58 protein-coding genes, 2 tRNA genes and 1 riboswitch (2 of these 61 only partly in view) are annotated in these 55206 nt (G+C 61.4%); of the genes, 30 read left to right on the top strand and 30 right to left on the bottom strand.

Annotated features, from left to right (window positions below):
- Together R1W00_RS09565 and R1W00_RS09570 are read left to right on the top strand one after the other, a co-directional pair.
- Window positions 1-199 carry the end of an alpha/beta hydrolase gene (locus R1W00_RS09565; RefSeq protein ID WP_317262514.1) on the top strand. Its footprint begins 749 nt before the window's first position, so 199 of the gene's 948 nt are visible here — the last part of the coding sequence; the start codon falls outside the window, past its left edge; its stop codon occupies window positions 197-199.
- A gap of 81 nt (window positions 200-280) precedes the next feature.
- Window positions 281-2104 (top strand): M3 family oligoendopeptidase, encoded by a 1824-nt coding sequence (locus R1W00_RS09570; RefSeq protein WP_317262515.1) that lies wholly within the window; start codon window positions 281-283, stop codon window positions 2102-2104.
- Between the two features lie 71 nt (window positions 2105-2175).
- On the opposite strand, the gene R1W00_RS09575 is transcribed toward R1W00_RS09570, so the two are convergent.
- From R1W00_RS09575 to R1W00_RS09585, 3 genes are all read right to left on the bottom strand, one after another.
- Window positions 2176-3159, bottom strand: coding sequence for a Gfo/Idh/MocA family oxidoreductase (locus R1W00_RS09575; protein ID WP_317262516.1), 984 nt, complete (start codon window positions 3157-3159; stop codon window positions 2176-2178).
- A gap of 97 nt (window positions 3160-3256) precedes the next feature.
- Complete coding sequence (rpoH, locus tag R1W00_RS09580) at window positions 3257-4153, bottom strand: RNA polymerase sigma factor RpoH (protein ID WP_317262517.1); 897 nt, start codon at window positions 4151-4153, stop codon at window positions 3257-3259.
- A 242-nt stretch (window positions 4154-4395) separates the two neighbouring features.
- Entirely contained in the window at window positions 4396-5430 is a 1035-nt protein-coding gene (locus R1W00_RS09585) for an RluA family pseudouridine synthase (RefSeq protein WP_317262518.1), read from the bottom strand.
- A 4-nt stretch (window positions 5431-5434) separates the two neighbouring features.
- Between R1W00_RS09585 and R1W00_RS09590 the strand changes: the two genes are divergently transcribed.
- On the top strand, window positions 5435-5749 hold the full coding sequence (locus R1W00_RS09590) for a DUF6476 family protein (RefSeq protein ID WP_317262519.1): 315 nt from the start codon (window positions 5435-5437) through the stop codon (window positions 5747-5749).
- On the opposite strand, the gene R1W00_RS09595 is transcribed toward R1W00_RS09590, so the two are convergent.
- Window positions 5746-6354 carry a CDP-alcohol phosphatidyltransferase family protein gene (locus R1W00_RS09595; RefSeq protein WP_317262520.1) on the bottom strand — a complete coding sequence of 203 codons (609 nt, stop codon included), beginning with the start codon at window positions 6352-6354 and terminating at the stop codon, window positions 5746-5748. The genes R1W00_RS09590 and R1W00_RS09595 overlap by 4 nt on opposite strands.
- 103 nt (window positions 6355-6457) lie before the next feature.
- Window positions 6458-6556, top strand: a riboswitch (TPP riboswitch).
- Between the two features lie 82 nt (window positions 6557-6638).
- Between R1W00_RS09595 and thiD the strand changes: the two genes are divergently transcribed.
- The 11 genes from thiD to R1W00_RS09650 are packed head-to-tail and all read left to right on the top strand — an operon-like array spanning window position 6639 to window position 14687.
- On the top strand, window positions 6639-7436 hold the full coding sequence (thiD, locus tag R1W00_RS09600; RefSeq protein ID WP_317262521.1) for a bifunctional hydroxymethylpyrimidine kinase/phosphomethylpyrimidine kinase: 798 nt from the start codon (window positions 6639-6641) through the stop codon (window positions 7434-7436).
- Window positions 7433-8428 (top strand): FAD-dependent oxidoreductase, encoded by a 996-nt coding sequence (locus tag R1W00_RS09605; protein WP_317262522.1) that lies wholly within the window; start codon window positions 7433-7435, stop codon window positions 8426-8428. The genes thiD and R1W00_RS09605 overlap by 4 nt, the downstream gene beginning before the upstream one ends.
- Entirely contained in the window at window positions 8412-8609 is a 198-nt protein-coding gene (thiS, locus tag R1W00_RS09610) for a sulfur carrier protein ThiS (RefSeq protein ID WP_317262523.1), read from the top strand. The genes R1W00_RS09605 and thiS overlap by 17 nt, the downstream gene beginning before the upstream one ends.
- A gap of 1 nt (window position 8610) precedes the next feature.
- Window positions 8611-9381, top strand: coding sequence for a thiazole synthase (locus tag R1W00_RS09615; RefSeq protein ID WP_317262524.1), 771 nt, complete (start codon window positions 8611-8613; stop codon window positions 9379-9381).
- Entirely contained in the window at window positions 9381-9977 is a 597-nt protein-coding gene (locus R1W00_RS09620) for a thiamine phosphate synthase (RefSeq protein WP_317262916.1), read from the top strand. Before R1W00_RS09615 ends, R1W00_RS09620 begins: the two co-directional genes overlap by 1 nt.
- Entirely contained in the window at window positions 9974-10966 is a 993-nt protein-coding gene (locus R1W00_RS09625; RefSeq protein ID WP_317262525.1) for a HesA/MoeB/ThiF family protein, read from the top strand. Before R1W00_RS09620 ends, R1W00_RS09625 begins: the two co-directional genes overlap by 4 nt.
- The gene (locus tag R1W00_RS09630; RefSeq protein ID WP_317262526.1) at window positions 10963-11898 is read left to right on the top strand and encodes an ABC transporter substrate-binding protein; all 936 of its coding nucleotides are present in this window, start codon (window positions 10963-10965) and stop codon (window positions 11896-11898) included. Before R1W00_RS09625 ends, R1W00_RS09630 begins: the two co-directional genes overlap by 4 nt.
- Window positions 11895-12566 carry a thiaminase II gene (gene tenA, locus R1W00_RS09635; RefSeq protein WP_317262527.1) on the top strand — a complete coding sequence of 224 codons (672 nt, stop codon included), beginning with the start codon at window positions 11895-11897 and terminating at the stop codon, window positions 12564-12566. The genes R1W00_RS09630 and tenA overlap by 4 nt, the downstream gene beginning before the upstream one ends.
- The gene (locus R1W00_RS09640) at window positions 12563-13288 is read left to right on the top strand and encodes an ABC transporter ATP-binding protein (protein ID WP_317262528.1); all 726 of its coding nucleotides are present in this window, start codon (window positions 12563-12565) and stop codon (window positions 13286-13288) included. Before tenA ends, R1W00_RS09640 begins: the two co-directional genes overlap by 4 nt.
- Complete coding sequence (locus tag R1W00_RS09645) at window positions 13285-13956, top strand: TenA family protein (RefSeq protein WP_317262529.1); 672 nt, start codon at window positions 13285-13287, stop codon at window positions 13954-13956. Before R1W00_RS09640 ends, R1W00_RS09645 begins: the two co-directional genes overlap by 4 nt.
- Complete coding sequence (locus tag R1W00_RS09650) at window positions 13953-14687, top strand: ABC transporter permease (protein ID WP_317262530.1); 735 nt, start codon at window positions 13953-13955, stop codon at window positions 14685-14687. Before R1W00_RS09645 ends, R1W00_RS09650 begins: the two co-directional genes overlap by 4 nt.
- On the opposite strand, the gene kdsA is transcribed toward R1W00_RS09650, so the two are convergent.
- The 3 genes from kdsA to R1W00_RS09665 all read right to left on the bottom strand — a co-directional run bounded on the left by kdsA (window position 14684) and on the right by R1W00_RS09665 (window position 16755).
- Entirely contained in the window at window positions 14684-15505 is an 822-nt protein-coding gene (gene kdsA / locus R1W00_RS09655; protein ID WP_317262531.1) for a 3-deoxy-8-phosphooctulonate synthase, read from the bottom strand. The genes R1W00_RS09650 and kdsA overlap by 4 nt on opposite strands.
- 36 nt (window positions 15506-15541) lie before the next feature.
- Window positions 15542-16519, bottom strand: a complete 978-nt coding sequence (locus tag R1W00_RS09660) for a KpsF/GutQ family sugar-phosphate isomerase (RefSeq protein ID WP_317262532.1) — start codon at window positions 16517-16519, stop codon at window positions 15542-15544.
- Window positions 16520-16678: 159 nt separating this feature from the next.
- A tRNA-His gene (locus R1W00_RS09665) sits at window positions 16679-16755 on the bottom strand.
- A gap of 150 nt (window positions 16756-16905) precedes the next feature.
- On the opposite strand from R1W00_RS09665, the gene R1W00_RS09670 reads away from it, so the two are divergent.
- Window positions 16906-17097, top strand: a complete 192-nt coding sequence (locus R1W00_RS09670; protein ID WP_317262533.1) for a DUF6324 family protein — start codon at window positions 16906-16908, stop codon at window positions 17095-17097.
- On the opposite strand, the gene R1W00_RS09675 is transcribed toward R1W00_RS09670, so the two are convergent.
- The 3 genes from R1W00_RS09675 to R1W00_RS09685 form a co-directional block, all read right to left on the bottom strand.
- The gene (locus tag R1W00_RS09675; RefSeq protein WP_410901549.1) at window positions 17084-17551 is read right to left on the bottom strand and encodes an MmcB family DNA repair protein; all 468 of its coding nucleotides are present in this window, start codon (window positions 17549-17551) and stop codon (window positions 17084-17086) included. The two genes, R1W00_RS09670 and R1W00_RS09675, sit on opposite strands and share 14 nt — an antisense overlap.
- A 329-nt stretch (window positions 17552-17880) precedes the next feature.
- Window positions 17881-18210, bottom strand: coding sequence for a hypothetical protein (locus R1W00_RS09680; protein ID WP_317262535.1), 330 nt, complete (start codon window positions 18208-18210; stop codon window positions 17881-17883).
- A gap of 76 nt (window positions 18211-18286) precedes the next feature.
- Window positions 18287-18922, bottom strand: coding sequence for a hypothetical protein (locus R1W00_RS09685; protein WP_317262536.1), 636 nt, complete (start codon window positions 18920-18922; stop codon window positions 18287-18289).
- 72 nt (window positions 18923-18994) lie between these two features.
- On the opposite strand from R1W00_RS09685, the gene R1W00_RS09690 reads away from it, so the two are divergent.
- Window positions 18995-19705, top strand: coding sequence for an endonuclease/exonuclease/phosphatase family protein (locus R1W00_RS09690; protein ID WP_317262537.1), 711 nt, complete (start codon window positions 18995-18997; stop codon window positions 19703-19705).
- Window positions 19706-19714: 9 nt separating this feature from the next.
- Here the strand turns inward: R1W00_RS09690 and nusB are convergent, their stop codons facing one another.
- From nusB to R1W00_RS09710, 4 genes are all read right to left on the bottom strand, one after another.
- Window positions 19715-20179, bottom strand: a complete 465-nt coding sequence (gene nusB, locus R1W00_RS09695; RefSeq protein ID WP_317262538.1) for a transcription antitermination factor NusB — start codon at window positions 20177-20179, stop codon at window positions 19715-19717.
- Entirely contained in the window at window positions 20176-20724 is a 549-nt protein-coding gene (locus tag R1W00_RS09700) for a 6,7-dimethyl-8-ribityllumazine synthase (RefSeq protein ID WP_317262539.1), read from the bottom strand. Before R1W00_RS09700 ends, nusB begins: the two co-directional genes overlap by 4 nt.
- 11 nt (window positions 20725-20735) lie before the next feature.
- Window positions 20736-21821, bottom strand: coding sequence for a 3,4-dihydroxy-2-butanone-4-phosphate synthase (gene ribB, locus R1W00_RS09705; protein WP_317262540.1), 1086 nt, complete (start codon window positions 21819-21821; stop codon window positions 20736-20738).
- A 124-nt stretch (window positions 21822-21945) separates the two neighbouring features.
- Window positions 21946-22557 carry a riboflavin synthase gene (locus R1W00_RS09710; RefSeq protein ID WP_317262541.1) on the bottom strand — a complete coding sequence of 204 codons (612 nt, stop codon included), beginning with the start codon at window positions 22555-22557 and terminating at the stop codon, window positions 21946-21948.
- A gap of 182 nt (window positions 22558-22739) precedes the next feature.
- Here R1W00_RS09710 and R1W00_RS09715 point away from each other — a divergent pair, with 182 nt between their 5' ends.
- From R1W00_RS09715 to R1W00_RS09725, 3 genes are all read left to right on the top strand, one after another.
- Window positions 22740-24050, top strand: coding sequence for a capsular biosynthesis protein (locus R1W00_RS09715; RefSeq protein WP_317262542.1), 1311 nt, complete (start codon window positions 22740-22742; stop codon window positions 24048-24050).
- A 125-nt stretch (window positions 24051-24175) separates the two neighbouring features.
- Window positions 24176-25279, top strand: a complete 1104-nt coding sequence (locus tag R1W00_RS09720; RefSeq protein ID WP_317262543.1) for a polysaccharide biosynthesis/export family protein — start codon at window positions 24176-24178, stop codon at window positions 25277-25279.
- 105 nt (window positions 25280-25384) lie between these two features.
- Complete coding sequence (locus R1W00_RS09725) at window positions 25385-27316, top strand: capsular polysaccharide biosynthesis protein (protein WP_317262544.1); 1932 nt, start codon at window positions 25385-25387, stop codon at window positions 27314-27316.
- Here the strand turns inward: R1W00_RS09725 and ribD are convergent.
- The 7 genes from ribD to R1W00_RS09760 all read right to left on the bottom strand — a co-directional run bounded on the left by ribD (window position 27313) and on the right by R1W00_RS09760 (window position 35513).
- Window positions 27313-28419: a bifunctional diaminohydroxyphosphoribosylaminopyrimidine deaminase/5-amino-6-(5-phosphoribosylamino)uracil reductase RibD gene (ribD, locus tag R1W00_RS09730; RefSeq protein ID WP_317262545.1), complete on the bottom strand. Its 1107-nt coding sequence runs from the start codon at window positions 28417-28419 to the stop codon at window positions 27313-27315. The two genes, R1W00_RS09725 and ribD, sit on opposite strands and share 4 nt — an antisense overlap.
- An 11-nt stretch (window positions 28420-28430) precedes the next feature.
- Window positions 28431-28898, bottom strand: coding sequence for a transcriptional regulator NrdR (gene nrdR, locus R1W00_RS09735; RefSeq protein WP_317262546.1), 468 nt, complete (start codon window positions 28896-28898; stop codon window positions 28431-28433).
- A 109-nt stretch (window positions 28899-29007) separates the two neighbouring features.
- Window positions 29008-29424 (bottom strand): secondary thiamine-phosphate synthase enzyme YjbQ, encoded by a 417-nt coding sequence (locus R1W00_RS09740; RefSeq protein ID WP_317262547.1) that lies wholly within the window; start codon window positions 29422-29424, stop codon window positions 29008-29010.
- A gap of 25 nt (window positions 29425-29449) precedes the next feature.
- Window positions 29450-29827 carry a hypothetical protein gene (locus tag R1W00_RS09745; RefSeq protein ID WP_317262548.1) on the bottom strand — a complete coding sequence of 126 codons (378 nt, stop codon included), beginning with the start codon at window positions 29825-29827 and terminating at the stop codon, window positions 29450-29452.
- A 70-nt stretch (window positions 29828-29897) separates the two neighbouring features.
- A complete protein-coding gene (gene rpoD / locus R1W00_RS09750; RefSeq protein ID WP_317262549.1) occupies window positions 29898-31883 on the bottom strand; it encodes an RNA polymerase sigma factor RpoD in 1986 nt (661 codons plus the stop codon).
- A gap of 119 nt (window positions 31884-32002) precedes the next feature.
- On the bottom strand, window positions 32003-34012 hold the full coding sequence (gene dnaG, locus R1W00_RS09755; RefSeq protein ID WP_317262550.1) for a DNA primase: 2010 nt from the start codon (window positions 34010-34012) through the stop codon (window positions 32003-32005).
- A gap of 70 nt (window positions 34013-34082) precedes the next feature.
- Window positions 34083-35513, bottom strand: coding sequence for a Glu/Leu/Phe/Val dehydrogenase (locus R1W00_RS09760; RefSeq protein ID WP_317262551.1), 1431 nt, complete (start codon window positions 35511-35513; stop codon window positions 34083-34085).
- A 317-nt stretch (window positions 35514-35830) separates the two neighbouring features.
- On the opposite strand from R1W00_RS09760, the gene R1W00_RS09765 reads away from it, so the two are divergent.
- The 3 genes from R1W00_RS09765 to R1W00_RS09775 are packed head-to-tail and all read left to right on the top strand — an operon-like array spanning window position 35831 to window position 38781.
- The gene (locus tag R1W00_RS09765) at window positions 35831-37621 is read left to right on the top strand and encodes a TadE/TadG family type IV pilus assembly protein (RefSeq protein WP_317262552.1); all 1791 of its coding nucleotides are present in this window, start codon (window positions 35831-35833) and stop codon (window positions 37619-37621) included.
- A 10-nt stretch (window positions 37622-37631) separates the two neighbouring features.
- Window positions 37632-38180, top strand: a complete 549-nt coding sequence (locus R1W00_RS09770) for a TadE/TadG family type IV pilus assembly protein (protein ID WP_317262553.1) — start codon at window positions 37632-37634, stop codon at window positions 38178-38180.
- A 4-nt stretch (window positions 38181-38184) separates the two neighbouring features.
- Entirely contained in the window at window positions 38185-38781 is a 597-nt protein-coding gene (locus tag R1W00_RS09775; protein WP_317262554.1) for a hypothetical protein, read from the top strand.
- Window positions 38782-38788: 7 nt separating this feature from the next.
- Here the strand turns inward: R1W00_RS09775 and R1W00_RS09780 are convergent, their stop codons facing one another.
- From R1W00_RS09780 to efp, 3 genes are all read right to left on the bottom strand, one after another.
- Window positions 38789-39271, bottom strand: a complete 483-nt coding sequence (locus R1W00_RS09780; RefSeq protein WP_317262555.1) for a hypothetical protein — start codon at window positions 39269-39271, stop codon at window positions 38789-38791.
- A gap of 60 nt (window positions 39272-39331) precedes the next feature.
- Window positions 39332-39919, bottom strand: a complete 588-nt coding sequence (locus R1W00_RS09785) for a TetR/AcrR family transcriptional regulator (protein ID WP_317262556.1) — start codon at window positions 39917-39919, stop codon at window positions 39332-39334.
- Between the two features lie 90 nt (window positions 39920-40009).
- The gene (efp, locus tag R1W00_RS09790; protein WP_317262557.1) at window positions 40010-40573 is read right to left on the bottom strand and encodes an elongation factor P; all 564 of its coding nucleotides are present in this window, start codon (window positions 40571-40573) and stop codon (window positions 40010-40012) included.
- 209 nt (window positions 40574-40782) lie between these two features.
- Here efp and R1W00_RS09795 point away from each other — a divergent pair, with 209 nt between their 5' ends.
- On the top strand, window positions 40783-41103 hold the full coding sequence (locus tag R1W00_RS09795) for a DUF6280 family protein (RefSeq protein WP_317262558.1): 321 nt from the start codon (window positions 40783-40785) through the stop codon (window positions 41101-41103).
- Between the two features lie 75 nt (window positions 41104-41178).
- Here R1W00_RS09795 and R1W00_RS09800 read toward each other — a convergent pair whose 3' ends face one another.
- From R1W00_RS09800 to R1W00_RS09810, 3 genes are all read right to left on the bottom strand, one after another.
- Window positions 41179-41853: a hypothetical protein gene (locus R1W00_RS09800; protein WP_317262559.1), complete on the bottom strand. Its 675-nt coding sequence runs from the start codon at window positions 41851-41853 to the stop codon at window positions 41179-41181.
- A gap of 74 nt (window positions 41854-41927) precedes the next feature.
- Window positions 41928-43259: a TolC family outer membrane protein gene (locus tag R1W00_RS09805; protein WP_317262560.1), complete on the bottom strand. Its 1332-nt coding sequence runs from the start codon at window positions 43257-43259 to the stop codon at window positions 41928-41930.
- Window positions 43260-43368: 109 nt separating this feature from the next.
- Entirely contained in the window at window positions 43369-44022 is a 654-nt protein-coding gene (locus R1W00_RS09810) for a protein-L-isoaspartate O-methyltransferase (protein ID WP_317262561.1), read from the bottom strand.
- Window positions 44023-44276: 254 nt separating this feature from the next.
- On the opposite strand from R1W00_RS09810, the gene R1W00_RS09815 reads away from it, so the two are divergent.
- From R1W00_RS09815 to R1W00_RS09845, 7 genes are all read left to right on the top strand, one after another.
- Window positions 44277-44350: transfer RNA gene (locus R1W00_RS09815), tRNA-Cys, on the top strand.
- Window positions 44351-44975: 625 nt separating this feature from the next.
- Window positions 44976-46073 carry a tRNA-dihydrouridine synthase gene (locus tag R1W00_RS09820; RefSeq protein WP_317262562.1) on the top strand — a complete coding sequence of 366 codons (1098 nt, stop codon included), beginning with the start codon at window positions 44976-44978 and terminating at the stop codon, window positions 46071-46073.
- A gap of 190 nt (window positions 46074-46263) precedes the next feature.
- A complete protein-coding gene (locus R1W00_RS09825) occupies window positions 46264-46836 on the top strand; it encodes a TetR/AcrR family transcriptional regulator (protein ID WP_317262563.1) in 573 nt (190 codons plus the stop codon).
- A gap of 8 nt (window positions 46837-46844) precedes the next feature.
- A complete protein-coding gene (locus R1W00_RS09830; RefSeq protein WP_317262564.1) occupies window positions 46845-47141 on the top strand; it encodes a hypothetical protein in 297 nt (98 codons plus the stop codon).
- The gene (locus tag R1W00_RS09835; protein ID WP_317262565.1) at window positions 47138-47743 is read left to right on the top strand and encodes a DNA-3-methyladenine glycosylase I; all 606 of its coding nucleotides are present in this window, start codon (window positions 47138-47140) and stop codon (window positions 47741-47743) included. Before R1W00_RS09830 ends, R1W00_RS09835 begins: the two co-directional genes overlap by 4 nt.
- Window positions 47744-47923: 180 nt before the next feature.
- On the top strand, window positions 47924-50158 hold the full coding sequence (locus R1W00_RS09840; protein ID WP_317262566.1) for a DEAD/DEAH box helicase: 2235 nt from the start codon (window positions 47924-47926) through the stop codon (window positions 50156-50158).
- Window positions 50159-50302: 144 nt separating this feature from the next.
- Window positions 50303-50989, top strand: coding sequence for a D-lyxose/D-mannose family sugar isomerase (locus tag R1W00_RS09845; protein ID WP_317262567.1), 687 nt, complete (start codon window positions 50303-50305; stop codon window positions 50987-50989).
- A gap of 21 nt (window positions 50990-51010) precedes the next feature.
- Here the strand turns inward: R1W00_RS09845 and R1W00_RS09850 are convergent, their stop codons facing one another.
- The 3 genes from R1W00_RS09850 to R1W00_RS09860 all read right to left on the bottom strand — a co-directional run.
- On the bottom strand, window positions 51011-51853 hold the full coding sequence (locus R1W00_RS09850) for a polyhydroxybutyrate depolymerase (protein ID WP_317262568.1): 843 nt from the start codon (window positions 51851-51853) through the stop codon (window positions 51011-51013).
- Window positions 51854-52051: 198 nt separating this feature from the next.
- Complete coding sequence (locus R1W00_RS09855; protein WP_317262569.1) at window positions 52052-53026, bottom strand: hypothetical protein; 975 nt, start codon at window positions 53024-53026, stop codon at window positions 52052-52054.
- 167 nt (window positions 53027-53193) lie between these two features.
- Window positions 53194-55206, bottom strand: partial view of an adenosylcobalamin-dependent ribonucleoside-diphosphate reductase gene (locus tag R1W00_RS09860; protein WP_317262570.1) — the 3' portion only. The gene runs 288 nt beyond the window's last position; 2013 of the gene's 2301 nt are visible here — the last part of the coding sequence; its start codon lies off the right edge, out of view — the gene reads right to left on this strand; its stop codon occupies window positions 53194-53196.

Below are 55206 nucleotides of genomic sequence, written 5' to 3' on the forward strand. Positions count from 1 at the left end.
CGATCTGCCCTGCATCACCTTTCTTGGAACGGACGAAAAAATCGTGTCCCAAGACGCCATTCGTGACCGCATGGCGCGCTGGCCTAATGGTGATCTGATCGAACTGCCCAATGGCCGCCATGAGGTAATGATGGAGGCCCCCGCGATCCGCGACCGCGTGCACGCCTGTATTCTGGCACATTTCAAGTCGCATTTATGATCCTGTCGCGGGGTTTGGCTTGAACCTAGGGGGGATGGCTGCATATGTCTTGGGCAACCGCGTTTAATCAAAGGATGCCCGATGCATATCGCCACCCCTCGTCCCGTTTTTGATGCCAACTCTGGCGGCGCTGCGCCGTTCGGGGACCTGCCGGAATGGGATCTCAGCGATCTGTACACCGCCGAAGACGCGCCGGAACTGACCCGCGATATGGGATGGCTGGACACCGAATGCGCCGCCTTTGCCGCCGATTATGAGGGCAAGCTGGCCGATCTTAGCGCCGATGAGATGCTGACCTGTGTACAGCGCTATGAACAGATCGACGTGATCGGCGGGCGCATCATGTCCTTTGCGGGGCTGCGCTATTACCAGAACACAATGGACGCGGGTCGCGCGAAATTCCTGTCCGATTGTCAGGACAAGATCACGACCTTTACAACGCCACTGGTGTTCTATTCGCTGGAAATCAACCGCATCCCCGACGATGTGCTGGCCGCGAAATTCGACGCCAATGCCGATCTTGCGCGCTATAAGCCCGTGTTCGACCGCCTGCGCACCATGCGCCCCTATCAGCTGTCCGATGAGCTGGAAAAGTTCCTGCACGATCAATCGGTTGTCGGCTCCGCCGCATGGAACAAGCTGTTTGACGAGACCATCGCCGGCCTGACCTTCGTGATCGACGGCGAGGAATACAACATCGAGGGCACGCTGAACTTTCTGACCGACAGCGACCGCACCAAGCGTGAGGCCGCTGCGCATGAACTGGCCCGCGTCTTTGGCGAGAACATCAAGATTTTCTCGCGCGTGCACAACACATTGGCCAAGGAAAAAGAGGTCGAGGATCGCTGGCGCAAGATGCCCACGCCCCAGACCGGTCGCCACCTGTCCAACCACGTCGAACCCGAGGTGGTTGAGGCCCTGCGCAACGCGGTGGTGAACGCCTATCCCAAACTCTCGCACCGCTATTATGCGCTCAAGGCGAAATGGCTGGGCCTTGAAACGCTAGAGGTTTGGGATCGCAATGCGCCCCTGCCGACCGAGGAACAGAAAACCGTCGCGTGGGATGATGCCAAGGCGCTGGTCCTTGACGCCTATGGGGATTTCGCGCCCGAAATGGCCGAGATCGCGAAACCCTTCTTCACCGATGGCTGGATCGACGCGGGCGTCAAACCGGGCAAGGCGCCTGGTGCATTTGCCCACCCCACCGTCACGCCGGTGCATCCCTATGTCATGCTGAACTACCTCGGCAAACCGCGCGACGTGATGACCCTTGCCCACGAACTGGGCCACGGCGTGCATCAGGTTCTCGCCGCTGATCAGGGGGAACTCCTGTCCTCAACCCCGCTGACGCTGGCCGAAACCGCATCCGTGTTTGGCGAGATGCTGACCTTCCGCAAACTGCTGGACAACGCCAAAACCAAAGAGGAACGCAAGACCCTCTTGGCGGGCAAGGTCGAGGACATGATCAACACGGTCGTGCGCCAGATCGCGTTTTATGATTTCGAATGCAAACTGCACGCGGCGCGGCGCGACGGCGAACTGACGCCCGATGACATCAACGCCCTATGGATGTCGGTACAAGCCGAGAGCCTCGGTCCCGTCTTCAACTTTATGGAGGGGTATGAAACCTTCTGGGCCTATATCCCGCATTTCGTCCACTCGCCCTTCTACGTCTACGCCTATGCGTTTGGCGATGGTTTGGTGAACGCGCTCTATGCCGCCTACGAAGAGGCCCCCGAGGGTTTCCAAGAGAAATACTTCGACATGCTGCGCGCTGGCGGGTCGAAACACCACAAGGACCTGCTGGCCCCCTTTGGCCTCGATGCGTCCGACCCGACCTTCTGGGACAAAGGCCTCAGCATGATCTCGGGCTTTATTGATGAGCTTGAGGCGATGGAGGACTGATCGCCCCCCACCCAAAATCGTGTAAAACGCCCGCGCATCTGCGTGGGCGTTTTTCCGTTTGGGGGGGCGGCTCAGTCCGCGGGGGCGGGTCCGGCGGCGGCAAAGACGCGGTCGATCACGGCCTGCGTGCCCTTGGCGTCCTCCAAGGTCCACGGATAGGCTGCGCCCGTGCGCACAGAGGTGCAAAAGGCCTCAACCTGATGGACATAGTGATCATTAGACGGCCAGCGCTCGACCTGAACCGGCCCGTTGCCGATGCAATATTCCACCTGCGCCTCACCAAAGACGCGGGCATTGAACGGGGTCTTAACCTTGATATAGCCCGCACTGCCGTGAAACAGCATCTCCTGATAGGGCTGCATCCGCATGGAAATCATCGCGAAATAGCTGAACCCCTCGAACTGCCCCCAGATCTCGGTTTTCACGTCAACGCCGTTTTCCCATTCGATCCGCGCATCAATCGACACTGGCTCCTGCCCCGTCGCGAACCGCGCTGACCCGATGGTATAGACGCCGATATCGGGCAAGCCGCCCCCGCCCATCGCCGCGCTGTTGCGGATATTTCCGGGCTGATCGCCGTTGTGATAGGAAAACAGGCCGTTCACATGCATCAACTGCCCGATGGCGCCCACGGACAAGAGATCGCGCACGCGCTGCCATTGGGGGTGATGGACGATCATAAAGGCCTCTGCCGCCAACATCCCCGTTTCATCGCGCAGCGCGATCAGCGGGTCGATCTCATCCGCCTGCATCGCAATCGGCTTTTCGACCAGAACATGTTTGCCCGCCCGCATCGCCTTGGCCGCCCAGTCCACGTGCAACGTGTTGGGCAGCGGGACGTAAACCGCATCAATCTCCGGATCGGCCAGCAACGCGTCGTAACTGTCATGCACCCGCAGGTCGGGACAAAATGCGATAAACGGTTCTGCACGGGACGGATCGCGCGTCGCAATCGCGGCCAGACGCGCGCCCTTGGCCGCATGGATGGCCGGGGCCATGTGCTCTTGTGCGAACTTGGCCGCCCCCAGAATCCCCCAGTTGACTGCTGTGTTCATGTCGCCCCTCCCTTGGCAATTTCCCGAATGTTAGCGCATAAAAAAGCCCGCCGGAATGGCGGGCCTTTTCAGAGAGGAAGTTTTTTCGCGAACCGGCTTAGGCGCTGGCCAGCATGCCTTTTTCCTTGGCGAGGTTCTGCATCCGTTTTTGCAGCTTTTCGAACGCGCGCACCTCAATCTGGCGAATGCGTTCGCGGCTTACGTCATATTGGGTGCTGAGTTCCTCAAGCGTCACAGGGCTATCCTGCAGACGACGTTGAACCAGAATATCCTTTTCCCGATCGTTCAGCACATCCATCGCCTCCATCAAGAGGGCGCGGCGGCTTTCCATTTCATCGCGTTCTTCATAGGCCTCGGCCTGATTGGCGTCTTCGTCTTCCAACCAGTCCTGCCATTGCGCGGTGCCGCCGTCCTCGGACCCGATGGTCGCGTTCAACGACGCATCCCCGCCCGACATGCGGCGGTTCATGGCGATGACTTCGTCTTCGGACACGTTCAGGTCGTTGGCGATCTGTTTGACGTTCTCGGGGCGCAGATCGCCCTCTTCCAACGCACCGATGCGCGCCTTGGCCTTGCGCAGGTTGAAGAACAGCTTTTTCTGCGCGCTGGTCGTGCCCAGTTTCACAAGGCTCCACGACCGCAGGATATATTCCTGGATAGACGCACGGATCCACCACATCGCATAGGTCGCAAGGCGGAAGCCCTTTTCGGGGTCAAAGCGTTTCACGGCCTGCATCAGACCGACGTTGGCCTCGGAAATCACCTCGGCCTGCGGCAGACCGTAGCCGCGATAGCCCATCGCGATTTTCGCCGCCAGACGCAGGTGCGAGGTCACCATTTTATGGGCCGCCTCGGTGTCCTGATGATCCACCCAGCGTTTGGCCAGCATGTACTCTTCCTCAGGTTCCAACAGGGGGAACTTGCGGATTTCTTGCATGTAACGGTTCAGACCCTGTTCGGGACTGGGGGCCGGAAGATTGGTATAGGTGCTCATGGTCGTCTGCTCCCTCGTGGTCGGGAACTGATATGGTGGGTCGCGCCACACAGTTCAAGATTGCACATTCACGGACAATTAAACAGCTTCTGTGCGCAAAATCGTTAGAAATCCCTGAATGTGTCAGGTTTTCACGCCGATTTTCCTAAACAGGGTGGTTCAGCCCCGTTTTTGAAACATTTCGTCCCGTTGTTTCCACATCAACGCACAATCGCCCTGCAAGGTTCCACAAATCGCGCGATTTATGCGCCCCGCGAGGTGCCCACCGCGTCGATCAGAGCCTGCATATCGGGCGGCAAATCGGCCGAGAAGGACATCGATTCCCCGCTCTCGGGGTGGATGAATTCCAGTGTCGCCGCATGCAGGGCCTGACGCGGGAAATCGGCAATCGCGTTCAGGGCGGCGGGGGTATAGGCCTTGTCCGAGAGCTTGCGCCGCCCGCCATAGGTCTGATCCCCGATCAGGCCAAACCCCGCATAGGCCATATGCACGCGGATCTGGTGGGTTCGCCCCGTCTCCAGCCAGCAATCGACCAAGGACACCCCCGCCGGAGTGCCATAGGTTTCCACGACTCGCGCACGCGTCACCGCATGCCGCCCGTTGGACCAGCACACCGCCTGACGCTGGCGGTCGGTTTTGTGCCGCGCCAGTTGCGAGGTGACTTTCATGATATTGGCTTGCTCGAAACTGATCCCGCTCATCCCGCGCAGACGGGGATCACCGGCGTGGGGCACCCCATAGACCAGCGCCATGTAATGCCGCCCGACCGTATGCTTTTCAAACTGGGCGGCAAGGGCGGTGTGCGCCTTGTCCGTTTTGGCCGCGACCAGCAAGCCGCTGGTATCCTTGTCGATGCGGTGCACGATACCGGGACGTTTTTCGCCGCCGATCCCCGACAGGCTATCGCCGCAATGGAACAACAACGCATTGACCAGCGTGCCATTGGGACTGCCCGGTGCGGGGTGGACGACCATGCCGACGGGCTTGTTGATGACGATCAGATGCTCGTCCTCATAAATCACGTCCAGCGGGATGTCCTGCGCCACCGTTTCGACCTCTTCGGCCTCGGCAAAGCGCAACTCGATCTCGTCCCCTTCGGCGACACGGGCGCGCGGGTCCTCGATCACCAGACCACCGCGCGATACGCCCCCCGCCGCGATCAGTTTCGCCAAACGCGACCGCGATAGGCCCTCTGCCTCTGGCACGTCACGCGAAAGCGCCTTATCAAGACGTGCAGGCGGGTTCGGCCCGATGACGATCGTAATATGTCGAGGCATGAGGATGACTGATCCTATTGAAACGGGTCCGGACGACCAAGATCCGCTGAACCTGCGGTTTCTGCGGCTGCTGGTGACGATCCTGACCGGCGTGATGATTGCGGGCGTTGTAATTCTAGTTGCGCTGATTGTCATCCGTGTTCCGGCCCAGCCCACGATCCAATTGCCCGATCCGTTCGAACTGCCCGCCGGTGTGGTGGCGCGCGCGGTGACGTTCGGGGATGATTGGACCGCCGTGGTGACGGGCGATGACCGCATCTTGATCCTGAACGACGACGGATCAATCCGTCAGGACATCGCCATCAAACCCGCGCCCTAATCCGGAAACACCCGCGCCGCCAGAACCATGCGCGACGCCGCCGTGGCAAAGCACAGCGCGCCGAACACCCACGCCATGGGCGAAAACCACGCGGGCAAAAGGCAGAGCAGCACAAAGAACGCGATGGTTTCTGTGCCCTCCAGAATGCCGCCGGTGTAATAGAGAGATTTGACACCGCGTGCGTCGGTCTTCATCTCGCGCTTTTCGGCAAGGATGGCGAACCCAAGGAACGACGCCCCGTTGCTATAAAAGCTGGCCAACAGGAACGCCCCTGCCGCGCCGTTGCCCGCCGGATCGGCCCAGACAAACCCCATCGGCACCGCGCCGTAAAAGATGAAATCGCACACGATATCGAGGTATCCGCCGAAATCGGTCTTTCGGCTGGCCCGTGCGATCGCGCCGTCCAGACCATCGGCGATCCGGCTAAACGCCAGCGGGATCAGGGCCAGCGCGAACAGGCCCATCGCGATCATCACCGCCGCCAGAACCCCGAACCCCAGCCCGATCAGGGTCACCGCATTCGCGCCGATCCCCGCATCGGCCAAGCCCTGCCCGATCCGGTTCAGAACCGGATCAATCACCTTGCGCATTCTGGCGTCTAACATCGCGTCCCCCGTGGTTGGGCCCTTGATGGCGCATGGGCGGGGACGGGCGCAAGGGGCCTCACGCATCTGTTTGACAGGCCTCTGGGTTAGGACTAACGTCGCGGCGACTCTGTTGGGGTGCCCATGCGGGCTGAGATGCGCAAGCGAACCCATTGAACCTGAACCGGTTAGGACCGGCGGAGGGAACAGACCTCGGACCACGGCATGGGGAAAACCGCCCGCCACAGGTCCGGCGCCTTTCCCGCCCGAAAACCGTCCTGACCCCGAAACATGGGACAAGAATTGTGGTGGCAATCGCACTGACCATAGCGGGCAGCGACAGCGGCGGCGGCGCGGGCATTCAGGCGGACCTCAAGGCGTTCAGCGCGCTTGGTGTCTATGGGGCCAGCGTGATCACCGCCGTCACCGCCCAAAACACCCGCGACGTGACCGCCGTCCACCCGATCCCCAACGATGTGATTGCCGCCCAGATCGACGCAGTTCTGTCCGATCTAGACGTGCGTGCTATCAAGATCGGAATGCTGGGCAGTGGCGATCTGATCCGCTGTGTGGCCAAGGCGATTTCGGGGTTCGACGGGCCGGTGGTTCTGGATCCCGTGATGATCGCGAAATCGGGCGTCGCCCTGTTGCCGGATGACGCGGTCAGCACCCTGCGCGAGGTTCTGTTACCCCGCGCCACGGTTCTGACCCCCAACATCCCTGAGGCCGCGTGCCTCTTGAACACCACCGACGCCGAAACCGACGCGGATTTGCAGGCACAGGGGCAGGCCCTGATCGACATGGGCGCACAGGCGGTTCTGATGAAGGGCGGCCACGGCGCGGGGGAAATGTGCATCGATTGGCTGATGACGGGGGACGATGCGATCCCCCTCTCCGCCCCGCGCATCCACACCCGCAACACCCACGGAACGGGCTGTTCCATGTCCTCGGCCATCGCCGCCGGTCTGGCCGACGGGATGAGCCTGAGCGACGCCGTATCCCGCGCGCATGTCTGGCTGCACCACGCCATTGTCCGCGCGGATGACTTGAACGTCGGGCATGGCCACGGGCCGGTCCACCATTTCCACGGGCTCTGGGGATGAGCGGTCAGATCACCATCCTTGGCGCGGGCGTCGCGGGTCTGTGCATGGCGACCGAACTGGTCGCGCGCGGCTATGATGTGCGCCTGATCGACCCCAAGGGCGGACCGGGCGAGCACGGCTGTTCATGGTGGGCAGGCGGTATGCTGGCCCCCGATTGCGAAGGCGCGGTGGCCGAGGAACCCGTCGTGCGCCATGGGCGCAAGGCCGCCGAATGGTGGGCCGCAAACGGGGCCGAGATCACCTATGGCGGGTCTCTGGTTCTGGCCCTTGGGCGGGACCGGCAGGAACTGGACCGTTTTGCGCGGCGCACAGAGCGGTTCGACTGGATCACGCGGGACCGTTTGGCCGACCTTGAACCCGATCTGGCCGACCGGTTCGACCGCGCCCTGTTCATGACAGACGAGAGCCATCTGAACCCGCGCCCTGTCCTTCTGACCCTGCGCGAGCGTCTAGAAACGAACGGTGTTCAGGTTGAGACGACCGGCGCCCCCACCGGTCAGGTGATTGATTGCCGTGGCCTGAGCGCCACCGACCGTCTGTCCGACCTGCGCGGGGTCAAGGGCGAGATGGTGATCCTGCGCGCGCCCGATATCACCCTGTCGCGGCCTGTGCGTCTGCTGCACCCGCGCTTTCCCCTCTATATTGTGCCGCGCGGGGACGGGGTGTTCATGCTGGGCGCGACCCAGATCGAAAGCGGCCAGCGCACCCGCGCCACGGTCCGCTCGGTGATGGAACTGCTGAACGCGGCCTATGCCCTGCACCCCGCCTTTGGTGAGGCCGAGATCATGGAAATCGGCGTCGATGCGCGCCCCGCCTTTCCCGACAACCTGCCCCGTATCGGGCGCTATGCCGACGGGACGCTCTATGCGAACGGGTTGTTCCGGCACGGATATCTTTTGGCCCCCGCCCTTGCGCGGATGATGGGCGATCATCTGGATGCGGGCGGCGATCCACGCGAGAAACCGGAGTTCTGGCATGAAAATCACGATTAACGGCACTGTGACCGAGGTCGCGGCAACAACCCTGAACGACGTTCTGGAGGAAACCGGCTACGGCGGGGCCAAGGTCGCCACGGCGGTGAATGAGGCCTTTGTGCCCGCCACCCTGCGCGCCACCCACCCCATCACCGAGGGCGACCGCGTCGAAATCGTCGCCCCCCGCCAAGGAGGTTAACATGCCCACATTCTATGGCACCGAGATCGCATCGGCCCTGATGCTGGGCACGGCGCAATACCCGTCCCCCGCCATTCTGGCCGACGCGTTTCGCCAATCCAACGCGGGCATCGCCACGGTGTCCGTCCGGCGTGAGGCAGGCGGCGAACAGGCGGGGCAGGATTTCTGGCGTCTGGTGTCGGACCTGAACGTCGCGCTGCTGCCCAATACCGCCGGATGCCATTCCGTGCGCGAGGCCGTCACGACCGCCCACATGGCGCGCGAACTGTTCGACACGCCGTGGATTAAGCTTGAGGTGATCGGACATGCCGACACGCTGCAACCCGATCCGTTTGGGTTGGTTGAAGCCGCGCGCATCCTGACCGAAGACGGGTTTCAGGTGTTCCCCTATTGCACCGAGGATCTGGTCCTGTGCGACCGTTTGGTTCAGGCGGGGTGTGAGGTCTTGATGCCGTGGGGCGCGCCGATTGGCACCGGTCTGGGCCTTAACAACATCTATGGCCTGCGCAGCCTGCGCGCCCATTTCGCGGATATCCCCTTGGTGGTGGACGCGGGCCTTGGCCTACCCAGTCAGGCCGCCCATGCGATGGAACTGGGCTATGACGCGGTTCTGCTGAACACCGCCGTCGCGCAGGCGGGCGATCCGGCGGCGATGGCGCGCGCATTCGCCTTGGCAATTGAGGCGGGGCGCGCCGCGTTCACATCCGACCCGATGTCGCCCCGCGATATGGCGGCCCCCTCGACCCCCGTTCTTGGAAAGGCGTTCCTATGATGGCCCTGCCCCGTTTCTATCCGATCTTTGACGATGTGGACTGGCTGACCCGTCTGGTGCCGCTGGGGATCAAACTGGTCCAACTGCGGATCAAGGACCGCCCCGAGGATGTCATCCGCAGCCAAATCGCCGCCGCCCGCGATCTGTGCCGCGAACATGGCACGATCTTGGTGGTCAATGATTATTGGCAAATCGCGCTGGATCTGGGCTGTGACTGGGTGCATCTGGGCCAAGAGGATCTGGACGACGCCGATGTCGCCGCGATCCGTGCAGGGGGCCTGAAACTGGGCCTGTCGACGCATGATGACGCCGAACTGGACCGCGCGATGTCCTATGCGCCGGATTACGTCGCGCTGGGGCCTGTCTATCCGACGATCCTGAAGAAAATGAAATGGCACCAACAGGGTGTGGACAAACTGACCACGTGGAAATCGCGCATTGGCGATACGCCCCTAATCGCGATTGGTGGCATGTCGGTTGAGCGCGCAGCAGGCGCGTTTGACGCGGGCGCGGATGTGGTGTCGGCGGTGACGGACATCACCCTGAATCCCGACCCCGAGGGCCGCGTTCGCGACTGGCTGCGGGTCTGCGGATGACCCGCTACGCCCGCCAGATCGCCGTGCCCACCTTTGGGTTGGATGGACAGGAGCGCCTGTCCGCCGCGCGCCTGTTGGTGATTGGTGCGGGGGGGCTGGCCGCGCCGGTGCTGCAATATCTGGTCGGTGCGGGCGTGGGGCAGATCACCCTGATCGACCCCGACCGCGTGGACCAGAGCAACCTGCACCGCCAGACGATTTTCCGCGAGGCCGACATCGGCGTGCCCAAGGCCACCGCCGCCGCGCGCCATATGGCGGCCCTGAACCCCGAGGTGCGCGTGACGCCCGTGATCGGCGCGTTTGACCCGGACACCGCGCCCGCGCTGATCAGCGGGGCCGATCTGGTCCTTGATTGCGCCGACAGTTTCGCGGCCAGCTATATCGCCAGCGACATTTGCCGCGACACGGCCACCCCGTTGATCAGCGCGTCGGTCGTCGGCACGGAGGGCTATTGCGGCGGGTTCTGCGCCGGTGCGCCCAGTTTGCGCGCGCTGTTCCCCGACCTGCCCGACCGGTTGGGCAGTTGCGATGCCGATGGCGTGCTTGGCCCGTCGGTCGGGGTGATCGGCGCGCTGCAGGCACAGATGGCCGTGGCGGTTTTGACCGGCGCCACGCCCGCGCCATTGGGCCAGTTGATCACCTATGACGCGGCCGCGCTGCGGTTCGGGGGGTTCCGGTTTGACGGCGCGCCCGAACCCGAGGGCGGCATGACCTTTGTCACGCCTGCCGCGATCACCGCCACCGATCTGGTGATCGACCTGCGCGCGGCGGACGAAACAGGCCCTGCCCTGAACACGCCGCACCGGCGCGTGGTCACGGATTTTGACAATTTCACCCCGCCCGTCCCCGACGCGGCGCGCATCGTTCTGGCCTGTCGCTCGGGCCTGCGCGCGTGGCAGGCGGGCGAACGATTGATGCGAACATGGCAAGGCGACATCGCCCTGATGGCCCTTGGCGACACAGAGACATATGAGGAGACACCGCAATGAAACACCTAACCCTTGCCGCCGCCCTGTTGGCCGCATCCCCCGCCGTGGCCGCCGATGAAATGACGGTCCTCTTGGACTGGTTCGTGAACCCCGACCACGGTCCGATCATCGTCGCGCAGGAAAAGGGCTATTTCGCCGACCAAGGTCTGGACGTGGAAATCATCGCCCCCGCCGATCCGTCCGATCCGCCGAAACTGGTCGCCGCCGGTCAGGCCGAACTGGCGATTTCGTACCAGCCGCAACTGCATCTGCAGGTGGCCGAGGGTCTGCCCCTGAAACGGGTGGGCACGCTGGTCGCGACGCCGCTGAACTGTCTCTTGGTACTGGAAGACGGCCCGATCAAGGAAATCGGTGACCTGAAAGGTGCCAAGATCGGCTATTCCGTCGCCGGTGTCGAAGAGGCCCTGTTGTCCGCGATCCTTGGCAAGCACGACCTGTCGGTCGATGACGTGGAACTGGTCAATGTGAACTGGTCCCTGTCGCCGTCCCTGATGTCGGGTCAGGTCGACGCGGTTCTGGGCGCCTACCGGAACTTTGAGTTGAACCAGATGGAAATCGAGGGCGTCGAGGGCAAGTGCTTTTACATCGAAGAAGAAGGCGTGCCGACCTATGACGAACTGATCTACGTCGCCAATAAGGACAGCATGGACACGGACAAAATCCGCCGTTTCCTGCGCGCGACCGAACTGGCCACGCAATACATCGTCAACCACCCCGAAGAGAGCTGGACCGTGTTCAGTGGCACCTCGCCCGAACTGCAGGATGAGCTGAACGAGATGGCATGGGCCGACACCCTGCCCCGTTTTGCCCTGCGTCCCGAGGCGCTGGACGAAGGGCGCTATGTGCGGTTTGAACAGTTCCTATCGGACGCGGGCCTGATCACCGGCACCCGCGCGGTGGACGATCTGGCCGTGGATCTGGGTGAGCAATGAGCTACGGCACCACATTCCCCCTATGGCGGGCGGCGGCGGGTCACCATTGGCCCGCCTATACCGAGCACGCCTTTGTCGCGGGTTTGGGCGACGGCACCCTGCCGCAGGACGCGTTCCTGCATTACCTGCGTCAGGATTACGTGTTCCTGATCCATTTCTCGCGCGCATGGGCCTTGGCCGTGGCCAAGGGCGAAACGGTCGCCGAAATGCGTCACTGCGCGGCGACGGTGCATGCGTTGATTGACCATGAGCTGTCGCTGCACATCGACATCTGCGCCCGTGCGGGCATCTCCGAGGACGAGCTGTTCGCAACCGAAGAACGCATCGAAAACCTTGCCTATACGCGGTTCGTTCTGGACGCGGGGCATTCGGGCGATTTCCTTGACCTGATGGCCGCGCTTGCGCCTTGTGTGATGGGGTATGGTGAAATCGGCGCGCGTCTGTTGGCGGCGGGTGGCGATGGTCCCTATCGACAATGGATCGAAACCTATGGCGGGGACGACTACCAAGAGGTCTGTCAGGCCGCCGGCGCCCTGATCGACGGGGCCGTTGCGCGCCGTTTGGGCGATGATCCGACGGCCAGCCCGCGTTGGGCGTCTCTGTGCAACCGGTTCACCACCGCCACGCGCCTAGAGGTCGGGTTCTGGGACATGGGGTTGCGCCCGTGAGTGCGCCCGCCCTGCACCTCGACGGGTCCGCACGCTATGACGGGACACCGGTCTTTAGCGACCTGTCCCTGCGCGTGCCTGCGGGGGAATGGACCTGTCTGCTGGGGCCCAGCGGGGTGGGCAAATCGACCATCCTGCGCCTGTTTGCGGGCGCGGATACCGGTGCCGATTTCGACGGAAGTTTTGGCGCCGATGATGGCGCGCCGATGGAGGGGCGCATGGCGTTGATGGCACAGGATGACCTGTTGCTGCCATGGCTGGATCTGCGCGCAAACGTGGCGATTGGCGCGCGTCTGCGCGGTGAGGCCCCCGATCTGGCGCGGGCCGAGGCGACATTGGCCCGCGTGGGTCTGGCCGGTATGGAAACGCGCCGCCCCGCCGAATTATCGGGTGGTCAGCGTCAGCGTGTCGCGCTGGCCCGCACCTTGATGGAGGATCGCCCGATTGTCCTGCTCGATGAACCGTTTTCGGCCCTTGATGCGCGCACGCGCTCGCAGATGCAGGACCTGACCGCCGAAACATTGGCCGGACGCACGGTTCTGTTGGTGACACATGACCCGTCCGAGGCCGCGCGCCTTGGCCATCACATCCTGATCATGGGCCCCAATTCGGTGACGCCCGTCGCGCCGCCCTCCGGTCCCATCCCCCGCTCCGTTGACGCGGCGGATGTCTTGGGCGCGCAGGCCGATCTGCTGCGCCAGCTACGAGGACTGCCCGAATGAACACCGTTCTTACCCGCACCCCGACCGAAGATTTGCGCGCCGCAGTGATGGACGATTGGACCGCCGCGACGACGCATCCGTTTGTGCACGCGCTGGCCGATGGAACCCTGCCGCGCGAGATCATGGCGGGTTATCTGCAACAGGATTATCAGTTCGTGGACGGTTTTGTCCGTCTGTTGGCCAGTGCGGTCGCCCACGCGCCGACATTGGCCGACGCGGTTCCGGCGGCGCAATTTCTGGGCGTGATCGCGGGGCCGGAGAACACCTATTTCCTGCGCAGTTTCGAGGCGCTAAATGTCCCCGCCGCCGCCCCGACCGCGCCTGAAACCCGCGTGTTTCAGGACCTGATGAACGAGGCGCGCCAAACGGGGCGGTATGAGTGCATGCTGGCCGTTCTGGTGGTGGCCGAATGGTCCTATCTGGACTGGGCGACGCCGTTCGCGGACCGCGTGCCGGACCTGCCGTTCTGGTTGGGCGAATGGATCACGCTGCACACCGGCACGGGGTTTGAGGGCGTTGTGGCCTATCTGCGCGGGCAACTGGACGCGGTTTGGGCCGGACTGGATGACGCCGCGCGCGCCGATGTGAGGGACCTGTTCACCCGCGCCGTCGCGGCCGAGCGCGCCTTTTTCGACGCCGCATGGGCCGGGTTCGAGGTCGGTCGATGAGCGGCTGGCGCGCGGGCATCCTGTCGGCGCTGCTGGGCGTCGCGATATGGCAGGCGGTGGTCTGGGCCACGGGCTTGCCGCGCTTTATCCTGCCCGGTCCCGGTCTGGTCGCGACGACCATCTGGAAGAGCCGCGCCCTGATCGCCGAACACGCGCTGATCACCATGACCGAGGTGATTGCGGGCCTGATCCTTGGGACCGTCCTTGGGGCGCTGTCCGCCGTGGGTCTGGCCGCGTCGAAATGGGCGCGGACCCTCGTGCGCCCGATGCTGGTCTTCAGTCAGGCGATCCCCGTCTTTGCCCTCGCGCCCATTCTGACGCTGTGGTTCGGATACGGGTTGGGGTCCAAGGTCGTGATGGCCCTGATCATCATCTATTTTCCGGTGACATCGTCGTTCTTTGACGCGCTGATGCGCCCCAACCGCGACTGGATCGGACTGGCCCGTGTGATGGGGGCCAGCCCCGCGCGCATCATGTGGCACATCCGCATTCCCGCCGCCCTGCCGGGTCTGGCCAGCGGCGTGCGTCTGGCCGCCGTTTATGCACCGATCGGGGCGATCATCGGGGAATGGGTCGGGGCCAGCAAGGGCCTTGGATATCTGATGCTGCTGGCCAACGGGCGGGCGAAAACCGATCTGATGTTCGCCGCCCTGATCGTTCTGGCCGTGTTCACCATCGTGATCCACGCCGTGGTCAGCCGGATCGCAACCCGCCTGCTAGAGCGCTATTAAACGCCCTTGGTCAGCGCGTCATGCGCGCGCAGGGTTGCCAGCAGGTCCTTGAGCGCATCCAGGCGCACCATGTTCGGCCCGTCCGAGGGCGAGCGCGCGGGTTCTTCATGCGTTTCGATGAACACCGCCGCCGTCCCCACAGCCACCGCCGCACGGGCCAGCGGGCCAACGAATTCACCCTGACCGCCGGTCGATGTGCCCTGCCCACCGGGCAATTGCACCGAATGGGTCGCGTCGAACACGGTCGGATAGCCGGTTTCGGCCATGATCGGCAGGCACCGGAAATCGGACACCAGCATGTTATAGCCAAAGCTGGTCCCGCGATCGCACAGCATGATGTTTTCGTTGCCGGTGGATTCGATCTTGGTCACCACGTTTTTCATGTCCCACGGCGCAAGGAACTGACCCTTTTTGACGTTGATCGCCTTGCCCGTATCACCGGCGGCCAGCAACAGGTCGGTCTGGCGGCACAGGAACGCGGGGATTTGCAGGACGTCGACGTAGTCTGCGGCGCGTGCGGCCTGATACGGCTCGTGGATGTCGGTGATGACGGGACAGCCGAACTCGTCACGGATCGCCGCCAGAATATCCAGACCCTTTTCGATCCCGACACCGCGCCCGCCGGACACCGAGGACCGGTTCGCCTTGTCGTAGCTGGCTTTAAAGATAAAGGGGATGTTCAGATCGGCGGTCATCTCGGCGATGGCACCGGCCAACATGCGGGCGTGATCGAGGCTCTCAAGCTGACAGGGACCGGCGATCAGGGTGAACGGGCGGTCATTGGCAATCGTGAGCGAGCCGACGGATACGTTTTTCATCTTGGCCTACCTTGGTTGGTTTCGGGGCGGACGGGGTTAAACGATACCCGCGCGCACACAGTCATGAATGTGGAGCAAACCCTGCACATGGCCCGCCTCGTCCAGCACGAAGAGCGCGCTGATCTTGCTGGCGTTCATCACCTGCAGGGCCTCGGACGCCAGAATGCCGGACGTCACCGATTTGGGGTTCTTGGTGGCGACGTCAATGGCGCGGCGATCCAGCAACCCATCAAGGTTCCGGCGCAAGTCGCCATCGGTGATGATTCCGACCAGACGGTTGTCCGCATCGACCACACCGGCGATGCCAAACCCCTTTTCCGTGATCAGCAACAGACCATCGCGCATGCTGGTTTCCGGCGCGATCAGGGGCAGCGCGTCGCCCTTATGCATCAACGCATTCACCCGCACCAACTGTGCGCCCAGCTTGCCGCCCGGATGGAACAGGTGGAAATCTTCTTTCTGGAACCCGCGCGTCTGCATCAACGCCACAGCAAGCGCATCACACAGCGCCAGCGTCGCCGTCGTGGACGTGGTTGGCGCGATGCCGATATGGCAGGCCTCGGGTGCTTGGGGCAACAACAAGGTCACATCGGCCTGACTGCCCAGACTGCTGTCGGCATTGCGGGTGATCGCGATCAGGGGGATCTGGAACCGGCGGGTATAGGTGATCAGATCGGCCAGTTCGGTCGTCTCACCGGAATTGGAAATCGCGATGCACAGGTCGCTGCGGCTGATCATGCCCAGATCGCCGTGGCTGGCCTCGGTCGCGTGGACGAATTGCGCGGGCGTGCCGGTCGAGGCAAACGTCGCCGCCGCCTTGCGCGCGATATGGCCCGATTTGCCAACGCCCGTCAGGATCACACGTCCCTGCACATTGAACAGCATCTCCAGCGCCTTCAGGTGCGGCGCGCCAAGGCCCTCGGACATTTCGCGCAGCGCATCGGCCTCGGTCGCAAGGACCTGTTGCATCGCGGTAATCTGGTCGGCGTCGGACAAAACGGTATCAGGGGACATGGGTCTCGGGCATCTGCAAAGGGTCGGCCCGCAGGCCATCGTGATGGCAGGCATGTATAGCGAAAAGCGCCTCAAGAAAAGGCGCTTATGGCGCGATGGGCCACATGTCGCCCGTCGATTAGGGGCCGATTGAACCGGTGCGGTCGTGTTTTTGGGAAATGGTACCGCCTCCCCGGCTCGAACGGGGGACCTCTGGATCCACAATCCAGCGCTCTAACCAACTGAGCTAAGGCGGCACTGAGGGGCGATTTACCGGCCCCCGATTGGGATTGCAAGAGGGATTTGTCTGAAATTTGCGATCCTTTGACGCCGCCGCCCGAACGCGGTCGCCCCTTGCCAATTCTGCTGCGAAAAGCTAGCGAAGAGCGACCAAAGGAGAGCACCCCATGGGTATCAACACCGAACGCGACATTGAGGCCAATCTGCAAATCGGCCCCACCACCGAAGGCATGGTCCGTCTGTTCATCGACGCAGGCGAATTGGAAATCCCGATGGATTTCTCGCCCGAAGAGGCCGAAGAGATCGCCGAGGAAATCCGCGCCGCAGCGGGCCGCGCCCGCGCCCTCAGCGAGAAATAATACCCTCGGGCGTTACGCGCGGATCGCGATAGGATCGCAGGCGCGTGGCCGCATGGCGCGCGAATTTCAGGGTCATCACCTTGCGCCGTGCGGCGGCCAGCTTGGTTTCCGGCCCCATCCGTTGAATATCCGCGTCATAGGCATCGGCCAGCATCAGACCGGTTTCGGGCGGCAGGATATCCACCGGAAAATCCCCGTCCACAGCCCAGAAAAACCGGTCGCACCATTCCAGATAGCCCTGCCATTTGGAATCGGATTGGTAATCCGCGCGGCTGCTTTTGCATTCAATGATCCAGATTTCGCCCTTGGGGCCAAGCGCCATCACATCGACGCGCAAACCGGACGTGGGCACCAGTTCCTCAACCGTGACAAAGCCATGGCTGCGCAAATGGCGACAGACCCCGCGCGCCAACAGCTGACCAGGCATCATATTCGCGGTGGGGTTTTCGGGCATGTCCTGCATGGGATTAACCATGAACGAAACGGGAACACATGTCTAGAGGATTGCCACCCGACGCAGGCGCGGACGGTGTATGAATTTCGACCGCGCGCCCTTGTAACGGCATGGTTCCTGCACTAGGTCAGGGCGTGGCGGGCTTCTGCGCTTCTCGTAAGACGGTTCAATTCCGGTGGCCTTAAGCAAATCCGAGGGAGCTGGCTCTGTCGTGGCCCTGGCTTCGTTACCTGGCGCCCACCTGTACATACAGGTCCTCGGGAATAGTTAACCATACGGATGCCGCGGTTCCCGCCACACACCCCACACACCAAAAACCGGCGCGCCGATCACTCGATGATGCGGCGACGGCTGCGCGGGTCGGGGGTATCCGCACGAACGGGCACGACGGCATGTTCGACCGCGACGGGGTCTTTGGGACCGGAGCCGGTGGTGTCATCGTTCTGCAACCGCATGATCGCGATGCCGAACTGAACACCGGAAAAGACGATCCCGTTGAACATGAACAGCATGAACACGGCCAGCGGGCCATCGGCACTGTTCTGAACGAGATGCCACAGGTTCGCGACATTGGCGGTCAGCAACATGGCAACAAACGCCGCAGACAGGCCAAAGCCGATCAAAACCTGACGGATATACAAACGCACGAGACGGGGCATGGCAGCTTCCTCTCTTGGGATGGGTATATGATAAAACGGCAGGGCACGGTGACAAGTTACCCCTTTGTCGCAGGCCTTATCGGAACCGGCTGAACAATTTGCGGTTCAAGCGGGCGAATTCCCGAAAGAACGCCGTCGGCCCGCCAAGGTCGCGACCGATGAAATAGAAAAACCCGATGATCGCCCCCGTGCCCGCGCCGATCACGTCCACGATCAGATCCCACATCGTATCGATCAGGCCGGATTTCTGCATATTCAGGCCGAATATCTGATCCATGGCGAACTCGAAAATCTCCCACACCGCGCCGATGGTCACGGCGAAGGAAAACGCGATTAGGGACAGGGCCCATGGCGGTGCGGCGTATCGGTCACCCTCAAACAGGAACAGGGCGAACACCACCCCCATCAATCCAAAGCCCAGCGCCGATCCCCCGTGCAACGCCACGTCCCACCACCAATAGCGGTTATAGAAATCAAGGACCTCGCCCAGAAACAGCGTCGCAAACAGGAACACGGAGATCACCGCGATCATACTGACGGGCAGATGCACCCCCAAGCGCCGCCCGACCAGTTCCGGCACAGTCGACAGGGTCAACGTGGCCAGCGCGACAAAGGCCACGGACCACCGCGCCTCAATCAACGCGCCGATCAGAACCGCCATCAGTGCGATACGCACCGCCGACACGATCCATGACTGATGAAACAGGCGCATTTGGGTCCTTTCCGTTTGGCAAAACCGTGCCCCCCTGTTGGCGGGGCGTCAAGGCGACCCCATATATTTTACATGGCACATCCCCGTCCCCTTCGGCTTGGCAGCTATAATATCCGCAAATGCGTCGGCCTTGATTGGCGGCGCAGCCCCGAACGCACGCTGGATGTCGTTGCGGGAATGGGCGCGGATGTGGTGGCGCTGCAGGAGGCGGACAAACGTCTTGGCCCGCGGCCAAGCGCCCTGCCCCGTCATGAAATCGCGGCGCGCACGGGGATGACGCCCCTGATCCCCGATGAAAACGGGCCCAGCATCGGGCACCACGGCAACGCCATTCTGGTGGGCGACGGGGTTGAGGTTCTGAACCTGCGCGGGATCGACCTGCCCGGTACGGAACCACGCGGCGCGTTGATTGCGGAACTGCGCCCCAAGGGTGCGGATCACCCAATCCAAGTGGTCGCCGCCCATCTGGGCCTGATGCGGCGCGACCGCCAGCGTCAGTTTCACGCGATCCGCGCGGCCCTGATGGACAGCACGGCGCCCCTGTTCATCATGGGGGATTTCAACGAATGGTCGCGCACGCGCGGTCTGGACCCGCTCACAACCGATATGTCGGTGATCTCGCCGGGCCACAGCTTTCACGCCGCGCGCCCGATTGCGGGGTTGGATCGGGTGGCCCATTGCGGGGCCAGCCAGTTGATGGATGCTGGTGTGATCGAAAGCAAACTTGCGCGCAAGGCGTCCGATCATTTGCCGATCTGGGCGGACTTCACCCTGAACCCTTAACGGCGGGGATCAGAAATCCTCGGGCCGTGCCTCATGCGCCATGTGATCCAGCACGGCGTTGACGAACTTGGGTTCCTTGCCCTCAGGAAAGAACGCGCGCGCCACATCTACGTATTCGGTGATAACCACCTTGAACGGGGTGTCGTTGTCGACCAGTTCGGCCCCCGCCGCACGGAACAGCGCCCGCAGAGTCGGGTCGATCCGGCCCAGCGGCCATTTCGCCACCAGCGCGCGGTCGGTCATCTGGTCGATCTTGGCCTGCCAGTTCACCGCACTTTCCAGCGTCTTGCGGAACAGGTTAATGTTGGCCTCGGCCATCTCGACGCCCTCATAGGTCGCGCCGATGCGGTGCTCTTCGAATTCCTGACGGACGGTGTCAATCGACACGCCCGAATGCTCCATCTGGAACAGGGCCTGCACGGCATAGAGCCGCGCCGCAGATTTGCGTTGCCGATTTTCAGTGCCTTTGGTCATGCCCGCGGTGTTCCTTCGCTGTCGCCGGCCATCTGGATATTGCCCGAGGGGCGGAATCCGACGCCTTTGGTTTCGCGCCCCCATTTGCGCGACAGCGCGATAAGATGCAAGGCCGCCATGGCCGCCCCGCCACCTTTATTCTGATCTTTGGGGTTGGCGCGGACCTCGGCCTGTTGGCGATTTTCAACCGTCAGGATACCATTACCAACGCAGGCACCCGTCAGACCAAGCGTCGACAACCCGCGCGAGCTGTCGTTGCAGACGGTGTCGTAATGGGTGGTTTCGCCACGGATCACACAGCCCAGCGCGACATAGCCGTCAAAGTTCGACTGGCGATGGGCAATCGAAATCGCCGTCGGCAGTTCCAGCGCGCCAGGCACCTCAACCACGTCATAGGTGGCGCCCGCGTCCTCCAGCATCGCCTTGGCCCCGCTCAGCAGGTCATCAGCGATATCACGGTAATAAGGCGCAACGGCGATCAGCACTTTGACAGGCTTGTCAAACGTCGGCAGCGGCGGTGTCCAGTGGGTTTCGGTTCCGGCCATGATCAGCGTCCTTATGCAATCGGTTGGGTGCCAAGGATCGTCAGGCCATAGCCGTCCAATCCCACAACACGCGGGGCGGGCGAATTGGTCAGCAGGGTCATATCCCCCACACCCAGCGCCGCCAGAATTTGTGCGCCCACGCCATATTGGCGCAGTTTGCGCGGCGCGTCGCCCTCTTCGGGGGTCATACGCATATCGGTGTCCCGCAACAGAACCACAACCCCGCGCCCTGCGTCTGCAATGATGTCCATCGCGCGGGACAATTCGCCGGATTTCGCCCCGATGCCCAGCGCGTCCTCCAGCGGGTTCAGCGCGTGCATGCGCACCAGAACGGGATCATCGGTGGTGATATCGCCCTTGGACAGGACGATGTGCTCGGCCCCTTGGGTCGTGTCGGTGAACAGGCGCATGTCCCAGTCCCCGCCAATGGCCGAGGTGACGGTCTGTGCCGCGCCGCCCTGCGCAAGGTTGTCATAGCGACGGCGATAGGCGATCAGATCGGAAATCGTCCCGATCTTGAGGCCATGTTCCTGTGCAAACGGGATCAGGTCGGGCAGACGCGCCATAGTGCCGTCGGTGTTCATGATCTCGCAAATCACACCGGCGGGCGAGAGACCGGCCAGACGGGCCACATCGGTCGCGGCCTCGGTATGGCCTGCCCGCACCAGAACACCGCCATCGCGGGCGCGCAGCGGGAACACGTGGCCGGGCGTTGCGATGTCGGCGGCGGATTTCTGGGGATCAATCGCCACGGCGATGGTGCGCGCGCGGTCATGGGCGGAAATGCCGGTGCTGACACCTTCGCGCGCCTCGATCGACACGGTGAACGCGGTTTCGTGGCGAGACGAGTTGTTGGACGCCATCAACGGCAGGTTCAGCGCGTCGATCCGGTCCCCGAGCAGGGTCAGACAGATCAACCCGCGCCCATGCGTGGCCATAAAATTGATGACCTCGGGCGTTGCCATCTGCGCGGGGATCACCAGATCGCCCTCATTCTCGCGGTCCTCATGATCCACCAGAATGAACATGCGCCCGTTGCGGGCATCCTCAAGGATGTCTTCGATTGACGAAATAGCGGCGGTGAACTCTTGGCTCATCCTATGGTCCTTTCGCCCCCTGCGGGGCACAGTCGTGGCGCGCGTTTCCGCCCCCTTGTAAACACCATGCGTGACACCGAGGCAAAGCGATAATCGCCCCCTTGGGGGGCGAAGGCGACGGCGGTTACGCGCTCGCCGCCTGCCATTCCCCCAAACGCGCGACATAACGCGCCAGCGTGTCGATCTCGAGGTTGATGCGATCCCCGACCGCTGCGTCACCCCAAGTGGTGGCCTCTTTGGTGTGGGGGATAAAGTTGATGCCGAAATCGGTGCCCGACACCTCATTCACGGTCAGGGAGGTGCCGTTCAGCGCGACCGAGCCCTTGGGCGCGATATAGCGGGCCAGATCATCAGGCGCGCGCAGGGTGACGCGGGTGCTGTCGCCCTCATCGGCCATAGCGATCACCTCGGCCACACCATCGACATGCCCCGACACGATATGCCCGCCCAGTTCATCACCGAGCTTCAGCGCGCGTTCGAGGTTCAGACGACGACCGACGACCCATGCGCCAACGGCGGTTTTCGACACGGTCTCGGCCGAGATATCGACGTCAAACCACGCCATATCGTCACCCTGCCCCTTGGCCGTGACCGTCAGGCACACACCATCACACGCAATCGACGCACCCAGCGCAATTCCATCAGGGTCATAGGACGTGCCAATGCGCGCCGTCAGATCCCCGCGTTGCGTAAGCGATTTCACCACACCGATATCGGTAATAATTCCTGTGAACATGGTCCGTTCCTTTTTGACCCTGACACCGGCGTAGCGCGACTATGTCTCAAGGGCAAGCCGTGCCACGACCCTGTGAATTCCTGCAACACGCCCTAAAAGCGTCTTATTTCAGTGCGTATACCCAAGAGAGTTAACGAATTCCCAGTGACCTGAGTGCATAACCGCGTGTATCAGGGACCGTAATGATGACCGCACGCATGATGAAAACCCAGATTGGCAAAGACCGCGTCTTTCTGTTTCTACAGGGGCCGCACGGGCCGTTTTTTGCCAAGCTTGGCAAGATGTTGCGCGCCTCGGGCGCCGAGGTCTGGCGCGTGGGGTTCAATCGCGGGGATCAGGCGTTTTGGCCGCACAAGTCCACTTATATTCCGTTCCTTGACGCCGCCGACACATGGCCCGACCGGTTTCGCGACATCTGTGGCGAACGCGGGATCACAGACATCGTTCTCTATGGCGACACCCGTCCCATCCACGCCCATGCGGTCGAAATCGCGCGTGAACTGGGCCTTGGCATCCATGTCTTCGAAGAGGGCTATCTGCGCCCCTATTGGGTGACCTATGAGCGCGGTGGATCCAACGGGCATTCGCGCCTGATGGATATGAGCGTCGCCGAGATGCAGCGCACGTTGGAACGCGTCGATCCCGACCAACCCGACGCCCCCGCCCATTGGGGCGACATGCGGCATCACATCTTTTACGGCGCGCTCTACCATCACTTTGTGATGTTCTGGAACAAACGCTACGCCAATTTCAAACCGCACAGGTCCATCCCCGTGACCCGCGAGTTTCAGCTGTACCTGCGGCGCCTCTTGTTGATGCCGTTTCAGGCGCTGGAACGGTTCGTCGCGACCCAACGGATCAAACACGGCGGCTTTCCCTATCATCTGGTCCTTTTGCAACTGGAACATGACGCCAGTTTCCGCGCGCATGGCCCGTTTGACACGATGACCGATTTCCTGCGCGTGACGCTTGAGGGGTTCGCCAAAGGCGCGCCCAGCCACCACCATCTGGTGTTCAAGGCCCATCCGCTTGAGGACGGACGCGTGCCGTTGCGCGCCGAATTGCGGCGTCTTTCCAAAGAGTTGGGCGTAGATGACCGCGTGCATTACGTGCGTGGCGGGAAACTGGCGCGGCTGTTGGACTCGGCGCGCAGTGCGATCACCGTGAACTCAACCGCCGCGCAACAGGTGCTGTGGCGGGGGATGCCGCTTAAGGTGTTTGGCGATGCGGTCTATGCGAAGCCGGAGTTTGTATCCGACCTGCCACTGGCCGAATTTTTCGCCCAACCCAACCGCCCCGACAGCCGCGCCTATCGCGATTACCGGCGATTTTTGTTGGAGACATCCCAGCTTGCCGGAGGGTTCTATTCAGCGCGCGGACGGCGGCAATTGCTGCGCCAAGTGGTCGATCTGATGCTATGCCCCGACGATCCTTATGACGCGCTGATCACTGGAACAGCGGCACCTCGGCAACAGTTGGTCGTCGTGAAATAGGTTTTTGACGCACAAGCCACTGGATTTTTGTTCGAAATTCTGTACCCTTATGGAAAAAAATTAAGGCAGTTTCGTTTTCGCGAGGAGCGCAGGCAGTGACAATCCGATATTCCCGTGGGGCCCGAATGGTGGCCCTGTTGGCGCTTGTGGCCGCCGTTGCGGCTTGTGGTTTGCCCCGGTCCGGCCCCAGCAAACGTGAGATTTTCGAGGGTTCCGTCCAGAAAAGCGGCGACGCATTCGTTGTGTCCGTCAATGACCGCGTGACGCGCGCAACCTCGGTTGTGCCCGCGCTTGGCTTTCCCAACTCGCTGTTGAATGCGGGGATTGCTGGGTCTGACGTGATCCGTCCGGGCGACACGCTTGGTCTGACGGTTTACGAGAACGTGGATGAGGGTCTATTGGCCGAACGCGGCGTCAACAGCAGCGTTTTGGAAGAGGTTCAGGTCGACGGCTCGGGGTATATTTTTGTGCCTTACGCGGGTCGCATCCGCGCGGCGGGCAACACCCCTGAACGTCTGCGCCAGATCATCACCGAGAAACTTGACGCGCAAACGCCCGACCCGCAGGTTTTGGTGCGTCGCGTCGCCGGTGATGGCGCGACCGTGTCCCTGATCGGTGAGGTCGGCGCGCAAGGCGTCTACGCAATCGAACGCCCGACCCGCACACTGACGGCGATGCTGGCCCAAGCGGGCGGCGTCGTGATCGAACCAGAGATCGCCCGCATCACCCTGATCCGCGGGAATGAACGCGGCACGGTCTGGCTGCAGGATCTATATGAACATGGTGAGTTGGACATCGCGCTGCGCTCTGGCGACCGTATTCTGGTCGAAGAAGACACCCGCGCCTACTCCGCCCTTGGTGCAACCGGTGCCCAGAGCATCGTCCCGTTCGAGAGCCAGACCCTGTCGGCGATTGAGGCGATTGCCACGGTGGGCGGGTTGAACACGAACCTTGCCGATCCGACCGGCGTCTTTGTGTTCCGCAATGAACCCGCCGAAATCGCCAACGCCGTTCTGGCCCGTAACGACCTGAGCGGTGATCAGCGCATTGTCTATGTCCTCGATCTGACCGAACCCACCGGCATGTTCATGGCGCGCGATTTCTCGATCCGCGACGGGGACACCGTTTACGTGACCGAGGCGCCGTATGTGCAATGGCAGAAAACGCTTAGCATCATCACCGGCACCGCAGCTGGCGTGAACTCGGTCGGTTCTCTTAGCGGGAACTAAACCCTGATGGACCACCGGTTCATCGAACCACATCTTGCCGCCGGCGCTGGGAAACCACGCCGGCGGCTGCGCGTTTTTAACGGCGGTTTCCTAACAAATCGCCAGTTGCGACGCATTTTACACCTGTCCAATTTCGACATTTCACTGGGCTATCCGCGCGATGGCGACCTGATTGGCGTCTGGGGCAAGTCGCCAACCGCCCATCGCGGTGAGAAAATGGCGCAAAAGACCGGCGTTCCTCTGGTCAGGTTTGAGGACGCGTTCCTCCGGTCCATTCATCCGGGGCGCGCGGGCAGGCGCGGACCTTTGGGTGTGCTCATTGATGAGGATGGACTTTACTTTGATCCGACAAGCCCCTCTCGGATCGAGAAAATTCTGTCTTCGGCCCCACTGGATGATGGGGCGGTTTTGTCCCGTGCACGCGATGCATTAGGCCGCATTCGCCACCTGCACCTCTCCAAATACAACGCCCACCTGCTAGACGCGCCCTGCCCTGCGCCGGGCTATGTTCTGGTGATTGATCAGGCCCTGAATGATGCCTCGGTCAGGGCCTCTGGCGCGGGTTCCGCGCTGTTCAAAGAGATGCTGGCTTTTGCACAAATCGAACATCCGGGCGCGCAAATCCTGATCAAGACCCATCCCGAGACTGTCGCCGGTTTCCGCGCAGGATACTTCGGGCCCGAGGACGAAAATCACCGCGTGTCCCTGTTTGCAGATCCGGTGTCGCCGTGGTCCCTGCTGGACGGGGCGGTCGGGGTGTACACCGTGTCGTCCCAGTTCGGGTTTGAGGCGATCATGGCAGGGCACAAGCCGCGCGTCTTTGGTCAACCGTTCTATTCCGGCTGGGGTCTTAGCCTTGATGAAAACCCCGTGCCGCGTCGCACGCGAACCCTGACCCGCACGCAATTGTTCGCAGGTGCGATGATGCTGGCGCCCACGTGGTATGATCCGCATCTGGACCGTCTCTGCCCGATCGAGGACGCGATTTCCACGATTGAGGCCGAGGCGCGCGCGTGGCGCGACGATCACGCTGGATGGGACGCGGTTGGGATGCGTCTGTGGAAACGTCCGCATATGCGCAGTATCTACGGCGGCTATGGCGGGATGCGGTTTACCGACACGCCGCGCGGGGATCGTCCCGCTATGGTTTGGGCGAACAAGGCGGATCAGGCCCCTGACACGGCCGCACGGGTCGAAGACGGGGTGATCCGGTCGCGCGGATTGGGGGCCGAGTTGGTCCCGCCCCTGTCTCTGGCGCTGGATCGGCGGGGAATTTACTATGACCCGACCGCGCCCAGCGACCTTGAGGACCTCATAAATGCCGCGCCCAATTTACCCGAAGGCGAACGCCGTCGCGCCGAGCGTTTGATCACGCGGATCACGGATGCAAACCTGACCAAATACAATCTGGCGGGCGACGTCGCGGCGGATATTCCCGACGACCGGCACGTTATTCTGGTGCCCGGTCAGGTCGGCGATGACGCGTCCATCACCAAGGGCGCGACGGGCGAGGTGAAAACCAACGCGGACCTGTTGCGCCGTGCGCGCGCAGACAATCCGGACGCCTATATCATCTACAAACCGCACCCCGACGTGGTGGCCGGATTACGCGACGGCGCGGTGCCGGATCAGATTCTGACGCTGGCCGATCGGGTCATGCCGGAGGGTGACATGGGCGGGCTTTTGTTGAGGGTGGATGAAGTGTGGACCCTGACCTCAACCACGGGGTTTGAGGCGCTATTGCGCGGGGTTCCGGTGACATGTCTTGGCGCGCCGTTCTATGCGGGTTGGGGTCTGACCCGCGATCTGGCCCCGACACCGGCGCGGCGCGGCGCGCGGCCGGATGTGATCGCGCTGACCCATGCGGTGTTGATCGGATATCCGCGCTATTTCGATCCGGTGACGCGCACACCCGCCCCACCCGAGGTGATTTTGACACGGTTGGAACAGGGCACGGTGCCAATGCCCGGACCATTCAACCGCAGCCTGTCGAAACTTCAGGGCCTGTTTGCAAGCCGCGCGTCGCTCTGGCGTTAGTCGCCCAGAAACGGGTTCGGACGCTGCCAGATGTGCAGGACATCCGCGCCAATCTGTGCCGTGTGGATCAGGTCAAATCGTGGCGCCTCGGCCAGACGATCAATCCCCATCGCGCCAAGGGACGGACGCCCCTCGGCCCCGAGGGCCACACCGGCGGTAAAGCCGATCAGTTGATCAACCAGACCCGCGTTCAACAGCGACGCCGCCAAACTGCCCCCGCCTTCGCAAAACACGCGCGTGACGCCCAGCGTGCCGAGTTCCGCCAGAACAGCCGCCATATCCAGATGCCCACCGGGCGCGACCGCCACAGGCACCAACCGCGCACCGGCACCGGCCCATGCATCGCGTAGCTCAGAGGGCGCATCGTCCCCATGGCAAATCACCGTCGGCACCTCGGCCGCCGTCGCGATCAACCGACCCGACAGGGGCAAATCCAACCGCCGCGCACAGATCACGCGCAGGGGCTGGGCCCGCGCGCCAAACCCACGCACGGTCAGTTGCGGATCATCGGCGCGCGCCGTGCCGCCCCCCACCATCACCGCATCGTGGCAATCGCGCATGGCATGGACCAGATGGCGCGCCTCGGGACCGGTGATCCATTGGCTTTCGCCCGTTGCGGTGGCGATACGCCCATCAAATGAATTGGCCAGCTTCAGGGTTACGAACGGGCGCCCCTCAACGCGGTTCTGCAGGAACCCCCAATGGTCCGCCGCGGCCTCTTCGCCGCGCACACCGACGGTAACGGACACGCCAGCGCGTTCCAATATCGCGTGCCCCTGCCCCGCGACGCGCGGATCGGGGTCCGTCATGGCGGACACAACGCGGGCGATACCGGCGTTGACCAATGCCTCGGCGCAGGGTCCCGTTTTGCCGGTATGGGCACAGGGTTCGAGGGTGACATAGGCGGTTGCGCCGCGCGCGGCTTGGCCCGCTTGGGCCAAGGCGACGACCTCGGCGTGGGGACGGCCACCAGGTTGGGTCCAGCCGCGCCCGACAATCACGCCATCCTTAACGATCACACAGCCCACCGCAGGATTGGGCCAGCATTTGCCCATCCCGCGCCGCCCCATCGACAGGGCCAGCGCCATAAATCGGCGATCCATTGCGGGACTGCTCACTCTTCGGGGGTGACGGGCGGCCGCAACTCACTGACAAACTTGTCAAAATCGTCTGCGGCTTGGAAATTCTTATAGACGCTGGCAAAGCGCACATAGGCCACCGTGTCGATCCGCGCGAGGCTTTCCATCACGATTTCGCCAATAGTTTTGGACGCGATGTCGGTGTCGCCCATGCTCTCAAGCCGGCGCACGATGCCCGAAATCATCTGATCACGGCGATCCGGTTCCACGGGGCGTTTTTGCAATGCGATCCGGATTGAGCGTTCCAGCTTATCCCGATCAAAATCTTCGCGGCGACCGTTCGATTTGATGACGGTCAGGTCGCGCAGTTGCACGCGTTCATAGGTCGTAAACCGCCCCCCACAGGCGGGACAGAAGCGGCGGCGTCGGATCGCAACGTGGTCTTCAGCAGGCCGCGAGTCCTTCACTTGGGTATCGACATTCTGGCAAAACGGACAGCGCATCGCCTGTACCTCGGTGTGATCTAGCAGTTATCCACAGCCACTATAGGGACGCGCCCACACTTTGGGTAGTGCTGAATTTTAACCACTAGAAATATGATGCGTTTGCGACTCACCCCGCCAGAAAATGGGCGGCGACCTGACGGCGATGCGGGGCGTTGCGATGTTCGAACAGGTAAATCCCCTGCCATGTGCCCAGCATCATCCGCCCCGCCGCGACGGGGATCGACAGGCTGACAGGCAACATCGCGGCCTTGATATGCGCGGGCATATCGTCGGGCCCCTCGTAGGTGTGGGTCAGATAGGACATCGACGGGTGATCGGACGGCGGCACCAGACGCGCGAAAAAGTTGCGCATATCCGTGCGCACCTCGGGGTCGGCGTTTTCTTGGATCAATAGGCTGGCCGAGGTGTGGCGCACCAAAAGGGTCAGCAGACCGTCATCGGCCCCATCCACCCATGCCGCAACCTGATCGGTGAACTCATACAGGCCCTGCCCGCGTGTCGGGATATCGAAAATCGTTTGCATGAAGCCTCTTAGACCCAGACTTATACTACCTTAGCTTCTTGAGAGCCGTCTCAATAGAGTCTAGTGCGACCTCCGTCTCGCTACTTTTAACACCCGCACCTGCGATGAGTTCTTTCGCCTCGAACAAAATCTCTTCGATCTCGAAAACTGTTTTTGCACCAACATAGGGTCCGGGAGGAGGCAATCGGTCTTCCGCCGCTGCCGGAGCGCTAGGGTAATCACATTTACCGGTAGAGACTTCCGCTATTCGACCACCATTCACACCGAAAAAGGAAGCAATATCGTGCTGTTTATCTCCACGCGCAAGCATACCTTTTACGATCTGAGTTTCACGATAACTAAAGGCCATTTCAACCTCAGGAATAATTAACAGAAAAACTTCACCCAAATAATTCGCTAGCATGTGAAAAAACGCAACCCTCAACGAGGATCAAAATGTGAAAACAAAAAAGCGCCCCGAAGGGCGCTTTTGATTACTGATCCAAGAAGCTGCGCAGTTTGCGCGAGCGGCTGGGATGTTTGAGTTTCCGCAGCGCCTTGGCCTCGATCTGACGGATCCGTTCGCGGGTCACGCTGAACTGTTGGCCGACCTCTTCGAGGGTGTGATCGGTGTTCATACCGATGCCGAACCGCATCCGCAGGACCCGTTCCTCACGCGGGGTGAGCGAGGCCAGAACGCGGGTCGTGGTTTCCTTGAGGTTTTCCTGAATCGCGCTGTCCAACGGCAGAACGGCGTTCTTATCCTCAATGAAATCGCCCAGCTGGCTGTCTTCCTCATCCCCGATCGGGGTTTCGAGGCTGATCGGCTCCTTGGCGATTTTCATCACCTTGCGGACCTTATCCAGCGGCATCTGCAGCTTGTCTGCCAGTTCCTCGGGCGTGGGTTCGCGACCGATTTCGTGCAGCATCTGACGACCGGTCCGGACCAGCTTGTTGATCGTTTCGATCATGTGGACCGGAATACGGATCGTGCGGGCCTGATCGGCGATCGAACGGGTGATCGCCTGACGGATCCACCACGTCGCATAGGTCGAGAATTTATACCCGCGACGGTATTCGAATTTGTCCACCGCCTTCATCAGGCCGATGTTACCTTCCTGAATAAGATCAAGGAATTGCAGGCCGCGGTTGGTGTATTTCTTGGCGATCGAGATCACGAGGCGCAGGTTGGCCTCAACCATCTCTTTCTTGGCCTGACGGGCCTCTTTTTCACCCTTTTGCACCTGTTGGACAATGCGGCGGAATTCGCTGATGTCGACGCCGACATATTGCCCGACTTGGGCCATTTCAGCGCGCAGATCGACGACCTTGTCGCCCGAGCGTTCGATGAACGCCTGCCAGCCGCGACCGGATTTCTCGGTCATACGGTCAAGCCACGTCGGGTCCAATTCGAAGCCGCGATATTCCTCGATGAACTCGCGACGGTTGATGCGAGCTTGGTCTGCCAGCTTTACCAGTGCGCTGTCGATCGACATGATCTTGCGGTTGATGCCATAAAGCTGGTCGATCAGGGCCTCAATCCGGTTGTTGTGCAGGTGAAGCGAGTTCACCAGTTCAACGATCTCGGCGCGCAGTTTCTGATAGGCCTCTTCTTCGCCTGCCGAGAACGAGTTGTCCTCCATCAGGGTCGCCGACATCCGCAAGTCCTGCATCTCGGCCAATTGGCCATAGTCGCGCGCGATCAGGTCCAGCGTTTCCAGCACGCGCGGCTTAAGCGCGGCTTCCATCGCGGCCAGCGACATGTTGGCCTGCTCATCATCATCGTCGTCGTCGTCGTTGTTGATCGGGTTGCCGTCGGCGTCCAGCTCGGGCTGGCTGTTCTCTTCTTTCTTGGGTGCGGCGTTGACGTTCAGGTTGCTGACAACGGGCTCTTCTTCCTCGTCGTCTTCCATCGAACGGCCAAAGGTCGCATCAAGGTCGATCACATCGCGCAGCAGAATTTCTTCGTTCAGAAGTTCGTCGCGCCAGATGGTGATCGCCTGAAAGGTCAGCGGGCTCTCGCAGAGGCCCAGGATCATGGTGTTGCGACCGGCCTCGATCCGTTTCGCGATGGCGATCTCGCCCTCACGCGACAAGAGTTCGACCGAGCCCATTTCGCGCAGGTACATGCGCACCGGATCGTCCGTCCGGTCCAGCTTTTCGGTCTCGGTTGTCGATACGGCGACTTCGCGCGCGCTCGAGGTCTGAACGACGGCGGTCGACCCTTTTTGATCGTCCTCTTCGGCGTCTTCTTCCTCGATGATATTGATGCCCATTTCACTGAGCATGGACATCACGTCCTCAATCTGTTCCGAAGACACCTGATCGGGCGGCAGAACCTGGTTCAACTGCTCGTAGGTGATATAGCCCCGCTCCCGCGCTTCGGCGATCATCTTTTTGACGGCGGCCTGGCTCATGTCCAGGGATACGTCATCGTCCTGATCGTCGTTCTTACGGTCGTCGTTATCTTTTGCGGCCATTCGTTGCTCCTATAAGCGGGAAGCTGATTCGGAATCTGCATCGTCCGAATCAATATCGCGAATCAAAAAGATGCGCACCCGTTTAACCGTGTTTTCTTTAAGGCATCGTCGCCAGAACGTCACGATGCCCCCCCTTGGTCCTTTGAAAATCCGATCTTGCCCAGCAGTTCGTCAAAGGCGTTTCGCTCATCTCGGTCCATCCGCGCCCCGTTCGGGCCGATGTCAAAATCCGCCTTATCCTCATCCCCGCTGCGGCCCATGCGGCTGCGTTGGTCGGCCAATTGGCGCAAACGCCATGTCAGGCGCTCGTCCTCGGCCAGTGACAGCTCGCTGATCGCATCCTCGATTTCTGTTTCTGCCCCCTCTGCGACGCGTAACTTGGCCAGTTCTTCTGAAATACACAGTCGGGCCTTTTCCGTATCATGTGGATTGCGCATGGGCGGGGCAATCTGGACATGGCTCTGACGGAACAGCTTTTCAAGGGGGGCGGGTCCGATGCGTGCGGTCAAATCGGCACGCAGATCGGTCGGCATCTCTTCATCCAGCATCGTGATCAGCGTGGTGCAAATGCGGTGGTGATCCTCGGTGCGGGGGTGCAGGCGTTCCAGTTCCCCCTCGAATTCCTCAATCAGACAGGGATGCGTGATCAGGGTCGCCAAGATCACCGCCTCACGCATTTCGGCGTGGTGTTCGGGCGTCGCGGTCACAAGGGTCGAGGTCTTTGTGCTGCTCAGAACGGGGGCCGCGGCACCGCGCCACGGGGCACGACCGCGCCCACCCTTGCCGCCGAACCCGCCACCAAAGGATCGTTCGCCCGACCATTCGCGACGCGCCGCAGGTTGATAGCCGAACAGCTCTTCGCGCAGGGCTTTGATCTCCTGCCCATAGTGCAGCTTTAGCGACGGGTCCTTGATCTTGGAAATCGCGATGCGCAGCTCTTTGTCCAATGCCGCCTTGCGCTCGGGGCTGTCGAACACCTTGCCTTCGGTTTCGCGTTGCCACAGAAGACGCACCATCGGTTGCGCCTGCGCCAGAACGTCCGCCACGGCCTCAGGCCCACCGGCGCGGATGACGTCATCGGGGTCCTGCCCCGCCGGCATAATCGCAAAGCGCAGCCCCTTGCCCGCCTCGAGCAGCGGCAGCGCAAGGTCGATCACCCGCATCGCCGCGCGCAAACCCGCCGTATCCCCGTCCAGCGCGATGACCGGCTCGGGCGAAATGCGCCACAGCATGTGCAACTGATGCTCGGTCACCGCTGTACCAAGGGGGGCCACGGTCGCACGGAACCCCGCCTCGGACAGGGCGATCACGTCCATATAGCCTTCGGCCACGATCAGGGGGTTATCCTCACGCCCTGCGGCCTCACGCGCGGGGCCGTGGTTGTACAGGCTGCGCCCCTTATCAAACAGGTCGGTCTCGGGCGAGTTCAGGTATTTCGCGTTGTCATTGGGGTCCATGGCCCGCCCGCCAAAGGCGATGGCCCGCCCCCGCGCATCACGGATCGGGAACATGATCCGGTTGCGAAACACGTCATAGGGGTTCTTGCCGCGATCGGATGGTTTGGCCAGACCGGCAGCCAGGATCAGATCGGGCGCAACGCCCTTGCCCGTCAGGTGGTCCCACAGGTTCTGCCACCCATCCGGCGCGAACCCGATTTCCCACCGGTCAAGCGCGGCAGGCGACAATCCACGACCGGCCAGATAATCGCGCGCAGGCCCCGCCGATCCGGTCTTGAGTTGCAGGCGAAAGAACTGGACGGCTTGCTCCATCACCTCGATCAACTGGGTGCGGCGGTCGGCCTTTTGCGCGGCCTTGGGATCGCGGGCGGGCATGGGCATCCCCGCCTCACCGGCAAGGATTTCCACCGCCTCCATGAACCCGACGTTTTCCGTTTCCTGAATGAACGACAGGGCGTCGCCCTTGGCGTGACAGCCAAAGCAGTAATAGAACCCCTTGCGGTCATCCACATGAAAAGACGCGGTTTTTTCGTGGTGGAACGGGCACGGCGCCCACATGTCGCCCTTGCCCTGGTTCGACTTGCGCTTGTCCCACATGACTTTGCGCCCGACCACTTGGGACAGGGACACACGTGTTCGCAATTCGTCTAAGAATCCGGGGGGCAAGCTCATCCCGGTAATATCGTGTGTGACGGGGCCAAAGTCCAGCCATGGCCCCGTCACGATGACCGCGTTTTCGCGCCTATAGCCCCTTGGCGGTATAGCTGCCCGCGACGCGACCGATGGCCACCAAATAGGCCGCAGTTCGCAGGTCACGCACGTCATCGCGGCTGTGCCACATGCTGGAAATGGCCTGATAGGCCGTGCGCATGGTGTCATCCAGACCCGAGCGCACCAGCTCCAGCTCGCCCGCCCCGCGCAGGTATTGCGCCTTAAAGTCGGGGGTCATCGACCATTTGTCGCCAAGGAAGTCGTCCAGACGTTCCAGTTCCTTGACGATCAATTCATGCCGCGCCTCTTCTTGGCGGCGCTGCATACGGCCAAACCGGATGTGGCTGAGGTTCTTGACCCATTCGAAATAGGACACCGTCACACCGCCCGCGTTGGCATACATGTCGGGGATGATCACCGTGCCTTTCTTGCGCAGGATGTCGTCGGCACCGGCGGTGACGGGACCGTTCGCGGCCTCGATGATCAGGGGCGCCTTGATGCGTTCGGCGTTGCCCATGTTGATCACGCCCTCAAGCGCGGCGGGGATCAGGATGTCGCATTCTTCTTCCAGAACCGCGCCGCCCTCGGCATGGTGGGTCGCATCGGGATAGCCCGAAACGCCGCCGTGCTTGACGATCCATTCGCGCACTTTTTCAACATTCAACCCGTCGGGGTTATAGAGCGCCCCGTCGCGTTCGATGATGCCGATGATGCGCGATCCGTCCTCTTCCTGCAGGAACTTGGCCGCGTGATAGCCCACGTTGCCCAGACCCTGCACGATGACGCGCTTGCCATCCAGCGTACCGGATAGATTGGCGGCCTTGACGTCCTCGGGGTGACGGAAGAATTCGCGCAGCGCATATTGAACACCGCGTCCCGTGGCCTCAACCCGGCCTTGGATACCGCCCGCATGGGCCGGTTTACCGGTGACACAGGCGTTGCCGTTGATGTCGGTGGTGTTCATCCGACGATAGGTGTCGGCGATCCACGCCATTTCCCGTTCGCCCGTGCCCATGTCGGGGGCCGGTACGTTCTGGGACGGATTGATCAGGTCGCGCTTGACCAATTCGAACGCAAAGCGGCGCGTGATTTGCTCAAGCTCATGCTCTTCCCACTGACGCGGATCAATGCACAAGCCGCCCTTGGAGCCGCCGAACGGCGCCTCGACCAGCGCGCATTTGAACGTCATCAGCGCGGCAAGCGCCTCAACCTCGTCCTGATCCACGGCCAAGGCATAGCGGATGCCGCCCTTGACCGGTTCCATATGTTCCGAATGCACCGAACGATAGCCGGTGAACGTATGCATCTGTCCCCGCAGACGCACGCCGAACCGGACCGTGTAGGTCGAGTTACAGACGCGGATTTTCTCCTCGATCCCCGGCGGCAAGTCCATCAGGGCAACCGCCTGATTGAACATGATGTCCACGGATTCCCGGAAACTGGGTTCTTTGATCACTGCCATATTCCCTCCCTACGAATATGAAATGGGGCGACTCGGCTGAGTTTCCATCAGAAGAGTAAACGGCAGCTGTTACCTCTCGGTTAGGGTGCGCCCCTCACCAAATGCGGGAATTCTGCAAACACTGTTCAGGTCGGCGCAACAATGCGCGCCCCTGAACGCGTTTAATTCCGATCTTTCAGTAACTTCCCAGATTTCGCCACATTTGCGCCCCAAAACCACCACCCCGAAAGGATGTAGTCTTTTGACGGGGTGAAGTGTGTCCATTGGTATGGACGGAATTCCGCGTGGCTGCGGTTCGGGTATGAGGAAGTGTGATGATGCGGTTGCGTCGTTCGAAACAGAAAATGAACGCTACTGAGGTGCTGGGACTGTATCAGGCCCTGATGAAGCGCTTTGGACGCGATGAGTCCGGTTCGTTGGTTCTGTTCGGGATGTTCATCTTCATCCTGATGCTCTGGAGCCTCGGGATCGGGATCGACATCGTTCGCAACGAAACCAACCGCGTGAACCTGCAAAACACGCTGGACCGTGCGGTTCTGGCCGCCACCGACCTCAGCCAGACCGAAGACCCCAAAACGGTGGTAGAGGACTATTTCGCCAAGGCGAACCTGTCCCAATATCTGTCCACGACCGAGGTAGACCCGCCGACCTCGGAGGGAATTTTGAATTATCGCCGCGTCGATGCCACGGCAAACGCGCGCGTGTACACCATGTTCATGGACATGCTGGGCGTCGAGTATATGAACGCCTATGCCGCGTCTTCGGCCGAGGAAGGCACGGGCGACATCGAAATTTCGCTGATTGTGGACGTGTCCGGTTCGATGGGTGATCCGTCCAGTTCGGGCAAATCCAAATTGTATGAGCTGCAAGATGCGGCCAAAGAATTCGGCTGGATGATGCTGTGCAACCCGCATGCGCCGGTGAACTCGTCGGGCAACTGCTCGGTCGAACCGGGGGTCGTGTCGATCTCGCTGATCCCTTATGCGGAACAGGTCGTGGTGGGCGAGGCCCTGCTGGATGCGATCGACAACGTCGGCATTGCAGAGGGTGATACGCCCAACACGATTTATGACGTGACCAGCGAACACCGTTCGTCGCATTGCGTCGACTTTCAGGCCGAGGACTTTATCCAATACGATTTGTCGGCAACGGAACTGGTCGATCGGACGGGCCATTTCGATCCGTGGCGCGGTGCAGACAGCACGCCAGGCGCATGGACCTGCCGTACTGAGGACTGGCGCACGATCCGCCCGTTCGTTGGCCACCATTCAAACCTGAACCACCTGATCAACAACCTGAATGCGTCGGGCAACACGTCGATTGATCTGGGTATGAAATGGGGCGTGTCCCTGTTGAACCCCGAAATGGGTAAGGTCATCGGCAGCCTCGCCACCGAGGATCGCACCGGCGGCGCCACGGCGACCGAACCGGACTTTGCTGGCCGCCCGCTTGATCCGGCGACAACCAAAGGCCTCAAGGTCGTGGTTCTGATGACCGACGGCGTGAACACCAGCCAGCACTACCTGAAACAAGAGTTCCGCAGCGGTCCCTCGCCGATCTGGCGCTATGTCGACAAGACAAACAAGGATTTCTATTCGATCTATCGCGCATCGACCGACGAATATTACTTTACCGGCGACGGCCAATGGTATGACGAGCCCTATGGCAAGGGCCTGTCCTATGAATCCACGACGACCACGACGACCTGTAGCCGTGGCCGTTGGTGGCGGGGCCGCGACTGTACGACGACAACCACGACCTCGACCGAAACCGTGACCGAGGGCTCTATCGCCGTTCAGATGGCGTATCCCGAGGTTTGGCAGCAGTTCACGACCGCATGGTACGCTGGCTGGTCTTGGCTGAGCGATCCGGTTCTGGATCACGGCGGTTCGGTCAAGAACGAGCGTCTGTTGAACAGCTGTGATGTAGCCCGTGACAATAGCATTCTGGTCTACACGGTCGGCTTTGAAACCACGACCAGCAGTGAGGCGATCCTGAGGAACTGCGCCACGACCGCAGGGCATTTCTACGAAGCGGACGGTTCGTCCCTGACGGATGTGTTCGCCAGCATCGCGCGGTCGATCAACAAACTGCGCCTGATCAACTGAGGGACATGATATGACGATCCGCTCTTTCCTGACCCGCTTGCGCGACCTGACACGGCGCGAGGATGGCACGGCCACGCTGGACTTTGTTCTGATCGTGCCGGTGTTTATCACGCTGTTTGTGTCCAGCTTTGAGCTGTCGGTGATTTTGATCCGTCAGGCGATGTTGGACCGTGGCCTTGATATTGCCGTGCGCGACCTGCGCCTTGGAAAATGGCCGAAGGTTACGGAAAAGATCCTCAAAGAGGCCGTGTGCGATGGCGCAGGCAACATGATCGCCGATTGCGAAAACCAACTGCTGCTTGAAATGTACAACGTGACCAATGCGGGCTGGCAAACGCCCGATCCGGGGGCGAACTGCATTGACCGCAGCCAGTCGCAGAACCCCGCCACGTCGTTCCAACCGGGCGTCGAGAACGAAATGATCCTGATCCGCGCCTGCGTTCTGATTGATCCGTTCCTGCCAGGCGCGGGCCTTGCCCTTGCGATGCAGGCCCAGCACGAAGACGGTTTTCCGCTGACGGCGACGTCGGCCTTTGTGAACGAACCCGAGGGGAACTAAGCGCATGGTCCTGTTTCATCTACTGCGCAACCGCATCACCGAATTCGCCCGCGATGAACGCGCCAGCCTCGTCGCCGAAGCTGTTCTGATCCTGCCCGCCCTTGTGTGGTGGTACGTGGGCAGCATGGTCTTTTTCCAAGGCTATCAGGCGCGCAACGTGAACATGAAGGCCGCGTATACGATCTCGGACATGATCAGCCGTCAGAACACCCAGATCACGCCCGCGACCTTGAACGGGCTGGGCAATGTGTTCAAATATCTGGTTGCAGGCAAAGGCAACGACGGTCGCATCCGTGTGACATCGGTCCAATGCACAGCCGAATGCACGCTCGACAACCCAAGTCGCGAACTAACCCTGCTGTGGTCGCACGGCACGGGCACCTATGCCGACATGACCCAAGCCGAACTGGCCGATTACGCGAAATACATTCCCGTTATGGCCGCGCTGGATACGGTCATCATCGTCGAAACGCGTTCGGATTTTCAGACGAATTGGGACAAGGTCGGTCTGGACCTTGACCGGTTTGAAAACATCGTGGTGACGCGTCCGCGGTTTATGCCGTCGATCCCGCTGGCCGGTCAGGACGACGGCACGTCCTAATCAGGGATCAGTCGTTGGCCGCCTCATCGGCCAGCGACGCCATCAACATTTCCGACATGTATTTCGATGCGGCGGGGGCGGTGACGCCCCCGATCCCAAGACGTTTGCCGAACCGCCAATAAAGACCCGGCGCCCACAGGAACGGCTGTTTCGTTTTCAGGATCACCGAGAACCCGTTGGACGGTTTCACCGCAAAGGTACCACGATCCACCTTGGCGATGTTGTCGCGTGCCGCCAGAACCGTGCCATCGCTGGTCACCAACCCCTCATCCGTCAACAGGATCTCCATCGACGTCGCGCGGCGCATCCGTTCGCCCATCATCAACGCCCCAACCCCGATGGCCAGAACGAACACCCGCCACAGAACGCCGCTAAAGCCGTGCGTGGCCCCCAGATAGATCAACAGCGCCCCAAGACCGTAAAGGGTCACAAAGCCCGCCACACGGCGGCCTGCAGAAGCTGATACACTTGCATGGGGGGTGGACGTCATCGCGCTCTCCTTGGGTTGCAAGGCCCGTATAACGACACATGCGCGAATGTAAAACGGGGATCAGGCCCCGACGGCCTTGCGCACCATATTCCAATAGACCCGTTCAATCCGGTCCTGTGTCAGACGCCCGTCATCGCGGTACCACGTGGTCACACCGGTCAGCATCGCAATCACCGCCATCGCCGCCAGTTTCGTGTCCGCAAGGGTAAAGGCCCCGTCGTCCTTGCCCGCCTGCAGAATGTCCTCAAGGTGGGTCTCATAGGTCTTTCGCAGATCCTCGATCACCTGAAAGTTTTCGGGCGTCAGGTTGCGCAGTTCCATATAGGCGATGAACACGGCCTTGGGCCGCGCAAGGTGATAGCGGATGTGAAACCGCGTGAACGCCTCTAACGCGTCCATGGGCCCCTGCCCCTTCTCCTCGGCGCCCCACGCGGCCAGCAGGTCATCCATATGCGCCTGCATCATATCAAACAGCAGGCTCTGCTTGTCCGCCGTGTAATTATAGAGGGCACCGGCCTGCACGCCGACCTTGGCCGCGATCTGGCGCATCGACACGGCCGCATAGCCATGTTCCGCGAACAGCTCTTCGGCGGCCTGACGGATCAGGGGGCCGGTGATTTCAGAATGCGATCCGGTTTTGCGTGCCATGGGTCAGTGATAAATGAACAATCGTTCAGATCAAGCCCCCAAAACAAAAGCGCGACCCGAAGGCCGCGCTCTGATCAGGGTTGCTGGCGCTTAGGCGCGCTCGGCGTATTCCATGGTCTCAGTGTTGACGACGATGTCCTCGTCCTGACCCACAAACGGGGGCACCATGACTTTGACGCCGTTTTCAAGGATCGCAGGCTTAAAGCTGTTGGCAGCAGTCTGGCCTTTGACCACCGGCTCGGTCTCGGCGATCTTGCAGGTCACTTTCTGCGGCAGGGTCGCGTTCAGCGCCTCGGCCTCATAATATTCGATCACAACCGTCATACCGTCCTGCAGGAACGGGCGACGTTCACCAAGGATGTCGGCGGGCAGTTCGATCTGCTCATAGGTTTCGGTGTCCATGAACACCAGCATGCCGTCGCTCTCATAGAGGAACGTCTGGTCCTTTTGTTCCAGACGGACGCGCTCGACCTTGTCGGCGCTGCGGAAACGCTCGTTCAGTTTCGAACCGTTGCGCAGGTTCTTCAGTTCGACCTGCGCGAATGCGCCGCCCTTACCGGGTTTTACGTGGTCAACTTTCACAGCGGCCCACAGACCACCATTGTGTTCCAGAACGTTGCCTGGACGGATCTCGTTTCCGTTGATCTTGGGCATTTCACACCTTGTCACGCGGTTGAAGTATGGATTGGCGACCCTATATCTGTCCCACAGCCTTATGACAAGGCGGCGCAGGCAGGGGTACGATCAGAGCCATGCACAGGATGCATAGGTGCCATTCCAAAAATGGAATACCGAATCGTTACAAAACCGCCATATTCGCCAACACGCCGGAAATGCAAGAACAAGAATAAAAGGACGACGAGATGGTAGATTTCGTTGATGGCACTGCTTTTAATCACGAACAGGGCAATCGCGCTCGAAAATTGTTCGCTGCAGTGGTGCTTGCCGCATTGGATGATGCCATTGCGGACGACAAAAAATACGGAAACGGTCCTGAGCAGATCGCGCGTTGGGCGCGGTCGCGTGATGGACGCGAGGTCCTCAGCTGTGCCGGCATCGACCCCAATGAACGGGTTGTGTCGGGTCTGATGGACTTTGTGGGCAAAGGTGTTCGCACCTCGGTTGCGCTGTCGCGTGAAGAAAGCGAACGCCGTCAAGTTCAGGAACAGGCCGAAGCCGCCTGATCCGTTTCCGCGTACGAGTAAAAAAACGCGCCCTTCTGGGCGCGTTTTTTTGTGTCTCGTCAGCGGGTTGTTGGATCAGTCGAAATCGCGCGCGGCCAAGGCGCGGTTGATTTCACGACGCACCAGCTTGCGCACATTGCGCGTGATCCGCTCACCCAACTCGCCCTGCAATTCCTTGCGGACGAACTCGCTCACCAGATCGCGCAGCATCTCTTCGTCGAACACCTCGGACAGATCGTCCTCAAAGACATTGTCCTCGGTCGTCTCGGACGTGGCTTCGGCGGGCTCTTCCTCGGCCTCTTGAGCGGTATCCTCGACCACCTCTGCGGCCTCGGGTTCCGCGGCGGCTTCTGCATCAGGCTCGGGCGCAACCGCATGCTCGGGGCTCAACTCGAACGTGTCATCCTCGAACGCGGACAGGTCCATCGCTGGCGTACCCGCCTCAAGCTCGGACCCATCAGGCTCATATTCCTCATCGGATGAGGCCACAGCCGCCTCAAGCTCGGCGATACGATCCTCAAGCGTGACCTCTTCCCAGTCATCTGTCGGCGCGGCCTCGGCCTCAGCGGGCTCTTCGACCTTGCTCTCTTGGGGCTGGATGCGCAGGGCGGGCGTCAGGACAAGCTTATCCGCGCCCTCGGCCTTGGGAGTAACGGGCGGCTCCATCGGGGCGGGCGCATCATCCGCGACCAAACGGCGGATCGACGACAGCACGTCCTCAATTTCAGCATTCTTAACCGGATCCGGCATAAGCACCCTCTTGTCACACTCTAAATATAGTAGCGCGAATGCCCGCGCCCCTCAACACTCTGATAAAATCGGGATCAGTTCTGACCGATCGCCTTGAGCACGCGGTCCAATTTATCGCCCTGTGGCGACGAAATCGGCGCGTTTTTCACCGAATTATAATAGTCGGCGGGATCATAGGTCGGGATGCCAAGGTTCAGATGCTCAACCGTCAACAGGCCCATCGACGCCAGAACGGCGTAGATCGCGACGATGCGGTCGTTCTCGGCCTGAATGCGGTCGGTACGCGCGTCGAGTAGTTCCTGTTCCGCGTCCAGCACGTCCAGCGTGGTCCGCGCGCCTAAACGCGCCTCTTCCTTGGTGCCATCGAATGCCAGCTGCGCGGCGCGAATACGCTGATCGCTGGCCAGAATTTGGGCGGTGGAGACGGCCAGATCGGCCCAGCTGTTGCCGACCTCTTGTTCAACCAGACGGACACTGCGGTGCAGACCGGATTGGGACGCCTCCAGCGCGGCAAGCGCCTGACGTTCAACCGATTTCAGGGCCCCACCGGAATAGAGGGTCTGGTTCAACGTCAACCCCACCGAATTGGCGTTCACGCCACCGTCCGACGCGCTCAGGCGCGCCGTGGCCGACAAGGACGGGCCACGGGCCGCACGGGCACGCAGCAGGGTGAACTCGGACACCTTTACGCTGCGCTGTTGCGCGTCGATATCGGGATGGGTGCGCACGGCCAGCGCGCGGGCCTCATCCAAACTGTCGGGCAGATCGGGCAGACGTGCGATGCCGCTGAGGGTGCCGGGGTAGTCCCCAATCACCAGCTTGTACGCCTCACGCGCGGCGGCCAGTGCCCCCTGCCCCGCGACAAGGTTGCTCTGGGCCGTGGCCAGACGCGATTCCGCCAGCGACACGTCGGTACGGGTGACATCGCCCACCTCAAACCGGTCTTTGGCGGCGCGCAGTTGTTCAGTGATCAGACGCACGTTGCTCTGGCCAAGGGCGACGGTCTCATTCGCGCTGCGCACGGCCATATAGGCCTCAACCGCAGACAAGAGCACCTGTTGCTCAACCGAGATCAGGCTGGCGCGGGTGGATAGGACGCTTTCCTTGGCGGAATCGATGGCGATGCGGTTGGCCCCACCGTCATAGAGGTCGAGGCTGGCCTGCAACGCCACACTGGCGCTAAAGTCCGCGGCGGTGATCCCGTTGTCCGTATATCCGGCATCCGCGATGAAGGCCAAAACCGGACGCAAGGACGCCACGGCCTGCGCCACGTCTTCGTCCGCGGCGCGCAACAGCGCGCGGTTCTGTTCCAACAAATCGCTGTTGCGATATGCCAAGATAAGCGCATCTGTCAGCGTTTCCGCCCAAGATGCACCGGCCGACCCAACGGCCATCATGGCGGACATTGCCGCCCCTAGTAATTTCGCCCGCACGCCCATCGCAATCTGATCCTGCTCTATTATTTGTGCCCTTCAAGGGGCTACCAGACAGCGTGACCGTTCATTCGGTCACTGCTTAAAGTGCAAAGGCAACCTGACGTGAAAAGCCCGGCAAAACCGGAGCCGTCGCGTTAAAGGCAAAACGCCACGCGACCTCATCCCCCGATTTCACACCCAGGCGACAGATGCCCAAAGACCCTTCCATAAAGATCGCCACAATCCGACCGCCATCGCGCAGCTGATCGGTGATTGCGGCGGGAATTTCCTCAACCCCGCCCTCAATGATGATGGCGTCATAGGGGCCGTGTTTCGCCGCACCAGCGGCCAGCGCCCCCTCAATCACGGCGGCATTGTCCACGTCGTTGCCCGACAGGTTCGCCTGCGCGTCGGCTGCCATCGCGGCGTCTTCTTCGACCGCGACAACCGCATCAACCATGCGCGCAATCACTGCCGACGAATACCCAAGGCCACACCCCAGATCGAGCACAAGCTCACCGTTTTGCAGGTTCAGCGCGTCCAGCATCTTGGAGAAGGTGCGCGGCTCCAGCAGGACACGCCCCCCACCCAGATCAACACATTCCGACACATAGGCGGCCTCGGCCTGTGCTTTGGGCACGTACACTTCGCGCGGAACGCTCAGCATCGCTTCGATGATCGGGAATTTGGTCACGTCCGACGGACGAACCTGGGAATCCACCATGACGCGGCGGCGCGTGGAAAAATCAGTCATGGACTAAACTCTTCGGTCTAGTTGAAGTTCCTGCTGTTTTGCCACAGTTTTCCCAGCCCGGCAACACGAGACGACCCTTTGGTCGTATTGATCGCATCAATGTTCCCAACATCGCACAGGCCCAATGCACAAAATGGGCAAATTCATGTGACAAACTGGGCTGGACAAGCATTTCAAAACCGGCAATAAGAGCGCCGAACGCCGCGACGGTCTCCGCCGCACGTTCCGCCGGGGCACCGCCCCACACCACAAGAGGCGAGTTGGCGGAGTGGTGACGCAGCGGATTGCAAATCCGTGTACACCGGTTCGATTCCGGTACTCGCCTCCACTGTTTCCAATGACTTCTATGCGCGTGCCGAGAGTGTTTTTGAAAGACCAGACAGATGTCTACGACTCTGCCTTTGCCTCTTCGCCGCATCGGTCGTTTCCGCGTGATCACCTGGCACCTTTGTCTGAAGAGACATATACTCGTCGTTCACGGCGCAAGGCCCATGGGATGCCGATATCTAGGAGGAGTGTTACAATGATTTTCGTTCGGCTTGGCAGGGTGCTCGCTTGGGCGCTTTTACTCATAGGCGCAATGCGGGTTGGTGTGGGCTTGTTCGTGGCAACTGCCTTTTCCGACCCCGCAGCCTATGCAGCAGCGACCCGGCGGTACATTGGGTCCGGCACAACGGGTGACGCGATTGATCAAGGCCTTGTAGTGTTTGCTGCGGGCATCGTGGTTGGCCTTCTGACCCATATCGCAGCTAAGAAAGAGGCCTCCTGACGCCCTGTCGCGGCTCCACCAGTCACGGCGGTAAGGTCGCTACACGCGAGAAAACGCACATTTTTTAATCGCACCCGCTGAAAAACGGCCTCGCCACATGGAGGATCGTCTTTGCTCCAAGAAAAAACTGGACCTTTTGGTCAAAAATTTTCATGCTGAGGGTGTAACCACAGGGAAATGCGCCATGGCTAACGAGCTGACCACACATTTTACGGGGCTGGAATTTGTAAACCCGTTCGTTCTCGCATCCGCTCCTCCGACGGAAAGCAAGGCAAAGATTCTAAGGGCTTTTGATGCGGGTTGGGGCGGTGTCGTCACCAAAACCATCGGCCTGCATCCGGTGGAAAACGTGGCCGGCCCCAAGACGATCTATCAACGCACAAGCGAGAGCAAACCCTATGTCTCGCGGATGAAACGGCCCGATACGGTGTCGCATTCGTCGTGGAACTGGGAACTGATCTCGGATCAGCCGCTGGACCTGTGGCTGCCGGATCTGGAAGAGATCAAAACGACCTATCCTGACCGTATGGTCATTGCCTCGATCATGGCGGGCGCGGGCAGCCAAGAGGAAATGGAGAACTGGCAAAAGCTGGCCAAGGCGGTGGTCAATGTCGGCTGTGACGCGATCGAACTGAACCTGTCCTGCCCGCACATGGACCGCAAGGACATGGGCGCGAACGTCGCCAATGATGAGGAAATCATCACCGCCATCCTGAACGCGGTGACCAGTGTGGTGGACGTGCCGATCTGGGTAAAACTGACCCCTGCGAACTCGTCCCTGCTGGACGGGGCGGCGGCGGCCTATGCGGCGGGGGCTGCGTCGATTTCTCTGTGCAACACCTTCCCGTCCCTGCCCCTGATGGACCCCGAAACCATGAAGTTCGAGGTTGAGGTGGACGGCCTGGTGTCGTCCGGCGGGCTGGGCGGCTTGGCCATTCTACATCAGGCCCTGCAACGGGTGAACGATATTTCCCGCGCCTTCCCTGACAAATCGATTTCGGGCATCGGCGGGATCAAGGGCTTTCGCGAGGCGTTCAACTTTATCGTCCATGGCGCGGGCAACCTGCAGGTCTGTACCGCCGCGATGGAAGAAAAAGGCAGCGGCGGCGTTGGCGTTAAATTGATCCAGGAACTCAAGGACGATCTGCTGGAGTATATGCAGCACAAGGGCCATGCCTCGATTGAGGACTTCCGCGGCGTTGCGCGCGACCGCGTGGTTGAGCATTCCAAGATCCGCCGCAAAAGCGAAGATTATAACGGTGGTTACGCCAAATCGGCGTAACCGACCCACGGGTTCCCTCCCCCTCTCGCCCCTATCAAGGCTGATCGTGCTTTGAGATGGGGCGAGTTCCTTCCCCAAAATCCGAACACCTCGTGACGCGGCGCATCGGCTTGCGACCCATTTAGGACACTTGACCTACAAGCTCATTTAGGATTATTGTCCTAAAAAGTGATCAACGCCTGAGTCTTCCATGTCCGCCACCCGCGACCGTATTGTTTCCGCCGCTGACCAGCTGTTCTATGAACGCGGGTTTGAGGCGACGTCCTTTGCCGATGTCGCCGGTGTCGTCGGGATTTCGCGCGGTAACTTTTATTATCATTTCAAGACCAAGGATCAGATCCTTGACGCCGTGATCGAAAAGCGGATCGCGGATCGGGATGCGATGTTGGACGGCTGGGTGCAGGCGGGTCAGTCCCCCCGCGCCTGTATCGCTAGCTTTATCCGCATCCTGTTGATGAACAACAAAAAAATCCGCGCCTATGGCTGTCCGGTTGGTACGCTGTTTTCCGAACTGGCCAAGTTGAACCATCCTGGCGGGGACGGTGCGCGGGCGCTGTTTGATCTGTTTCGCGTCTGGCTGCGCCGCCGATTTGAGGACATGGGCCGCACCGAGGACGCAGATGCGCTGGCCATGCATATTCTGGCCCGCAGTCAGGGCGTGGCGACATTGGCCAACGCCTATCCCGACGAACAGTTTCTGGAATCCGAGGTCGAGCAGATGCTGGCATGGCTTGACGCAATCGCCACCCAAACCCAATCGTAAGGACCCCCATGTATATCGTCACCCTGTCCCTGACCGAGCAGAAATCCAAAGCCCCCGAGTTCATGGCCGCCCATAACGCGTGGATCGCCAAAGGGTTTGAGGACGGCGTATTCGCCCTTGTCGGCGGGTTGAAACCCCAAGGCGGCGGTGCAATTGTCACGACCGATGTGGACCGCGCGACGATTGAAGCGCGGATCGCCGAAGACCCCTTCGTGGTTGAGGGCATCGTCACCGCCGATATCCAAGAGGTCGCACCGGCCCGCACCGACGCGCGTCTGGACTTTTTGAAAGGCGCGGCGGCATGAGCACCCTGCCCGGCCCCGACGGCAAAGAACGCTGCAAATGGTGCGCAGGCGCGCCCGAATTCCTGCCCTATCACGACCGCGAATGGGGCTTTCCCGTGGCCGATGATATCCGCCTGTTTGAAAAGCTGTGTCTGGAGAGTTTCCAGAGCGGCCTTAGCTGGCGCACGATCCTGAACAAGCGCGAGGCGTTTCGCGCGGCCTTTGACGGGTTCGATTTCCACAAGGTCGCGACCTATGGGGACGCGGATGTCGAGCGGCTGTTGAACGACGCGGGCATCGTGCGTCACAAGGGCAAGATCACCTCGGTCATCAATAACGCTGCCCACGCGGTTGAAATGGTCGCGACCGAGGGATCGCTAGCCGCGTTCTTTTGGCGCTATGAAGAGGCGTTCGATCCCACCAAGACACCCCAAACCCGCACGACCAGCGACATGGCCATCGCCCTGTCCAAAGAGCTGAAGAAACGCGGGTGGAAATTCCTTGGACCGACAACCGTGTTCGCCTTCATGCAGGCGATGGGCCTCTTGAACGATCACAGCACCGGATGCGTCATCCGCGCGGATGTGGACGCGGCGCGCAAGACCTTTGCCAAGCCGGTCTAGCCCCCCGAATTGACAGAGCGGCCCTGTAAATCAAGGGCCGTTCCCCCCATTTCCGGCCTGAAAATCGCAGATAACCCTATACAGACGCCGCACAAGCGTTTATGAGCCGTGGCTTGCCGCGCCATTAGGCGATGCCCAACGCGCCACAGGCGCCCAATACAGTCCAGACAGAACGCACATATGATCCAGGCCCTCGCCAACGCGCTGACCGAGCGCGGCTATGACAAATTGACCGCCGTCCAAGAGGCCGTCACCAACCCCGACCTGCAAGAGGCCGATCTGTTGGTGTCTGCGCAAACCGGATCGGGGAAAACGGTGGGCTTTGGCCTTGCGATTGCGCCGACGTTGCTGGGCGATGCGGAAACGCTGGGCCGTGCGGGCTCGCCTCTGGCCCTGATCGTGGCCCCGACGCGCGAATTGGCGTTTCAGGTGATGCGCGAACTGAGCTGGCTGTACAAAGAGGCGGGCGCGCGGGTTGCGACCTGTATCGGCGGGATGGACGCGCGGGATGAACGCCGTTCGCTGGAACGTGGCGCGCATATCGTTGTGGGCACGCCGGGCCGTCTGGTCGATCACATCCAACGCGGCGCGCTGGACCTTAGCGACATCCGCGCCATCGTTCTGGACGAAGCGGACGAGATGCTGGACCTCGGGTTCCGCGAAGATCTGGAATTCATGCTGGCCAAAGCCCCCGAGGGCCGCCGCACCCTGCTGTTTTCGGCCACCGTGCCGCCGATGATTGCCAAGCTGGCCGAACAGTTCCAACGCGACGCCGTACGCGTCACCACCCTGAACGACAGCAAACAGCACGCCGACATCACCTATCAGGCGCTGCAAGTGGCCCAGCAGGACGCCGAGAACGCGATCATCAACGTTCTGCGGTTCCATGACGCCGAAAACGCCATCATCTTTGCCAATACCCGTGCCATGGTCGCGCGTCTCAGTGCGCGTTTGACCAACCGTGGGTTTTCCGTTGTGACCCTGTCGGGCGAGCTCAGCCAGAACGAACGTTCGCACGCGCTACAGGCGATGCGCGACGGGCGCGCGCGGGTCTGTGTGGCGACCGATGTGGCCGCGCGCGGGATCGACCTGCCGAAACTGGAACTGGTTGTGCATGCGGAATTGCCGTCGAACTCGGAAACCCTGTTGCACCGTTCGGGCCGTACCGGTCGCGCGGGGCGCAAAGGCGTGTCCGCCCTGATCGTGCCGCCGCGCTCAACCAAAAAGGCGGAGCGCCTGTTGAAATTCGCCAAGATCAAGGCCGAATGGACCGCCGCCCCGTCCGCCGACGAAATCCTGCGCATGGACGAAGAGCGTCTGTTGAACGATCCCGTCTGGGACACCGAACCGACCGAGGATCAGGCCGCATTCGCCGCGCGCCTTCTGGAGATGCACGGCCCTGAAAAGCTGGCCACGGCGTTCATGGCGCTGCACCGCGCGCGCCTGTCCGCGCCCGAAGACCTGTCGCCGCCCAACGCCCGCCCCGAGCGGGAAGAGCGCAAACCCTTTGGCCCCAGCGTCTGGGTCGCCCTGTCGGTCGGCCGCAATGATCGGGCCGAGCCGCGCTGGCTCTTGCCGCTGCTGTGTCGTGCGGGCAACCTGAACAAGGACGACATCGGCGCGATCCGCGTGCAGGACAAAGAGAGCTTTGTGCAGATTGCGGAAACCGCTCTGGACGGGTTCATGGGCACGATTGGCGCGGATATGGCGCTTGAGGATGGGGTTACCGTCCGCCAACTGGACCCGTCTGAGGACATCAGCGCCCTGACCCGCAAACCAAGCGGCCCGCCGCGCCGCGACTTTGACCGTCGCGACGGCGATCGTCGCGAAGGCGGCTATCGTGGCAAACCGCGCGATCACGACGGCTATACCGGCGCGCGCCCGCGTGGCCCGAAACCCGACGGCCCCAAGCCCTATAAATCCAAACCGCGCGACAAGATGGCCGAGGCCGTCGCGGATGGATCGGTCACGTCCTATCGCGGTGACAAGGGCGGCAAACCGGCCTCCAAAGGCAAACCGCCCTACAAGGCGAAATCGTTCGGCGGGTCGGATGACAAACCCCGCAACAAACCGGCGGGCAAGTTCGATGACAAACCCCGTGGCAAACCGGCGGGCAAATTCGGCGACAAACCACGCGGCAAACCCGCAGGCAAGTTTGACGATAAACCGCGCGGCAAACCCACAGGTAAGTTCGACGACAAACCGCGCGGCAAACCTGCTGGTAAGTTTGACGACAAACCGCGAGGCAAGTTCGGCCCCAAGTCGGGCCCGAAATCCGATGCGCCCAAACCTCCGCGCGACAAAAAACCCGCCGGTCCCAAGGCGTCGGACACCTCCAAACGCTTTAACCCCAAGGGCAAACCGACCAAACCGCGCAAAGGGTTTGGCGGCGGTGAACCGCCCCGCCGCGGCTAAGCCACGGGTTATATACATCTAAAAATCTTGCACTGCGGGCGACGGAACTTCCTTCCGCGCCCGCAAACCGCATCGACGGCATCCACCTGATTTCACCTACGGACAGGCTGTGCTAGTCTGCGCGCAACACAAGGGAGGCCGCACATGAAACGTTCGCGCATCAATCAGATCATGGCCGAAGCCGATGAGATGATCCGCCACTATGGCTTTACCCTGCCGCCCTTTGCCTATTGGACGCCCGAGGAATTCAAGGCCCGCGCGGGTGCTGCACGCCATGTGATCGACGCGCGCTGTGGCTGGGACATCACCGATTACGGCGCGGGACGCTATGACGAGATGGGCCTGTTTCTGTTCACCCTGCGCAACGGGGTTCTGGGCGATCTCCAGCGCGGTGGTGGCATGTGTTATGCCGAAAAGCTGTTGATCTCGAAACAGGATCAGCTGTCACCGATGCACACCCACGTCATCAAGGCCGAGGACATCATCAACCGCGGCGGCGCGACCTTGCTCATTGAACTGTTCGGATCGGATGATCAGGGTCGGTTCGCCGAAGATCGCGGCGGCAGCATCATGTGCGACGGCATCCGCCGAGACTATAGCCCGGGCGAAAAAATCGGCCTCGCCCCGGGGGAAAGCATCACCCTGATGCCTGGCGACTGGCACGCGTTCTGGGGCGAAGGTGGCGACGTCTTGGTGGGCGAGGTGTCGACCGTCAACGACGACGAAACCGATAACATTTTTCGCGAACCCATCGGCCGCTTTGCCGAGATCGACGAGGATGAGGCACCGACGCACCTGTTGGTCAGCGACTATCGGCGTTGGCTTGGCTGATCCGCCACCAAGGCAAAGCGTTTACTGTCCGTCCTCATCCAATCGCGCCTCGAACCAATCAAGGATGCGCGGTGCCCAATCGCTGGGTGAGCCATGGCCGCCCGGATGCATCATCAGGTCAATCCGGCCCGCATCGCAATCTTCCCAGTGTTTGAACCACCGCTCACCCTCAACGACTGAGCGGGTCGGCTGACGCGAGGTGCATCCGTTGGTCTCGCGCAGGATTTTCAGGCTGGCCCAGACATCACCCTGATGCACGGTCCCTTCACGCAGGGGACGCCCCTCAAGCGGGACCGTCCGATCATTCCAGCCATGGGTGTGGAACAGATCGACCGGCGCGACACAGCTCTCGGGCAGGTCGTCCCAGAACGCCCCCGCCGAGGGCGCATAGGCCCGCGCCATGTCCGGCGCGTGGCACGCCACATCCCAAACCATAGACCCGCCGCGCGAAAAACCCGCCAACAGCATCTTGGACCGGTCCGCGCCGGTCTTGGCCGCGACATCATTCAGAACATCGTTCAAAAACACCGTGTCATCCGTTTGAAACGTGGTGTTCTTGGCCCGCACCGACCAGTTGTTGGGAAACCGGTTGCCGGGGTGAATGCCGTTCGGGGCGATGAAGACAAAACCACGCTCGACCGACCGGCGCGCCAGATTGGTGCGCAACAATCCCTGCCCGCGCCCACCGCCGCCATGCAACAGCATCACTGCGCCGCGCGGCTCGCCCTCGGGCAGGATCAGGTGGTAAGTGCCGGTTTCAACCACACAGGGATTTTCCGCGTCCCCACAGGATTGCGCCTGCGCCGTTCCGGCCCAAGCAGTGAGAACAAGCGCTGTGGCAAGAGCGTGGGCCGTTTTGAACATATGTGTTGCCTTGGTTTACCCTGAGTTGATGTGGCAAAGCCTACATCACCCCCAACACCGCGCAACTTACGCCTAGTAAACTCTTTGCTAGTCCTGCAACCGCATCGCCGCACACGAAAATGCCACCGCCCAGTCAGCAACCTATTGAAAACAAAGCGCGCGACATGCGGCGGCCGACCGGTTCGTCACTCCGGCGGGTTAAATTCCACCGGCGTAATGCACCAGACGGACCCTGAGATCCAAGCGACCACATATCTCCAACGCGCGCTCGATCGCTTGTTCGATCCAAATCGTCCGGTTCCCAAAAGCCCCTCCGCCGAGCATCGTCAGAAAGCAGTTTGGGTTTGCGGTGTGGCGGGCGTTCATAGCGGCGGCGATCAGCGTGGCCTCATAGCTTGCCTCAAGGACCAGACGCGCCAAGGGTTCCCACAGATCCGGATCCAGACCGGAATAGGACACGGGCACAGCCGAGCAAAAGACCTGTGTCAGCCTGTGTTGCGTCGGGCAGTCGATTTCGACACCGACCTGCATGCCAACGGATAGTTCGCCCCTAAGCTTGTCCAAGCCTTCCTCAGACATCCCCTCAAGGAGGTCTTTGATCAGGCGGAGTTCTTTCTCGGAGGGAAGGAGGTAGCCATTCTTCATCCTCCAAGGCGCCGATCCCGGGTATTTCATTGCCCCGCTGATGAGGGCCCCGAGACAGGCTGCGCCGTCGAGCTGGTGTTTGCGCGTCTGGCCGGTCCGCTGCCCCATTGGGATCAGGTAGTTCCGCCAGATGGTGCCGGCGCCGGCGGCAATCGCGCATACCGGTCCCTGCGTGCGGTCATAGGCGTACTGCGTCACGCCATGTTCCGGTGTGATGTCCGGCCCCAGCATCTCAAGGCAATTGAACTGGGATGCGACCTGCATGGTGGACCCTGCGTTGTCGTGGTCCCTATGCAACGCCCCGCTCTCTCCGGCGATATCCCCGAAATCGATCTGTCCGGTCGACAGGTCGCCCAAGCGTTTGCGCAGGTTAAAGAGCGGCACCATCCGAAATTGCCCGACATGCCCGATCCGCTTTCCTTCAGAGGAATAGAGCACACTCCCCTGAAGCTTGAGGCGCCGCTGGGTCTCTGCGTACCCAGCCTCGTCAAAGCCAGTGAGCTTGAGAAACCATTCGGGATCACTCATGTGAAAATGCCTCCCGGTCACCTCGAACAAGGCGGTAAAAGCGATCTGACCAGACCTATCTTTACCAGCAAAACCCCGTGGCGCCACCCCACCACGCAGTGTCCGAAATGCCCAAAGCAGCAAACCTACTCTGGGCATTTCACGTCAGAATTGCGAGCCGTGCGGCCTTAGCCGCACTTGCTGTGGCCGCAGCTGGGGCAGGTCATGCAGCCCTCGAGCATCTTCATACCGAATTCGCCGCAGGACGGGCATGCCGGGCCGCGGGGGCGTTCGCCGACCGCGATGGCCTCATATTGGGGGTCAGTTTTCAGGCCCATGCCCTCGCCCTCAATGAACCCCGTCGCGACCAGATGCGTTTCGATCACGCCGCCAATCGCCGCAAGGATCGAGGGAACGTATTTGCCCTTCATCCACGCGCCGCCACGGGGGTCGAACACGGCCTTGAGTTCCTCCACCACAAAGCTGACGTCACCGCCGCGACGGAACACGGCACTGATCATACGGGTCAGGGCCACGGTCCATGCAAAGTGCTCCATGTTTTTGGAGTTGATAAACACCTCAAACGGACGACGGCGACCGGCCACGACCAGATCGTTGACGGTGATGTAGATCGCGTGCTCGCTGTCGGGCCATTTCAGTTTGTAGGTGTTACCCTCAAGCTGTTGCGGACGGTCCAGCGGCTCGGACATGTAGATCACGTCACCATGGGGCGTCTGCGGCTCGGCGTCGTCATTGGCGACCACATCGGGGGCCTTGTTCTCGGTCTTTTTGTCGTCAGACGCGGTCAGGACACTGCCCGTCACGTCGTTCGGACGATAGGTGGTGCAGCCCTTACAGCCGGTTTCATAGGCTTCCATGTAGACATCTTTGAAGTCGTCAAAGCTGATGTCTTCGGGGCAGTTGATGGTCTTGGAGATCGAGCTGTCGATCCATTTCTGCGCGGCGGCCTGCATGCGGACATGTTCCAGCGGGGCCAGCGTCTGCGCGTTGACGAAATAGTCGGGCAGTTCGCGGTCGCCGAATTTTTCGCGCCACATCTGAACGGCGTAATCCACGACCTCTTCTTCGGTGCGCGAGCCGTCTTTTTGTAGAACCTTGCGGGTATAGCTGTAGGCGAACACCGGTTCGATCCCAGAAGAGACGTTGCCGGCATAGAGGCTGATCGTGCCGGTGGGTGCGATCGAGGTCAGCAGGGCGTTGCGGATCCCGTGTTCGGCAATCGCGTCGCGCACGTCCTGATCCATCTCTTGCAGCGCGCCGGAGGCCAGATACTTGTCCGCATCAAACAAGGGGAACGGACCCTTTTCCTTGGCCAGGTCGACCGAGGCCAGATAGGAGGCGCGGGCGATCTGTTTCATCCATTTCTCGGTCTGAACGGCGGCCTCTTCGGAGCCATAGCGCAGACCCAGCATCAACAGGGCATCGGCCAGACCGGTCACGCCCAGACCGATGCGGCGCTTGGCCTGGGCCTCTTGCGCCTGCTGGTCCAGGGGAAAGCGGCTTGCGTCCACCACGTTGTCCATCATGCGCACGGCGGTCGCGACCAGTTCGTCCAACTTGGCCACGTCCAGTTCGGCGTTGGCCTCAAACGGGTTGGCGACCAGACGGGCAAGGTTGATCGACCCCAGCAAGCACGCACCATAAGGCGGCAGGGGCTGTTCGCCGCAAGGGTTGGTGGCCGCGATGGTTTCGCAATAGGCGAGGTTGTTCATCTTGTTGATGCGGTCGATGAAGATCACGCCCGGCTCGGCGTAATCATAGGTCGCGCGCATGATCTTGTTCCACAGATCGCGGGCCTGAACCGTGTGATAGACCTTATCCCCGAACTTGAGCTCCCAGCTCTGGTCGGCCTTGACGGCCTCCATGAACGGGTCGGTCACCAGCACCGACAGGTTAAAGTTACGCAGACGTGCGGGGTCCTGTTTGGCGGTGATGAACTGTTCGATATCGGGGTGATCACAGCGCATGGTCGCCATCATCGCCCCACGGCGCGACCCCGCGGACATGATCGTGCGGCACATCGCGTCCCACACATCCATGAACGACAGCGGCCCCGACGCATCGGCGGCCACGCCCAGAACATCGGCGCCCTTGGGGCGGATGGTGCTGAAATCGTACCCGATACCGCCGCCCTGTTGCATGGTCAGCGCGGCCTCTTTCAGCATGTCGAAAATGCCCGA

It is taken from the genome of Rhodovulum sp. FJ3 (genome assembly GCF_032918305.1).
Lineage (GTDB): Bacteria > Pseudomonadota > Alphaproteobacteria > Rhodobacterales > Rhodobacteraceae > SAT37.

Coding starts and splice junctions, on each gene's coding strand:
- R1W00_RS09570 (WP_317262515.1), top strand. CDS start 281: ATGCATATCGCCACCCCTCGTCCCGTTTTTGATGCCAACTCTGGCGGC.
- R1W00_RS09575 (WP_317262516.1), bottom strand. CDS start 3,159: ATGAACACAGCAGTCAACTGGGGGATTCTGGGGGCGGCCAAGTTCGCA.
- rpoH (WP_317262517.1), bottom strand. CDS start 4,153: ATGAGCACCTATACCAATCTTCCGGCCCCCAGTCCCGAACAGGGTCTG.
- R1W00_RS09585 (WP_317262518.1), bottom strand. CDS start 5,430: ATGCCTCGACATATTACGATCGTCATCGGGCCGAACCCGCCTGCACGT.
- R1W00_RS09590 (WP_317262519.1), top strand. CDS start 5,435: ATGACTGATCCTATTGAAACGGGTCCGGACGACCAAGATCCGCTGAAC.
- R1W00_RS09595 (WP_317262520.1), bottom strand. CDS start 6,354: ATGTTAGACGCCAGAATGCGCAAGGTGATTGATCCGGTTCTGAACCGG.
- R1W00_RS09605 (WP_317262522.1), top strand. CDS start 7,433: ATGAGCGGTCAGATCACCATCCTTGGCGCGGGCGTCGCGGGTCTGTGC.
- thiS (WP_317262523.1), top strand. CDS start 8,412: ATGAAAATCACGATTAACGGCACTGTGACCGAGGTCGCGGCAACAACC.
- R1W00_RS09615 (WP_317262524.1), top strand. CDS start 8,611: ATGCCCACATTCTATGGCACCGAGATCGCATCGGCCCTGATGCTGGGC.
- R1W00_RS09620 (WP_317262916.1), top strand. CDS start 9,381: ATGGCCCTGCCCCGTTTCTATCCGATCTTTGACGATGTGGACTGGCTG.
- R1W00_RS09625 (WP_317262525.1), top strand. CDS start 9,974: ATGACCCGCTACGCCCGCCAGATCGCCGTGCCCACCTTTGGGTTGGAT.
- R1W00_RS09630 (WP_317262526.1), top strand. CDS start 10,963: ATGAAACACCTAACCCTTGCCGCCGCCCTGTTGGCCGCATCCCCCGCC.
- tenA (WP_317262527.1), top strand. CDS start 11,895: ATGAGCTACGGCACCACATTCCCCCTATGGCGGGCGGCGGCGGGTCAC.
- R1W00_RS09645 (WP_317262529.1), top strand. CDS start 13,285: ATGAACACCGTTCTTACCCGCACCCCGACCGAAGATTTGCGCGCCGCA.
- R1W00_RS09650 (WP_317262530.1), top strand. CDS start 13,953: ATGAGCGGCTGGCGCGCGGGCATCCTGTCGGCGCTGCTGGGCGTCGCG.
- kdsA (WP_317262531.1), bottom strand. CDS start 15,505: ATGAAAAACGTATCCGTCGGCTCGCTCACGATTGCCAATGACCGCCCG.
- R1W00_RS09660 (WP_317262532.1), bottom strand. CDS start 16,519: ATGTCCCCTGATACCGTTTTGTCCGACGCCGACCAGATTACCGCGATG.
- R1W00_RS09670 (WP_317262533.1), top strand. CDS start 16,906: ATGGGTATCAACACCGAACGCGACATTGAGGCCAATCTGCAAATCGGC.
- R1W00_RS09675 (WP_410901549.1), bottom strand. CDS start 17,551: ATGCCCGAAAACCCCACCGCGAATATGATGCCTGGTCAGCTGTTGGCG.
- R1W00_RS09680 (WP_317262535.1), bottom strand. CDS start 18,210: ATGCCCCGTCTCGTGCGTTTGTATATCCGTCAGGTTTTGATCGGCTTT.
- R1W00_RS09685 (WP_317262536.1), bottom strand. CDS start 18,922: ATGCGCCTGTTTCATCAGTCATGGATCGTGTCGGCGGTGCGTATCGCA.
- R1W00_RS09690 (WP_317262537.1), top strand. CDS start 18,995: ATGGCACATCCCCGTCCCCTTCGGCTTGGCAGCTATAATATCCGCAAA.
- nusB (WP_317262538.1), bottom strand. CDS start 20,179: ATGACCAAAGGCACTGAAAATCGGCAACGCAAATCTGCGGCGCGGCTC.
- R1W00_RS09700 (WP_317262539.1), bottom strand. CDS start 20,724: ATGGCCGGAACCGAAACCCACTGGACACCGCCGCTGCCGACGTTTGAC.
- ribB (WP_317262540.1), bottom strand. CDS start 21,821: ATGAGCCAAGAGTTCACCGCCGCTATTTCGTCAATCGAAGACATCCTT.
- R1W00_RS09710 (WP_317262541.1), bottom strand. CDS start 22,557: ATGTTCACAGGAATTATTACCGATATCGGTGTGGTGAAATCGCTTACG.
- R1W00_RS09715 (WP_317262542.1), top strand. CDS start 22,740: ATGATGACCGCACGCATGATGAAAACCCAGATTGGCAAAGACCGCGTC.
- R1W00_RS09720 (WP_317262543.1), top strand. CDS start 24,176: ATGGTGGCCCTGTTGGCGCTTGTGGCCGCCGTTGCGGCTTGTGGTTTG.
- ribD (WP_317262545.1), bottom strand. CDS start 28,419: ATGGATCGCCGATTTATGGCGCTGGCCCTGTCGATGGGGCGGCGCGGG.
- nrdR (WP_317262546.1), bottom strand. CDS start 28,898: ATGCGCTGTCCGTTTTGCCAGAATGTCGATACCCAAGTGAAGGACTCG.
- R1W00_RS09740 (WP_317262547.1), bottom strand. CDS start 29,424: ATGCAAACGATTTTCGATATCCCGACACGCGGGCAGGGCCTGTATGAG.
- R1W00_RS09745 (WP_317262548.1), bottom strand. CDS start 29,827: ATGCTAGCGAATTATTTGGGTGAAGTTTTTCTGTTAATTATTCCTGAG.
- rpoD (WP_317262549.1), bottom strand. CDS start 31,883: ATGGCCGCAAAAGATAACGACGACCGTAAGAACGACGATCAGGACGAT.
- dnaG (WP_317262550.1), bottom strand. CDS start 34,012: ATGAGCTTGCCCCCCGGATTCTTAGACGAATTGCGAACACGTGTGTCC.
- R1W00_RS09760 (WP_317262551.1), bottom strand. CDS start 35,513: ATGGCAGTGATCAAAGAACCCAGTTTCCGGGAATCCGTGGACATCATG.
- R1W00_RS09765 (WP_317262552.1), top strand. CDS start 35,831: ATGCGGTTGCGTCGTTCGAAACAGAAAATGAACGCTACTGAGGTGCTG.
- R1W00_RS09770 (WP_317262553.1), top strand. CDS start 37,632: ATGACGATCCGCTCTTTCCTGACCCGCTTGCGCGACCTGACACGGCGC.
- R1W00_RS09775 (WP_317262554.1), top strand. CDS start 38,185: ATGGTCCTGTTTCATCTACTGCGCAACCGCATCACCGAATTCGCCCGC.
- R1W00_RS09780 (WP_317262555.1), bottom strand. CDS start 39,271: ATGACGTCCACCCCCCATGCAAGTGTATCAGCTTCTGCAGGCCGCCGT.
- R1W00_RS09785 (WP_317262556.1), bottom strand. CDS start 39,919: ATGGCACGCAAAACCGGATCGCATTCTGAAATCACCGGCCCCCTGATC.
- efp (WP_317262557.1), bottom strand. CDS start 40,573: ATGCCCAAGATCAACGGAAACGAGATCCGTCCAGGCAACGTTCTGGAA.
- R1W00_RS09795 (WP_317262558.1), top strand. CDS start 40,783: ATGGTAGATTTCGTTGATGGCACTGCTTTTAATCACGAACAGGGCAAT.
- R1W00_RS09800 (WP_317262559.1), bottom strand. CDS start 41,853: ATGCCGGATCCGGTTAAGAATGCTGAAATTGAGGACGTGCTGTCGTCG.
- R1W00_RS09805 (WP_317262560.1), bottom strand. CDS start 43,259: ATGTCCGCCATGATGGCCGTTGGGTCGGCCGGTGCATCTTGGGCGGAA.
- R1W00_RS09810 (WP_317262561.1), bottom strand. CDS start 44,022: ATGACTGATTTTTCCACGCGCCGCCGCGTCATGGTGGATTCCCAGGTT.
- R1W00_RS09820 (WP_317262562.1), top strand. CDS start 44,976: ATGGCTAACGAGCTGACCACACATTTTACGGGGCTGGAATTTGTAAAC.
- R1W00_RS09825 (WP_317262563.1), top strand. CDS start 46,264: ATGTCCGCCACCCGCGACCGTATTGTTTCCGCCGCTGACCAGCTGTTC.
- R1W00_RS09830 (WP_317262564.1), top strand. CDS start 46,845: ATGTATATCGTCACCCTGTCCCTGACCGAGCAGAAATCCAAAGCCCCC.
- R1W00_RS09835 (WP_317262565.1), top strand. CDS start 47,138: ATGAGCACCCTGCCCGGCCCCGACGGCAAAGAACGCTGCAAATGGTGC.
- R1W00_RS09840 (WP_317262566.1), top strand. CDS start 47,924: ATGATCCAGGCCCTCGCCAACGCGCTGACCGAGCGCGGCTATGACAAA.
- R1W00_RS09845 (WP_317262567.1), top strand. CDS start 50,303: ATGAAACGTTCGCGCATCAATCAGATCATGGCCGAAGCCGATGAGATG.
- R1W00_RS09850 (WP_317262568.1), bottom strand. CDS start 51,853: ATGTTCAAAACGGCCCACGCTCTTGCCACAGCGCTTGTTCTCACTGCT.
- R1W00_RS09855 (WP_317262569.1), bottom strand. CDS start 53,026: ATGAGTGATCCCGAATGGTTTCTCAAGCTCACTGGCTTTGACGAGGCT.